The organism is Bartonella tribocorum (genome assembly GCF_002777915.1).
In the GTDB taxonomy this organism is placed as follows: domain Bacteria; phylum Pseudomonadota; class Alphaproteobacteria; order Rhizobiales; family Rhizobiaceae; genus Bartonella; species Bartonella tribocorum_A.
Window position 1 is genome coordinate 1 of sequence record NZ_NJGE01000015.1, and the last position, 54529, is coordinate 54529.

The 54529-nt window shown below is 40.1% G+C and carries 65 protein-coding genes and 9 pseudogenes; 22 read left to right on the top strand and 52 right to left on the bottom strand.

Annotated elements, in window-relative coordinates:
* Window positions 1–77 precede the first annotated feature (77 nt).
* From CER18_RS06395 to CER18_RS06425, 6 genes and pseudogenes are all read right to left on the bottom strand, one after another.
* Window positions 78–5054, bottom strand: a pseudogene (locus CER18_RS06395) (DEAD/DEAH box helicase).
* Window positions 5055–5653: 599 nt separating this feature from the next.
* A pseudogene (locus CER18_RS06400) lies at window positions 5654–6623 on the bottom strand (DUF3987 domain-containing protein); the annotation flags it as partial.
* A gap of 174 nt (window positions 6624–6797) precedes the next feature.
* On the bottom strand, window positions 6798–7070 hold the full coding sequence (locus CER18_RS06405) for a type II toxin-antitoxin system RelE/ParE family toxin (protein WP_100129228.1): 273 nt from the start codon (window positions 7068–7070) through the stop codon (window positions 6798–6800).
* Window positions 7067–7357, bottom strand: a complete 291-nt coding sequence (locus CER18_RS06410) for a CopG family ribbon-helix-helix protein (RefSeq protein WP_012231079.1) — start codon at window positions 7355–7357, stop codon at window positions 7067–7069. The genes CER18_RS06405 and CER18_RS06410 overlap by 4 nt, the downstream gene beginning before the upstream one ends.
* 706 nt (window positions 7358–8063) lie before the next feature.
* On the bottom strand, window positions 8064–8264 hold the full coding sequence (locus CER18_RS06420; protein ID WP_007347209.1) for a helix-turn-helix transcriptional regulator: 201 nt from the start codon (window positions 8262–8264) through the stop codon (window positions 8064–8066).
* A 210-nt stretch (window positions 8265–8474) separates the two neighbouring features.
* Window positions 8475–9566 (bottom strand): annotated as a pseudogene (locus CER18_RS06425) (tyrosine-type recombinase/integrase).
* Window positions 9567–9807: 241 nt separating this feature from the next.
* Here CER18_RS06425 and CER18_RS09905 point away from each other — a divergent pair.
* The 6 genes and pseudogenes from CER18_RS09905 (at window position 9808) to CER18_RS06450 (ending at window position 11334) form a co-directional block, all read left to right on the top strand.
* The gene (locus CER18_RS09905) at window positions 9808–9981 is read left to right on the top strand and encodes a hypothetical protein (protein WP_210199636.1); all 174 of its coding nucleotides are present in this window, start codon (window positions 9808–9810) and stop codon (window positions 9979–9981) included.
* Window positions 9982–10005: 24 nt separating this feature from the next.
* Window positions 10006–10191, top strand: a complete 186-nt coding sequence (locus tag CER18_RS06430) for a hypothetical protein (RefSeq protein WP_100129229.1) — start codon at window positions 10006–10008, stop codon at window positions 10189–10191.
* 10 nt (window positions 10192–10201) lie between these two features.
* A complete protein-coding gene (locus CER18_RS06435; RefSeq protein WP_100129230.1) occupies window positions 10202–10528 on the top strand; it encodes a hypothetical protein in 327 nt (108 codons plus the stop codon).
* 65 nt (window positions 10529–10593) lie between these two features.
* Window positions 10594–10773, top strand: a pseudogene (locus CER18_RS06440) (lysozyme); the annotation flags it as partial.
* Between the two features lie 11 nt (window positions 10774–10784).
* Window positions 10785–11027: a type II toxin-antitoxin system RelE/ParE family toxin gene (locus tag CER18_RS06445; RefSeq protein WP_100129231.1), complete on the top strand. Its 243-nt coding sequence runs from the start codon at window positions 10785–10787 to the stop codon at window positions 11025–11027.
* Window positions 11014–11334 carry an addiction module antidote protein gene (locus tag CER18_RS06450; protein WP_100129232.1) on the top strand — a complete coding sequence of 107 codons (321 nt, stop codon included), beginning with the start codon at window positions 11014–11016 and terminating at the stop codon, window positions 11332–11334. The genes CER18_RS06445 and CER18_RS06450 overlap by 14 nt, the downstream gene beginning before the upstream one ends.
* Window positions 11335–11373: 39 nt before the next feature.
* On the opposite strand, the gene CER18_RS06455 is transcribed toward CER18_RS06450, so the two are convergent.
* The 10 genes and pseudogenes from CER18_RS06455 to CER18_RS06505 all read right to left on the bottom strand — a co-directional run bounded on the left by CER18_RS06455 (window position 11374) and on the right by CER18_RS06505 (window position 18878).
* Window positions 11374–11655: a hypothetical protein gene (locus CER18_RS06455; protein WP_100129233.1), complete on the bottom strand. Its 282-nt coding sequence runs from the start codon at window positions 11653–11655 to the stop codon at window positions 11374–11376.
* On the bottom strand, window positions 11652–12410 hold the full coding sequence (locus CER18_RS06460; RefSeq protein WP_100129234.1) for an antA/AntB antirepressor family protein: 759 nt from the start codon (window positions 12408–12410) through the stop codon (window positions 11652–11654). Before CER18_RS06460 ends, CER18_RS06455 begins: the two co-directional genes overlap by 4 nt.
* 303 nt (window positions 12411–12713) lie before the next feature.
* A complete protein-coding gene (locus CER18_RS06470) occupies window positions 12714–14024 on the bottom strand; it encodes a phage late control D family protein (RefSeq protein WP_100129235.1) in 1311 nt (436 codons plus the stop codon).
* Window positions 14021–14245: a tail protein X gene (locus CER18_RS06475; RefSeq protein WP_100129236.1), complete on the bottom strand. Its 225-nt coding sequence runs from the start codon at window positions 14243–14245 to the stop codon at window positions 14021–14023. Before CER18_RS06475 ends, CER18_RS06470 begins: the two co-directional genes overlap by 4 nt.
* Complete coding sequence (locus tag CER18_RS06480) at window positions 14242–14622, bottom strand: phage tail protein (protein ID WP_100129237.1); 381 nt, start codon at window positions 14620–14622, stop codon at window positions 14242–14244. Before CER18_RS06480 ends, CER18_RS06475 begins: the two co-directional genes overlap by 4 nt.
* 5 nt (window positions 14623–14627) lie before the next feature.
* Window positions 14628–16763 (bottom strand): phage tail protein, encoded by a 2136-nt coding sequence (locus CER18_RS06485; protein WP_100129238.1) that lies wholly within the window; start codon window positions 16761–16763, stop codon window positions 14628–14630.
* Window positions 16760–16831, bottom strand: coding sequence for a GpE family phage tail protein (locus tag CER18_RS10790; RefSeq protein WP_081485993.1), 72 nt, complete (start codon window positions 16829–16831; stop codon window positions 16760–16762). Before CER18_RS10790 ends, CER18_RS06485 begins: the two co-directional genes overlap by 4 nt.
* Before the next feature lie 38 nt (window positions 16832–16869).
* A complete protein-coding gene (locus tag CER18_RS06495; RefSeq protein ID WP_100129239.1) occupies window positions 16870–17157 on the bottom strand; it encodes a phage tail assembly protein in 288 nt (95 codons plus the stop codon).
* 2 nt (window positions 17158–17159) lie between these two features.
* A complete protein-coding gene (locus CER18_RS06500) occupies window positions 17160–17666 on the bottom strand; it encodes a phage major tail tube protein (RefSeq protein WP_100129240.1) in 507 nt (168 codons plus the stop codon).
* Window positions 17666–18878, bottom strand: a pseudogene (locus CER18_RS06505) (phage tail sheath subtilisin-like domain-containing protein). Before CER18_RS06505 ends, CER18_RS06500 begins: the two are co-directional and overlap by 1 nt.
* A 376-nt stretch (window positions 18879–19254) precedes the next feature.
* Between CER18_RS06505 and CER18_RS06515 the strand changes: the two are divergent.
* Window positions 19255–19986 (top strand): antA/AntB antirepressor family protein, encoded by a 732-nt coding sequence (locus CER18_RS06515; protein WP_100129241.1) that lies wholly within the window; start codon window positions 19255–19257, stop codon window positions 19984–19986.
* The gene (locus tag CER18_RS06520; RefSeq protein ID WP_100129242.1) at window positions 19983–20261 is read left to right on the top strand and encodes a hypothetical protein; all 279 of its coding nucleotides are present in this window, start codon (window positions 19983–19985) and stop codon (window positions 20259–20261) included. Before CER18_RS06515 ends, CER18_RS06520 begins: the two co-directional genes overlap by 4 nt.
* 45 nt (window positions 20262–20306) lie before the next feature.
* On the opposite strand, the gene CER18_RS06525 is transcribed toward CER18_RS06520, so the two are convergent.
* Both CER18_RS06525 and CER18_RS06530 read right to left on the bottom strand, forming a co-directional pair.
* Window positions 20307–20648 carry a HigA family addiction module antitoxin gene (locus CER18_RS06525; protein WP_100129243.1) on the bottom strand — a complete coding sequence of 114 codons (342 nt, stop codon included), beginning with the start codon at window positions 20646–20648 and terminating at the stop codon, window positions 20307–20309.
* Window positions 20649–20658: 10 nt separating this feature from the next.
* Entirely contained in the window at window positions 20659–20937 is a 279-nt protein-coding gene (locus tag CER18_RS06530; protein ID WP_100129244.1) for a type II toxin-antitoxin system RelE/ParE family toxin, read from the bottom strand.
* A 233-nt stretch (window positions 20938–21170) separates the two neighbouring features.
* Between CER18_RS06530 and CER18_RS06535 the strand changes: the two genes are divergently transcribed.
* The 3 genes from CER18_RS06535 (at window position 21171) to CER18_RS06550 (ending at window position 22161) form a co-directional block, all read left to right on the top strand.
* The gene (locus CER18_RS06535) at window positions 21171–21422 is read left to right on the top strand and encodes a type II toxin-antitoxin system Phd/YefM family antitoxin (RefSeq protein ID WP_100129245.1); all 252 of its coding nucleotides are present in this window, start codon (window positions 21171–21173) and stop codon (window positions 21420–21422) included.
* A 155-nt stretch (window positions 21423–21577) separates the two neighbouring features.
* Window positions 21578–21856 (top strand): type II toxin-antitoxin system RelE/ParE family toxin, encoded by a 279-nt coding sequence (locus CER18_RS06545; RefSeq protein WP_100129247.1) that lies wholly within the window; start codon window positions 21578–21580, stop codon window positions 21854–21856.
* A gap of 17 nt (window positions 21857–21873) precedes the next feature.
* A complete protein-coding gene (locus CER18_RS06550) occupies window positions 21874–22161 on the top strand; it encodes a HigA family addiction module antitoxin (RefSeq protein ID WP_100129248.1) in 288 nt (95 codons plus the stop codon).
* An 87-nt stretch (window positions 22162–22248) separates the two neighbouring features.
* Here the strand turns inward: CER18_RS06550 and CER18_RS06555 are convergent, their stop codons facing one another.
* Genes CER18_RS06555 through CER18_RS06585 form a run of 7 tightly spaced genes read right to left on the bottom strand, consistent with a single transcriptional unit; the run spans window position 22249 to window position 30448 of the window.
* Window positions 22249–23625 carry a Bgr_08870 family protein gene (locus tag CER18_RS06555; RefSeq protein ID WP_100129249.1) on the bottom strand — a complete coding sequence of 459 codons (1377 nt, stop codon included), beginning with the start codon at window positions 23623–23625 and terminating at the stop codon, window positions 22249–22251.
* Window positions 23626–23639: 14 nt separating this feature from the next.
* Window positions 23640–26969 (bottom strand): DUF4815 domain-containing protein, encoded by a 3330-nt coding sequence (locus tag CER18_RS06560; RefSeq protein ID WP_100129250.1) that lies wholly within the window; start codon window positions 26967–26969, stop codon window positions 23640–23642.
* 1 nt (window position 26970) lies between these two features.
* Window positions 26971–28077: a phage tail protein gene (locus CER18_RS06565; RefSeq protein ID WP_100129251.1), complete on the bottom strand. Its 1107-nt coding sequence runs from the start codon at window positions 28075–28077 to the stop codon at window positions 26971–26973.
* Window positions 28077–28904 (bottom strand): baseplate J/gp47 family protein, encoded by an 828-nt coding sequence (locus CER18_RS06570; protein ID WP_100129252.1) that lies wholly within the window; start codon window positions 28902–28904, stop codon window positions 28077–28079. The genes CER18_RS06565 and CER18_RS06570 overlap by 1 nt, the downstream gene beginning before the upstream one ends.
* Window positions 28901–29242, bottom strand: coding sequence for a GPW/gp25 family protein (locus CER18_RS06575; protein WP_100129253.1), 342 nt, complete (start codon window positions 29240–29242; stop codon window positions 28901–28903). The genes CER18_RS06570 and CER18_RS06575 overlap by 4 nt, the downstream gene beginning before the upstream one ends.
* Window positions 29239–29928 carry a phage baseplate assembly protein V gene (locus CER18_RS06580; protein WP_100129254.1) on the bottom strand — a complete coding sequence of 230 codons (690 nt, stop codon included), beginning with the start codon at window positions 29926–29928 and terminating at the stop codon, window positions 29239–29241. Before CER18_RS06580 ends, CER18_RS06575 begins: the two co-directional genes overlap by 4 nt.
* On the bottom strand, window positions 29909–30448 hold the full coding sequence (locus CER18_RS06585) for a hypothetical protein (protein ID WP_100129286.1): 540 nt from the start codon (window positions 30446–30448) through the stop codon (window positions 29909–29911). The genes CER18_RS06580 and CER18_RS06585 overlap by 20 nt, the downstream gene beginning before the upstream one ends.
* A 52-nt stretch (window positions 30449–30500) precedes the next feature.
* On the opposite strand from CER18_RS06585, the gene CER18_RS06590 reads away from it, so the two are divergent.
* Entirely contained in the window at window positions 30501–30815 is a 315-nt protein-coding gene (locus tag CER18_RS06590; protein ID WP_100129255.1) for a type II toxin-antitoxin system RelE/ParE family toxin, read from the top strand.
* 16 nt (window positions 30816–30831) lie between these two features.
* Window positions 30832–31128 (top strand): HigA family addiction module antitoxin, encoded by a 297-nt coding sequence (locus CER18_RS06595; protein ID WP_100129256.1) that lies wholly within the window; start codon window positions 30832–30834, stop codon window positions 31126–31128.
* Window positions 31129–31174: 46 nt separating this feature from the next.
* Here the strand turns inward: CER18_RS06595 and CER18_RS06600 are convergent, their stop codons facing one another.
* Together CER18_RS06600 and CER18_RS06605 are read right to left on the bottom strand one after the other, a co-directional pair.
* Complete coding sequence (locus tag CER18_RS06600; RefSeq protein WP_100129257.1) at window positions 31175–31453, bottom strand: hypothetical protein; 279 nt, start codon at window positions 31451–31453, stop codon at window positions 31175–31177.
* Entirely contained in the window at window positions 31450–32205 is a 756-nt protein-coding gene (locus CER18_RS06605) for an antA/AntB antirepressor family protein (protein ID WP_100129258.1), read from the bottom strand. The genes CER18_RS06600 and CER18_RS06605 overlap by 4 nt, the downstream gene beginning before the upstream one ends.
* A gap of 377 nt (window positions 32206–32582) precedes the next feature.
* Here CER18_RS06605 and CER18_RS06610 point away from each other — a divergent pair, with 377 nt between their 5' ends.
* On the top strand, window positions 32583–33665 hold the full coding sequence (locus CER18_RS06610) for a hypothetical protein (protein WP_100129259.1): 1083 nt from the start codon (window positions 32583–32585) through the stop codon (window positions 33663–33665).
* Between the two features lie 27 nt (window positions 33666–33692).
* On the opposite strand, the gene CER18_RS06615 is transcribed toward CER18_RS06610, so the two are convergent.
* The 9 genes and pseudogenes from CER18_RS06615 to CER18_RS06655 form a co-directional block, all read right to left on the bottom strand.
* Window positions 33693–34049, bottom strand: coding sequence for a head-tail joining protein (locus CER18_RS06615; RefSeq protein ID WP_100129260.1), 357 nt, complete (start codon window positions 34047–34049; stop codon window positions 33693–33695).
* 1 nt (window position 34050) lies between these two features.
* Window positions 34051–35127, bottom strand: a complete 1077-nt coding sequence (locus CER18_RS06620; protein WP_100129261.1) for a major capsid protein — start codon at window positions 35125–35127, stop codon at window positions 34051–34053.
* A gap of 12 nt (window positions 35128–35139) precedes the next feature.
* Entirely contained in the window at window positions 35140–35508 is a 369-nt protein-coding gene (locus tag CER18_RS06625) for a head decoration protein (RefSeq protein ID WP_100129262.1), read from the bottom strand.
* Window positions 35505–35837: a hypothetical protein gene (locus CER18_RS06630; protein ID WP_245410060.1), complete on the bottom strand. Its 333-nt coding sequence runs from the start codon at window positions 35835–35837 to the stop codon at window positions 35505–35507. The genes CER18_RS06625 and CER18_RS06630 overlap by 4 nt, the downstream gene beginning before the upstream one ends.
* A complete protein-coding gene (locus CER18_RS06635) occupies window positions 35768–36835 on the bottom strand; it encodes a S49 family peptidase (RefSeq protein WP_100129263.1) in 1068 nt (355 codons plus the stop codon). Before CER18_RS06635 ends, CER18_RS06630 begins: the two co-directional genes overlap by 70 nt.
* Window positions 36825–38396: a phage portal protein gene (locus CER18_RS06640; protein ID WP_100129264.1), complete on the bottom strand. Its 1572-nt coding sequence runs from the start codon at window positions 38394–38396 to the stop codon at window positions 36825–36827. The genes CER18_RS06635 and CER18_RS06640 overlap by 11 nt, the downstream gene beginning before the upstream one ends.
* Entirely contained in the window at window positions 38396–38644 is a 249-nt protein-coding gene (locus CER18_RS06645) for a phage head-tail joining protein (protein WP_100129265.1), read from the bottom strand. The genes CER18_RS06640 and CER18_RS06645 overlap by 1 nt, the downstream gene beginning before the upstream one ends.
* Window positions 38645–38647: 3 nt before the next feature.
* A pseudogene (locus tag CER18_RS06650) lies at window positions 38648–40576 on the bottom strand (phage terminase large subunit family protein).
* A 30-nt stretch (window positions 40577–40606) separates the two neighbouring features.
* Entirely contained in the window at window positions 40607–41158 is a 552-nt protein-coding gene (locus CER18_RS06655) for a hypothetical protein (RefSeq protein WP_100129266.1), read from the bottom strand.
* 111 nt (window positions 41159–41269) lie between these two features.
* Here CER18_RS06655 and CER18_RS10795 point away from each other — a divergent pair.
* From CER18_RS10795 to CER18_RS06665, 3 genes and pseudogenes are all read left to right on the top strand, one after another.
* Window positions 41270–41440, top strand: a pseudogene (locus CER18_RS10795) (BrnA antitoxin family protein); the annotation flags it as partial.
* A 128-nt stretch (window positions 41441–41568) separates the two neighbouring features.
* Window positions 41569–41832, top strand: a complete 264-nt coding sequence (locus tag CER18_RS06660; protein WP_100129267.1) for a type II toxin-antitoxin system RelB/DinJ family antitoxin — start codon at window positions 41569–41571, stop codon at window positions 41830–41832.
* Window positions 41819–42100 (top strand): type II toxin-antitoxin system YafQ family toxin, encoded by a 282-nt coding sequence (locus CER18_RS06665; RefSeq protein WP_100129268.1) that lies wholly within the window; start codon window positions 41819–41821, stop codon window positions 42098–42100. The genes CER18_RS06660 and CER18_RS06665 overlap by 14 nt, the downstream gene beginning before the upstream one ends.
* A gap of 51 nt (window positions 42101–42151) precedes the next feature.
* On the opposite strand, the gene CER18_RS06670 is transcribed toward CER18_RS06665, so the two are convergent.
* The 9 genes and pseudogenes from CER18_RS06670 to ssb all read right to left on the bottom strand — a co-directional run bounded on the left by CER18_RS06670 (window position 42152) and on the right by ssb (window position 47681).
* Window positions 42152–42430, bottom strand: coding sequence for a hypothetical protein (locus tag CER18_RS06670; RefSeq protein ID WP_100129269.1), 279 nt, complete (start codon window positions 42428–42430; stop codon window positions 42152–42154).
* Window positions 42427–43167, bottom strand: coding sequence for a phage regulatory protein/antirepressor Ant (locus tag CER18_RS06675; RefSeq protein WP_100129270.1), 741 nt, complete (start codon window positions 43165–43167; stop codon window positions 42427–42429). Before CER18_RS06675 ends, CER18_RS06670 begins: the two co-directional genes overlap by 4 nt.
* A 574-nt stretch (window positions 43168–43741) precedes the next feature.
* Window positions 43742–44332, bottom strand: a complete 591-nt coding sequence (locus tag CER18_RS06685) for an antA/AntB antirepressor family protein (RefSeq protein ID WP_100129271.1) — start codon at window positions 44330–44332, stop codon at window positions 43742–43744.
* Between the two features lie 319 nt (window positions 44333–44651).
* A complete protein-coding gene (locus CER18_RS06695; RefSeq protein WP_100129272.1) occupies window positions 44652–45233 on the bottom strand; it encodes a hypothetical protein in 582 nt (193 codons plus the stop codon).
* Between the two features lie 3 nt (window positions 45234–45236).
* On the bottom strand, window positions 45237–45557 hold the full coding sequence (locus CER18_RS06700; RefSeq protein WP_100129273.1) for a hypothetical protein: 321 nt from the start codon (window positions 45555–45557) through the stop codon (window positions 45237–45239).
* A gap of 472 nt (window positions 45558–46029) precedes the next feature.
* A complete protein-coding gene (locus CER18_RS06705; RefSeq protein WP_011180290.1) occupies window positions 46030–46425 on the bottom strand; it encodes a type II toxin-antitoxin system HicB family antitoxin in 396 nt (131 codons plus the stop codon).
* Window positions 46422–46623: pseudogene (locus tag CER18_RS06710) on the bottom strand (type II toxin-antitoxin system HicA family toxin). Before CER18_RS06710 ends, CER18_RS06705 begins: the two are co-directional and overlap by 4 nt.
* 64 nt (window positions 46624–46687) lie before the next feature.
* Complete coding sequence (locus CER18_RS06715) at window positions 46688–47224, bottom strand: hypothetical protein (RefSeq protein WP_100129274.1); 537 nt, start codon at window positions 47222–47224, stop codon at window positions 46688–46690.
* Between the two features lie 10 nt (window positions 47225–47234).
* Window positions 47235–47681 (bottom strand): single-stranded DNA-binding protein, encoded by a 447-nt coding sequence (gene ssb, locus CER18_RS06720; protein ID WP_100129275.1) that lies wholly within the window; start codon window positions 47679–47681, stop codon window positions 47235–47237.
* Window positions 47682–47919: 238 nt separating this feature from the next.
* Here ssb and CER18_RS06725 point away from each other — a divergent pair, with 238 nt between their 5' ends.
* Both CER18_RS06725 and CER18_RS06730 read left to right on the top strand, forming a co-directional pair.
* A complete protein-coding gene (locus CER18_RS06725; RefSeq protein WP_100129276.1) occupies window positions 47920–48111 on the top strand; it encodes a hypothetical protein in 192 nt (63 codons plus the stop codon).
* A gap of 69 nt (window positions 48112–48180) precedes the next feature.
* Window positions 48181–48609 carry a type II toxin-antitoxin system HicB family antitoxin gene (locus CER18_RS06730; protein WP_100129277.1) on the top strand — a complete coding sequence of 143 codons (429 nt, stop codon included), beginning with the start codon at window positions 48181–48183 and terminating at the stop codon, window positions 48607–48609.
* A 48-nt stretch (window positions 48610–48657) separates the two neighbouring features.
* Here the strand turns inward: CER18_RS06730 and CER18_RS06735 are convergent, their stop codons facing one another.
* From CER18_RS06735 to CER18_RS06770, 7 genes are all read right to left on the bottom strand, one after another.
* The gene (locus CER18_RS06735; protein WP_100129278.1) at window positions 48658–49191 is read right to left on the bottom strand and encodes an antA/AntB antirepressor family protein; all 534 of its coding nucleotides are present in this window, start codon (window positions 49189–49191) and stop codon (window positions 48658–48660) included.
* 271 nt (window positions 49192–49462) lie between these two features.
* On the bottom strand, window positions 49463–49789 hold the full coding sequence (locus CER18_RS06745) for a hypothetical protein (RefSeq protein ID WP_100129279.1): 327 nt from the start codon (window positions 49787–49789) through the stop codon (window positions 49463–49465).
* A 167-nt stretch (window positions 49790–49956) separates the two neighbouring features.
* Window positions 49957–50355 (bottom strand): hypothetical protein, encoded by a 399-nt coding sequence (locus tag CER18_RS06750; protein WP_100129280.1) that lies wholly within the window; start codon window positions 50353–50355, stop codon window positions 49957–49959.
* 13 nt (window positions 50356–50368) lie between these two features.
* Entirely contained in the window at window positions 50369–51427 is a 1059-nt protein-coding gene (locus CER18_RS06755; protein WP_100129281.1) for a DUF1376 domain-containing protein, read from the bottom strand.
* Window positions 51417–51896 carry a crossover junction endodeoxyribonuclease RuvC gene (locus CER18_RS06760; protein WP_100129282.1) on the bottom strand — a complete coding sequence of 160 codons (480 nt, stop codon included), beginning with the start codon at window positions 51894–51896 and terminating at the stop codon, window positions 51417–51419. Before CER18_RS06760 ends, CER18_RS06755 begins: the two co-directional genes overlap by 11 nt.
* 78 nt (window positions 51897–51974) lie before the next feature.
* Window positions 51975–52412 carry a hypothetical protein gene (locus CER18_RS06765; protein ID WP_100129283.1) on the bottom strand — a complete coding sequence of 146 codons (438 nt, stop codon included), beginning with the start codon at window positions 52410–52412 and terminating at the stop codon, window positions 51975–51977.
* Window positions 52413–52428: 16 nt separating this feature from the next.
* Complete coding sequence (locus CER18_RS06770; protein WP_100129288.1) at window positions 52429–52674, bottom strand: helix-turn-helix domain-containing protein; 246 nt, start codon at window positions 52672–52674, stop codon at window positions 52429–52431.
* A 101-nt stretch (window positions 52675–52775) separates the two neighbouring features.
* On the opposite strand from CER18_RS06770, the gene CER18_RS06775 reads away from it, so the two are divergent.
* From CER18_RS06775 to CER18_RS06785, 3 genes and pseudogenes are all read left to right on the top strand, one after another.
* Window positions 52776–53378: an XRE family transcriptional regulator gene (locus CER18_RS06775; protein WP_100129284.1), complete on the top strand. Its 603-nt coding sequence runs from the start codon at window positions 52776–52778 to the stop codon at window positions 53376–53378.
* 79 nt (window positions 53379–53457) lie between these two features.
* Complete coding sequence (locus tag CER18_RS06780) at window positions 53458–54075, top strand: LexA family transcriptional regulator (RefSeq protein WP_100129289.1); 618 nt, start codon at window positions 53458–53460, stop codon at window positions 54073–54075.
* A gap of 264 nt (window positions 54076–54339) precedes the next feature.
* Window positions 54340–54529, top strand: a pseudogene (locus CER18_RS06785) (hypothetical protein); the annotation flags it as partial.

Consider the following 54529-nt stretch of genomic DNA (forward strand, 5'->3'; position numbering starts at 1 on the left):
AGAGGTATAGATTATGGTTATAAGCTCTATACCCCTTATGCGTTTATCATACCCATTATGTGAGCATGCTTTATAAGTTATTCAGTTTCTCTTAATACCAAATTTGGTAAGTTTTTAACGATTTTCATTGTTTCTAAGCTTACGGTAATAACCCTTTGAAACAATTCCAATGGATAAGCAGGGTTGCCAACGGTTTCAACAGCATAGCGATTGGCATCATTGACAATACCACTCTTTTTATCAGTCTTTACACATTGACGCCCCATAACCCATTCAAGAGCAGGTTTACCATTGACGATATACTTATAAGCTTCAAGAGGGATATCTGTTATTGTGATATTGCTATTGTAAAAAACAGTGGATTTATCTTTTATCTTATTTTCACTAAAGAATTTCATTTCTGTAACATAGTAAAATTCTTCGGGATTAGAGATCTCTGTAACTTTTGGATTACCTTTTTTAAAGGTCACTGGATAAGGTTCCACATCTTCATAATTCACGTGCAAATGCCCCAGTTCACGCCCTGCTGTTGCAAACTTCCAAAAGTCATCAGCAGTTTTTACGCAAGGGATACGAGGCAGTTCTTTAGAGAGGTTATCAGCATAACGAGAGCGATAATCTTCCGAATGAAGTAAACCGTAAACATAATAGAATAGATCATCTTTAGTGATTTTTTCATTAGGATAAGCCGCTTTAAAATGTGCTAGCCCTTCATCAGTAATGGCATCACGCCTCTGTAAACCAGCTGTTTTGCTGTCTTCTGTAGAATACGTAAATAAATGGGATTGTTTCTCACTTTTTGAAACCGTAGTGTCTTCGTAAATATAGCGTGGAAAGCATTGACTACCGCCATTTCTAACTATCATATTAAGATCAGGTATATTCTTAGTCATAAATACCGAAAAACCGCTTCGTGAACCTGTACCTGTAATTTGTATTATTCTATTTTCAACCACTCGTCCTATCGGGAATATATGAGGCATTTGATAAATTGATTCATTAAATATGCGATTATAATAAAGCCATTGTCGTGTAAAAGGACGGTACAAACTTTGAGCAAGACATGCATTTTCAAACTCAAAAACTTTTCCTTTAGTTAAATGCTGTTTAATTTTAAAGCTCCAACTAATTTTTTTTGCGTCCGTGTTAACAAAATCATCTACAGCACTTATCCGTGCTTTGTGATCAGAATGCGTATAAGTATTATTAAAACGTTCCACTTCGTTATTATAGAAAGTTATCATACCATTCATGTTTTTTACTAAAGCTTCACGACTTGAGTTGTATGCCCAAGCATCACGATTAGTTACAACCCCAAGAGAAAAAACTTCAAACAGCTTTTTATCATGACCTTTCTTAACACCCATGGCTAAAAATGCTTTGAAATTGTCATTACGTTGACCAAGCCAATCACCGTGCTTGTCTGGTGTAATTATTTTCCAACCTTGTTTGCTCTGTGTAATACCATCAATGCTACCAAATTTTTTAATTGTCTTAAGCTTTTCTTGTCTCGTGAGATAATCTCCAATATCACGGAAATATATTTTCCCATGCTGTTGAGATTGTGGATTTTTTACGAGAATAGAGATAGCTATGGGAGCTCGAGAGCCTTCACCAAAAATCCCATCACCTTCTTTTTTACGCTGCTCTCCAGAGGTTCGTGCATTTCCCCGTAAATGGAAAATATAAAGGCTTGAAAACTCCTTAACGAGGCATTTTCGTAAACCGTTCAGAGAATGACTACTGATAAAACCCGCATTTGTAACAAAACCAATAACACCATGATCTTTGATACGGTCACTAGCCCATCGAATTGCTCGGATATAGTTATCATAAAAATTTCGCATATTCATTGATTCAGATTGAGCCGCATAAGTTTCACGAATGCGGTCATTTAATATCGGATAAGGTGTATTCTTTGCATTATCGTTTTCGCTTTTTTGTCCTACTGAATAAGGAGGGTTACCAAAGATAACCTCAATATTCAGATTTTTCTGATGTTCCAAATATTCACAGTTTTCCTCTAGTAGACCTTTCATTAGGTCTTGTTTTTCAATCATTCGAAACGTATCAGTCAAACCAATATGCTTGAAAGGGATATAATTCCCTTTCATAAGACCATGATAGGTTGCTTCGATATTAATGGCTGCTATATAATAAGCGAGTAAAACAATCTCATTGGCATGGATATCGTAACGGTATTTATATTCCATATCCTCTGGTTTGATGAGATTGGATTGTAAAAGCCGTGTGATAAAGGTTCCAGTTCCAGTGAAAGGGTCTAGAATAGAAACACCACGTGAACCAAGGCTCTTGCCAAATTCACTGCGCAAGACATCATCAACAGAATGAATGATAAAATCAACAACCTCAATGGGCGTATAAACAATTCCTAATTTTTCTACTGTACGCGGAAAAGCATAACGGAAAAATTCATTATAAAGCTCTACAATTAAACTTTGTTGTGCTTCAAGAGTGGTAATTCCACGCGTGTAAAATTGTATACTCCTAGAAATATTTTTGAGATCTTGAGATTCTTCTTTAAGAGTAAACTTATCAAGGACATTGAGTACGCGTTGTAAAGCACAAGATACGGGATTTTCTTGAACAAACTGATGCCCCTCAAATAAAGCATCAAAGACTGGACGCGTCACAAGATGTTGCGCAAGCATTTCAATCGCATTTTGTTCGGAGATAGTTGTATTTAAATTGCTACGCAATTCGGTCATAAAATCATTAAATATCTGCTGTGTTTCAGTTTCTGATTTTGTTAAAACCTCAGTTAAGCGTGTGATATGAGTTTGAGCAAGATCACCAACATTTATTGCCTATTTTTTCCAATAACTAGGGTCGTAAAATCTATTAACAATAGCAGCTTTAATGACATCTTTACATTTAGAAAAAAGGGGGAGCTCTCCTTGTTCTTCACATGTGTGAGAGGATTCGTAAGTTGCTAACCCAATATTAAGCCCTGAATACTCTAATTTTGAGCGTATAGGTAAATCATCAATAACCGTGGTCGTATCTTCTAACGCAAGTTCTTGAGAAGCAGCAACGATTTCAAGAGCATCGCTTACGTCTTGTTTTTTGTGCATATGGTGAATTATTTTATTAAAGTTGTCATCATGGGCACGTAAAGCATTAAGAACTTGCCAAATGACATTATACTTTTGGTTGTTCTCTAAGGCTATTTCTGGTGGAATGTCAGCGGGTATCCCAATGGGTAGAATGATATAGCCTCTTTTTTTACCCTCTGCTCGACGCATGACGCGTCCTATTGCTTGAATAATCTCAATTTGACTTTTGCGCGGGTGTAAAAATAGAACGGCATCAAGAGCAGGAACATCTACACCTTCAGAAAGACAGCGTACATTGGTAAGTACACGACACGTATTTTCCCCCGCATCTTCCTTTAACCAGTCAAGTTGTTTTGTACGCTCTTTAGCACTAAAGGTTCCATCAATATGGGCAAGGGTACAGTTAAGAGGAGGAGTATCTTTATAGTTCTTATGAAGAGCGCGTAAAGATTCTTGAACTTTTTCTTTTTTGAATCTCTTGCATAGGCGTTTAGAAGTCTCAATATCTTTGCAAAAAGCTAAAGCTCTACGCATGGGATTGGGGTCATCTTCAAGATCAACTTTCAAGTCCATTTTGGTAAGGGCTCTATAACAGCCATTAATCTTGGTTCTATCATCAAGAATAAGTTCATAATTCTTATCGGTAATAAGATGTTGAATGGATTGGCTTACTTCTTTTTCATTGACAACTAATATGATAACTTTACAAGGTGCTAACAGCTTATCCTCTACAGCACGTGAAAAGTTGTAAGTGTAAAGTTGTTTGCCATAGAGTTTTTCATTATCCATGGACACTAAAACGTTATTGGATAAGAAAGCATTCCTTTTCAGCTTGTCACTAAAGATCTTAGGCGTTGCTGTCATATACAGACGTTTTTTGCCTCGAATAATGCTGTTATCATGAACCTTGATAAATTCGGATTCATTGTCTTCACTTCCCAATGAAGCCCCAGTGGTTCTATGCGCTTCATCGCAAATGATCAGATCAAATTCGGGTAATCCATGCTCTTTTTGAGCATCGGAAATCACTTGGATAGAATGGTAAGTTGAAAACACCACCGTCATTGCATCTGCTAGTGATTCACAAGCTTCTTTGGCAAGGGCTTGTGCATCCGTGGTAGCAGGGAGAACAAGATCTGATGTTTCCATGCCAACAATATCATCTTGATTTTTACGACGCTTGCCTACTTTCGTATCAGAACAAACCGCAAAGGAACGCAACGGGACTTGTGCATCGGCTGTCCATTCACGGATTGTTTGCGAGACTAAAGCCAGAGAAGGCACTAGAAACAACACACGCTTGCCTTTCCCAGCAAGGGTTTCTGCTATCTTCAAACTGGTGAAAGTTTTCCCCGTTCCACATGCCATAATTAGCTTGCCACGGTCTGCTTCTTTTAATCCTTCACAGACTTTCTTGATGGCTTCCTCTTGATGGGGACGAGGCTCTTTGGTTGACTTAAGAAGAACTTCTTTTTTGGTTGCAAATAGTTGCCAATCTATCCGACTGTTTTCCATATGACGAAGGTCAATGCGATAAACGGGTATCGCTTGTCCTTTAATCATGGCATTCACATTGTCACTTAATTCCACTTCCGTGCTGTCAACGAGAAGACGATATTTAAAGATGTCTTTTCCAGATGCCGCGATAAAGCTATCAATATCCTTTTTATTAATCTGATGATCTACTTGATAAAACTTACATTGAATAGCGACATAGCCCTCTTGATTGCGAAGCTTAGCAACCAGATCAATACCGATATCATTTTTATTCCAACCTTCATGCTCTTTAGCCCATTCATAATAGGTTTCTACCTTTTCGTAGCGTCCATAATGGAGAGGGTCTTTTGTCAAATAAGCTATGACAAGGTTTTCAAACCATGTTCCTAATTCACGGGGTGATTTAGCTTGTTCGCGATAATATTCCAACAGAGAGCGTAAAGTGACGTGTTTATTATCAGAGTTAACAGATTGCAGCATATTGTAATAAAAATCCCTTGCCTTAAGAGATGATCAATAATCATCAAAAGAATCAAAACGAATTCAATAAAATGCACTTAAAGCAAATAACGATAAAAATGGGAAAAAACTGCTAAAAAAGCCGATATTTTTTCAAAAGGGATTTTAAAAGGCTGCTTATCAACAGCCCATGACATGGGATAAGATCAGCAAAATAGTGAAATTTGCTATTCGTTTTATGATAAAAAAGACAAATGCACTATGGGCTTTAAGATATCAGAATAAGTATTTTGATAAATTTTATGAAGCATTATTTTGTCAGTTCAATTTACTGACAGATAACTGACAAGTTTTATTCAACTCATATCATTGGTTATCTTTAAAGATTGTAAGATTGATATGGGTTGTGTTTTAAAGACATTAACATATTGATATATAATGTTTTTAATTTTACTCATTTGAAAAAATAATTATAGGGTCTAAAAAGAACTGACAACACTGGACAAAACTCTTCCTATAAGGTCACTCAGATCATTATCTTTGGAGAAAAATTCTTTGATAGGAATGCCATTAAAAAGAGTTTTGCCTCTTTGAGTAGAAAGTTTTTAAAAAAGGTGTCTTTATTGTTTTATGCTGTTGGTTTTGACCAAAGGATTCCATTCATAATAGGCGCTAAGGTGTCCACTTGTCTGATGTGTTATAAACTTTTTTCGAAGATGATTAGAACAGCATAAAAGCTCTAAAGATTGCGTGACAGCTTCCTTGTCTTTTAAAGAACGCCAACACCGTCTATAGATATCCCTTGCTGTAAAAACATCGGGTAAATGATCACAACGCTCGACAATTAATTTGGCACGTTCTGCTGTTAATATATCCCCCGCCGCGTAAAGACGTTTGGCATGACTTAACAAATATTTTTCCCATCGCAAGGCTATTTCAAGGGCATCTCTATTGATTTCAAAACGACCACCCTCAACCAGTTCAAAAATAAAGGTAAGGGTTGGTATGGTTTGATTCATTTTCAAAAGATGTGCTTTTAAACTTGCAGAGAAATGACCATTCTTTATTCTTTTCTGAAAATCTTCCCACCATTCACGAAACATTTCTTGGGCTTCGGCAGAAAAGCGTATAGTTATCGGATATTTTGGTGATCCTAATGGTTTATCATAAAGAGAACGAAAAACCCCTTGATAAGTTTCCCATGCCTTTTGATTAGGAGGTCTATCAACCCATAACTGCTCTTGTCGTTCATCGGGAAAGATCAGCATTTGAAACCGTTGCATAAGACCATCATCGTTTATTCCACGGTGCATGTCTTGAATAATGGGAATAATACGTGCAGGTTGAATACCCCCTATGATAGAGATAGTTGCATTGGGAATAAAAATGGTTCCACGCCCTATACGGTCATAGGTAAATTGATCATCTCCATTAAAAGCTGTTAAATAAAAGGAACGGTCTGTTTGATATTCCTTTCTTTCTAGATTAGCTAAAAAGCCAGCCAGTTCATCACGCACCATCAAGAGATCACGGGGGGGCTTTTAAGGGGTCTCCAAGCTTTTCGACCATGACATCATTGACAATAAAACGAGAGACATCATCGTCACTTTTACGAGTAAGAAACTAAATGGTGTGCAAAGCGATCATGCAATCATATTCTCGCAATATTAGAAAAGTAATAATTTATCATTACTTACTGATATAGAGTGCAGTATTTTAAAAAATAATTTGCTTCAATTACCAAATAAAGAAAAATACAGTTGATTAAGGAAATTTTTGCTTTGTATGAAGCACACGTAAAATACGAACAACGCCATCTGAAATATCATAAATCATGATATAATTTGGATGTACAATAAATTCACGTGTATTTACAACTCGTCCTAAACGACCAAGAGTAGGAAGCTTAACGAGTTTTTCTACCTTTTCAGATAAAAGTTGATCAAACTTTAAGGCAGCAGAAAGATTATCTTGTGATATGTATTCACGTATCTTTTTGCGGTCAACGCGTGCTACTTGTGTCCAAATTAGCTTCATAAAGTTGATCTATCTAGTTTACTTTGTATTTTTAAGCGCCATTCCTTTGCTTCTGCTTCGATTTCCTCAGAAGATATTATATCGCCTGCATTAGCAGAATTTATCCCTAATTGAACTTGTTCCCGAAACCATAAATCGTGTGCACTTCTTTCTTTTTGTTCTTTTACGATATCGCGCATATAATCTCGCAACAATTGTGCACCAGATCTATCACACGCTTTTGCTGCTTTGGAAAATTCATTTTTCAATACATCATCAACGCGAAAGGTAAATGTCGTCTCAGCCATTTTATTACCTCTTAATGTGTTACAAAATACTTCTAATGTAATACATTTTGACTATTTCTTCAATAGGTACTGTTAGAATAGATATTTTATATCTATCTTGCATTTTCATATCCAAAAAATGATTGTTGTTTACATATAAAAAACTTATAATTTAATTCACATTATTTTATGGGATAAAATATTAATTTTGATCTAAATTAATATTTTTACTTAATATGATATAATTTTGTGCATATTTATGAGTTTCTCGTGATTACAAGATACAGAAAATCAAAAACTTGGATTGTTAGAATATGCTAACAAAAATGATTTTGCTTCACTCCATATTGAATAGAAACTGTAACTAGAAGGAAAGCTTAGTGCTTTAATCGAAAAAACAGAGCAGGGGATTGTTATTGACATTTGAGTTTTTTGTATAGCCGATTTTCTCTTGATGTTTTAGAATTTCTTAAAGATGTTCGTGAGCATAATTTAATAAAGTCCACCAATTTATTAAGGGATAATAACCTATCATCATGAGCAGGGCAACGGGCGGTTCCATAACGCCCATGCCAAACCCTCGGCACAGCACGTGTAATGCCCTGCGCATTCTTAAAAGAACACATCATTTTAAATCCTATAACGTTGCGTCACAGGACGGATTGTGCTATCTCTAGATTGATGAGTTTGAGAAAGCCTTGTCCGTCCTTACGTGACAAGGTTTTTTTTATGCCGCGTCACTTTGACGTTGCTGTTTTGCTTGTTCGATTACATTGAGAAGATCCGATTGTAACCAACGGGATAAAAAACCAAATTTTAAAGGTTTTGGGAGAGAGCCATTGGTAACATGACGGCGGAAAGTTGAGACACTCATATGAAGCAATTTTGCACTTTCACGGTCAGTTAAAAGAATATCATTTTCTGTCATTTTAAAATCCTTTCATAGTAAAAACATAGAAACAAATCATGCCTATTTATTAAGCACATTTTGGTTTATTTTTGAAGGTATTTTTATTTATAGAAAACAATATTTTATCATATAAATTCTCATGTGATAATTTATGAGTCTTATTGAGAGCGAATGAGAGAGAAGAGAGAGAAAGTTATCCACAGATTATGGGGTTATTCACCCCATATCTTAAGATTGACCAGTGACATAAGCCGCCCATTTATCCATATAGACACGGCGCTGTTCTAAATAATCAGTACGACGATAGGCACGCTCTACTTGTCCTCCTACCGTATGACTTAGAATAGTTTCAGCAACCTCATAGGGGGCATCGGTTGTTTCAGCAAGCCAATCGCGTAAACTAGAACGAAAGCCATGGGGGCATGCGTTTAGTCCAGTTTTTTGCATATACCTTGCCATATTACTTTCACCAAGAGGAGCACGACCGGTTGCAGAAAGGATAAAATCACTTTTGGAAAGACAGCGAGCATGTTCAATCACTTTCATTGCTTCTGTTGATAAAGGTACGCGAAATTCTGTTGTAGCATCGCGCTTTCCTTTCATATTTTCAGCAGGAATTGTCCATATATTTCCATCAATCTGATCTTTATGAATATGACGTAAAGGAAAAGTACGAACGCCTGTCAGAATAAGCAAACGTAAAGCCAGTTGTGTTATAGCTGTTATTTGGCAAAGTGTTTTATAAAAAGCAGGAATGTCTCTCCAATCCATAGCTGGTATATTTTGTGCTTTATGGAGTTGTTTTCCTAAGAGAGCTTGTGCTTTTGTTACTGCTTGTAAATCAACATCCAAACCCAAAGCAGCCGCATGTTTGAGACAAAGATTGAGACGAATGAGAGCTCTACGCGCTGTAACAGCTTTTGTATGCCAGATAGGGGCAATAGTGTTGCGTATCTCTGTTTGGGTAATCTCTGAAACGGGTAAACAGCCTAATTTGGGAAGAATATGCAGTTTTAAAGGTGCAAACCAGATTCCGTCTTTACCATCCCCTTTTAATTCAGCTTTACGACTTTCAAAAGCATCCAAAGCAATATCTTTTAAATAATGAAGATTGCTTATTGCCTCACGCTTTTGTTTATTGCGTTCTTTAATGGGGTCACGCCCCTCATGCAAAACAGAACGCTATTGATTTGCCAATTCACGGGCTTGTTTTAAAGAGACATGTCTTAAAGCACCCAATCCCATTTCACGACGGCGCCCGTGAAGGGTATACCGTAAAATCCATTGAGCACCTCCATCTTTACGCTTATGAAGTAACAAGCCGGCACCATCACACTATTTGCCAGCCTCCAATGTTRCKACAGATCTTGCATTMAGACGGTTCATAAGAGCCATTTTTAATCCTTTCTTATACAAATTTGATCCACACAYTCATCCCGCTTGTKAYGTGCAARKGARTGRTTTTGATTGATTCAASATARACAGCTTTGAAATGAGAGAAKCTTACGWTATTCGGGACTCTTATTCAACATACAAAACAGTGAATTATTATTATAAATCAATGTCTTGTATCAGTGATACAGAATTTTCTTCTGCGATGTCTGGAAGTAAAGAAGGTGCTGCTATTGAAGGATCAAGAGCACCTTCTCCGAAACATTCTGGAGGCTATAAGAACACAAATAATATACGTATGATTTCGCATATTGGTTGTGAGGAAGGTTGCGGTTATGTTTAGCAGTTTTTATCAGGAACGTTTCCTATGAAAATTCAGTCTAGTGGAACATTGTGGACAAGTACAACAAAGACCGAAATGCATATTTTATTAGGTGGAGGCAGCTTTGATAATGAATCAGAGAACGGCAGGTTTGGTCGAGCAACTCTTATGGTAAATGAAACAAATGAACAAACGTCTGTGCGCGGTTGCAGCCGCCCCCGTCATTTTTGAGGAGGAGAAGATGCTAGATTATCCAGAGCATTTAAATACGAAGCAAGATTATTTAAACATGCTTTCCTTTGATAAGGCTGAAACGGTAAGAAGGCTAGAGACACTTTTATCAACGCGTTTTTATTGGGTCTTTGTTAAAGAACTCAGTGAAGGAGAAGAGGGGTTAGAAGATGATACGCATAAGGTTTTTGTGACAAGAAACATACCATCTGATCTCAATGGTGATGTTGTCGAAAAGCGTTGTCAGTATGAATTACAGGAAAGCGAATATGCGCCGCTTTTTCAACTTGGCTTTGGTGTTGAAGAAGTCGAGCAATTGATCAAAGAGCATAGCTAATAGCAATCATCAAAGCAGATTTTTATCCGCCTCACTCATGTGGGGCTTTTTTTATGGAGGACGGGATGAGAAAGATATCGCAAGAAGGTTTGGAGCTTATCAAACAATGGGAAGGATTGCGTTTGGAAGCCTATAAGGATACAGCGTGTATCTGGACCATTGGTTATGGTCATACCAGCAATGCTGGTCGCCCCTTTGTTAAAAAAGGCATGCGTATCACAAAAGAGCAAGCAGAAGCAATTCTTTAAAAGATGAGATTGCGCAAGCACATATTGTTAAACGCATAGCAAGAATAGAAACGGGATTTCTTGGAAATGTAAAATTTTTCCGTGGAATTGGAGAATTAAAAATACATCATGGTCCTGGCTATAGAATCTATTTTGTAAAACAAGGTAAACAAATCATTTTGTTATTAAATGCTGGTGATAAATCTACACAACAAAAGAATATCGAAAAAGCTCTTCAATTAGTAAAGGAAATGAAACATGGAAATTACTAAATTTGACACAAGTGAATATTTCAAGACACCTGAGACACAAAGGATTCTTTTAGAAGATGCTCTTGAAAGCAAAGATAGTAAGTATCTTGCTCATGCTCTTGGTATAATAGCAAAAAACCAAGGAATGAGTAAAATCGCTCAAAATACTGGACTATCAAGAGAGTCTCTTTATCGTTCTTTAAGCGATAAAGGTGATCCACGCCTTTCTACCTTTCTTAGTGTTTTGAATGCATTAGATTTACAAATGAGTTTAACACCTATTCAAAAGAATTGTAAGGAGCAAAAAGCTTTAGAAGAAGCCTCTTAATCCCCTCCCCATTTTTGAGAATAAGGAGGGAGTATATATTTACTTAAGCAACTTTTTTATAGGGCTCTCGAGATTTGGTTCGTAAGTTTTCAGCAAAGGTTCCATAATTGGAGGAGGTTTTAAGGCTCCAAAATTTGTAATCATTGCCAGAATTTTGAGTGCATTTGGGCTTTCATTTTGAAGTCTTAAGATTAAAGCTGTTTCTATTGCATCCATAGTTTCAATGAGAGCACTAAAAGCTTTATCTTCAACATCATCACGATCAGAAAACTGATACAACGCCATCCACAAATCACATAAAAAGTCGATACTGGTATTCATTGTACACCTCCATGAATTTGCTCTCTTAAGCATGCTAATCCTCTGGAGGTAATTTTCGTTGAAGGGAGTACCTTTTCTGTACCATCTGGTCTTTGAATGGTGATAGCAGGGCAATCCATGAAACCTTTCTTGATTTTATCCTGATAAGGTAACAGAGGTGCTCCTGGAGCCCGTCGATAGACCCAATCATGTTTACGCAAGTAATCGGTTAAATCTTTTGGTCGTACCTCCAACATCTTTGCTGCTTCAATAAGACCGAACAAACCATCAGAGCGTTTTAAACCTTCAAGTGCTTCTGCTTTTGGCTTGAGATCTGCAATAAGTATATCTTTCTGTTCGACTTGACTTTGTAAGTGATTCAAGACACCAAGCAACGCCTCGGGTTTTGAATAGTCAACTTGTGGAGCGGCTATCTGTGGTGTTGCTACTTGTTTTAACCGTCTTTCACATTCGATAAAATATAAACGAGCTTCTCTACCTTTTTTATTATTTTCAAGCATAGAAAGTTCTTTAGCTACACTTAAGGTTAGGTGATAATCTTTACGATTGTGACCACCTCTACCTTTGCTCCCCAAAATCGGGGAGCAAACAAAATCTTGGTTTTCTAATAAATTATATTTATTGATACGGTCAGTAATCCAAGTAGAGAAATCTTTTCCTATTTCCAAAAACGTATGTAATTCACGTGCATTTACTGTCTGAACGATATCACCATCAATCGTAGCTTTGTGTATGTCGATTAAGTATTGTGCCATGATTTGGCTCCTATGTGCTTAAAGGTTTCTTAGTAGACACCCTAAAAGGTGCCGGGTGCTAAGAAACACGGCACATAGCCCGTCGTTATGCTTTTCCCAAAAGGGTATTGTATAGCATAACCACACCCGACAATGTCATTATATGCGTGTAACATACAACGAGTCAAAGTTTTTAATTGGCGGTGAAAAGACTGTTTCGGCAATCTATCCGCTATGTGTTTAAGGTGTTTCTTAGGCAACTGATTCGATTATTCATATTGTCGCCACATTGTCAAGCGGTTTTCGATATTTTTTGCATTTTTGCTAATTGATGCCTTCCTCATCCATATGGATAACGCCTTCGCCTTCATCACATGCGTTAGGTGGGGCGTTTGGATCAAGGGTATCATCTTTGTCTGGTGTGGTATTTGCAACGTTTCCAGCCGCATCTTCTTGGGTTTCATCAAAAAGTTCGCAATCTATTTTTGTGGTATAACCACCTGTTTTATCAAGCTTGTGTTTAACGCTTTTTATGCGCCATTCTGCTGGAATATAGGGGCGGAAAGGGGGCTCTTGAACAAGCTTGGCTTCCGCTTGTACAAAGGGATCACCTCCGATATCACATGAGAAAGAAGATTTCCCACGCGATGATTTATTGCGATAAGCCGCAATGGCCCCAACAGCTTCTGATTGATTGTGGTAGGTATATTTGAGTTCATGAAACGGTGGTTTGCCAACCTTGACTTCCTTTTTTTCACCACTGCGGATATCATGATAGCTTGCGATAACACCGCCTTTTTTCTCTTCTTCTTGCTCTTGATTTTCAGGTGTTTTGGCTTCCGTCTCTGCTTTAGGCAAATTGGGGGCGTCACTTTCGGCCATATGGATAATATCTTCGCTGTCATCAACTTCTTCTGGTTCTCGTGCATCAGCGGCGGCTTTTTGATCATCTCCTGCATCTGTCTTTAAGCCATTGGCGGCACCTGCTTCATCGCGTGCACTGTATTTAAAATCCCAAGAGGTACATTGTTTTTCATGGATGACAACGACGGGCAGTGTTTCACCGGTAATGGCTTTGCCTTCACCCCGTTTGGCAAGCACCAATTTGCCATCAACGGGTTTTGCTACCGCATCATAGTCTTCTGCAAGGCGTGTGGCAAAAGCCATATCGCTTTCAGAAGTTTGGTCAATGTGACGCACAACAATTTTTGCAAGAGCAGGGTCAACTTTTGGTGTATAGCCATTGCGCTGTGCTATCTCTTGAATAATACTGCCAAGGGTTTGTTGGTGATAGGATTGGCTTTTGGGTGTTCTATAAGACGTGTTCATAGAGGCGGCGCGTCCTGTCACGCTTAAACTTTGTGGGGGGCTGCTTACAGAGATTTCATCAATCAGATAGGCGCCCATATCGCGGTTTTTGCCGCCTTCATAGCCAAGTGTGACAGAAATGATTGTTCCAATGAGAGGAATATCAAGAAAGCCATCGTCGCACTCACGGGCGCGGTCATCAAGTTCTATGGTGATGCGGTCACTTTTGTCTTCTGCTTCATCGGTAATTTCAATCGACAAAACATAGTCCATCAGCGTTCTTGTGATGTCCTCTCCATTTGCCATCACTGTGCAAAAAGGTTTCATGATTGACTGCCCCAAATTCTAATGACCGGTGTGGCTTTAGGATAGGGGAGGATTGGTAAAACGATTGTGATGCCTGCTTTTAAGATGGGTCCATAGTCTGCAAGACCAAAATTTGCTGCATAGACGCGTTCAACAGCAAGGGCTTGTTGACCTTTGGCATAGTATTTCCAGCAAATGGCATCAACCATATCGCCTTCTTTTGTCACGTAAAGATCACTCATAGCTCTTCACCATATTCTCTCAACTTTATTGTAAATTCTTGTTTTTTGGGGGACCCGTTTTGGTGAAAAATGCTTTGCTTTTCTTCTACAGAAAGAATGACAAACTTGCCTAAAATTTTGCCCTGACCTGTCACAAGAATATGAGGACCATTATGTGCCATTTGTCGCAAATATTCGATTTGTCCGTGACCGCCTTTAAAATCTGGATAGATCACACCGGTTAAAGAAAATTCCGCATTTGCAACGGCAGGCAATTGAAGTGCTGCTTTGCGCCCCAATCGCCCTTGCTCGACCCATGGAACGCCATAAGACATGTCGAGGGTTTGATAAGCGGCCGTTTCAATGGAAAAAATAAAACCACCCAAAGCTAACATCATGATGTTTAATCCGAAAGGCTAGAGGCTATAGCCAAGCGTTGCTGTTTGGCATAGCGTTCAAGGGCTTGATTAACAGCGTTTCTGATTTCATCTTTAAGACCATTGGGGACGGAAATATTTACATTTGAAATCATCACGCGGGCATCGATTTCTACCGGCTTATGAACCGTAATAGGCTTGGGAGCTTTGAAGGTACCCACTTTTGCATTTGGAGCTTCCATATGCCTTGTTTCAACGGCTCCTGTATTAAAACCACTCTTGCGTTTTTCAAGGGGGGTATTTGTAACAACGGCTGTATCAAGCATTCTTTTGACAGGGGCTTTGGTTTGATTGGTAAAGGTTTTAATGGTCTCCGTTGAAGTTTTGTTGATTGAAACATTAAACCCTAACTTTTCTTTCATCCAGTTTGGCATCCAACTGGTTAATTTATGCATCATGCCGCTCAACCAGTCAGACAGAGCGTTCCATTTGCTTTTTATGCCATCCCATAATCCCCCAATCAGATTGGAGCCTGCTTCCATTAAATCGACACCGAACAGCCATTCAATGAGTTCATTGATTTTTTTCGAAATCCAAGAGAGTGGTGAAAAGTTTTTAAAGAGCGCCAAGAGGTTATTAAAAACATTACTACATAAGCTCGCAAAAGAATCCCATAACTTGCTTATAAAGCTTATGACTGTGTCCCAATTTTTATAAAGCAGATATCCAATTCCAATAAGGGCTGCAATGCCAGCCATTATCCAGCCAATAGGTGTGGTCATGATGGCAATACCAAGCGATATAAAAGCAGAACTAACGGTAGTTATTGCTGGGATAAGTGACGCTACAAGAGATACCGCAAGACCAGCAACTGCAGAAGCTGCCGGTACCACTGCCGCAATGAATGCACCGGTAAGAACTGCTCCAACCACGGCTAAAGATGCGGCTATCCAACCATTGAGTTTGTCCCAATATTGATAGAGGACAAAGAGCGCTGCAATGCCACCTATTAACCAACCGATAGGCGTTGTCATGATTGTGATACCAAGGCTAACAAATGCGGCTCCCACGGCTGCTAATGCGGCAATGAGTGGACCAAAAATGAAGGAACCAAGAGCGACAAGTCCCACCTTGAAAAGGGTTATTTCACCAATCAGAGGTTCTAGCCATCGGAACCAGCCTTTAATCCTCTCTGTGAGATCACTGATGCCTTTTCTTAAATCAGAGGTAGGATTAAGCAAATCATTAAAGACTTTTCTTAAGGTTTTCGCCCAGCTCGCAACGGTTGTTTGGATGAGGTCACGGTTTTCATCAATCAACTTTGAAAAACCGTCAACCATATCATTGATCACGGGCATGAAACGTGCGCCAATAAAGCTCGCGATACCACCTATTTTTTTCTTAAAGGCACCAAGCTTGTCACTTAAATCTGCGGCATAGCGTGCAACATCAGCACCTATCAGCCATTTTCCTTTTCTCGCCTTTGCAAACAGCTCTTTGATGGGCGCCATGCCTTGTGAGAGCATGGAAGCCATCTCTTTACCATCTCCACCAAACAGTAAGGCAGCAATGTGCTGTCTTTGTGCTTGATTCTTCATCTTACTCATCTTGTCGGTAATTTCTTCCAACAAAACAGAGTTTGATTTGAGTTTTCCAGAAGCATTTTTGACAGAAATACCAAGCGCGTCAAAGCCCATCATGCCTCTTTTTTGTCCGGCATATGCTTGGGCAGAACGTCTATTTAAGGTTGCCAAGGATTGTTGAAAGAGTTCGGCAGAATATCCTGAATTATCAGCAGCATCCCCCCATAATTGAAGTGATGCAACACTCATACTTAAATGGCGTGAGGCATGGTGAAGACTATCGCCCAGATGCATGGTTTTCATGGTGAGGGCGGTTACACTTGCCACAAGCCCCCCACCAGCAAGCCCTAAGACACCGGTAAAGACCGAAGCACGACTTGCTGCTGTGCTAAGAGCACCTTGAACACCATGAAGACTTTTTGTCATGTTTTGTACAGCAGCAGAAAAGCGCGGAATACCCAAACTATGTGAGAGTGTTTTTGAAAGTGTATCGAATTTCTTTTGTATACGTTTAAGAGGCGTGGTGAGTTCGTCTTCAAGAGACAATTTCACCTTTGCATCAGCAACTTTTTCACTCATTTTGTCTTATACCTTTCTGCTGCTTGTTTTCGCCAGAATATGAGTTCTTGTGGTTCCATTTCCATCATGTCTGAAAGGGACCAATGGAACACAATGGCGATATCGGCTATGAGTTTTGCGGCGTTTTCCCAGTCGAGGTATCCCGCCGTTTGATAAAAGACTCCAAAATCTCTCCAATGCTTGACAAATCATTGATGTCGAGTTCACTAATAGCCTCATGTGGCCATCCAGAAAGGCGTGCGATCATAGCGATTGTTTGCTCTACGCCTTCTTTTTTGTCGATTGCTTGCAAATCTTTTGTTTTGGGGCGCTGTAAGGTAATTGTGGTGTGCTCTTTTCCTTCAAACGCAATGGGGATCAATAATTTATGTGTAATGCTTGTTTGGACGGTCATTTTTATAATCCTAGATTGTTTCTGTGGTCTGCGAGTTGATTGACGCCATTGAATTTTCTGATGAGGTTGAGGACGTCTATCTCAACGATTTCAACGTCCTTCTGGACATATTTGAAATATTGCAATGTGAATGTTGCTGTAGAAGTTGCTTTGCCTCCCGGTTGCCATTCTGCCATTTCAAAGCCTTTGCAAAGTCCTCTCATGGTAATAACAACACCTTCTGCGGGTGTGCCTTGTGCTTGCATTGAACTGCGCAATGAGATGTCGACATCGGTGCGTCCCAACAGAGCCATTAATTCTGGAGAGCAATCAGAAATGGTCATGCTAAGCGTGAGGGTTTCAAGACCAAGATCAACCTCAATGGAGCCATCCATGCCACCACCGCGATAATTTTCAACGACCAAACTCAAATTTGGTAGAGTGACACTTTCACATTTTGCTTGATAGGGAATACCGTCGACAAAAATGTTAAAATATTTCAAAACTCTTGGTAATACGGGGACTGTCATTAAAAGATCTCCTCTAGGTAATCATTGATGATTTGTGAACGGAACGTGATGTGTTCTGCGGGTGTTGTCGGGGTAAATTCCACATTGAAATAGACTTTTCCGCTTTCAATAGCGCTTGCTGTATTAAGCTCTAGATCAGGCGTACAACGCCCACCAAGAATAGCGCCTTGTGCTTTCAAATCACGCAAATAGGCATTGACGCTTTCACTGACATCATGCATGTAGGTTTTTTTGATATTGCGGTCGACAGCCCATAGGTGTCCGCGCAAAATAGCATCATTGATCATATCTGCGGTGCGCACCACGGATAAAAAAGCAAACTTTGTATCGCTTGAGAGTGTGCGATTGCCCCAGAGGCGATAGCCATTTTCGCGAATGATTGTTGTGATGTTTTGTTCATTGAGAAGGTTGGCACGGCTTGATCTGTCCCCAATGGAAAAATCAATGGGGCGCGCAGTTCCCACAATTCCATTGATCACTTTATTAGAAGGGGAATGCCAAAAGCCATGGGCAAAATCATTTTTCGCAATGACACCAGCAACCGCTGCACTTGCCGGCTGTTCTATGATCTTTCCATCACGATTTACCTTTACAAACGGGTCAATGAGAATGGCGCGTTTTGAATCAAAATCCTTTGCTGTGCTAAGAGCTGCTTCATCTGTTGTGTTGGGAGCATCAAGCACCACAATAGCGCGCAAACGCTCGGCAATGCCAATCAGTTCTGCTGCTACAGGGTTGGCAGTCGCATCAGTTCCGTTCTCTTCAATACCCACACTGGAAGGGCGCTGATGTGTAAAGCCTGGCGCAATCAGAATACGTGGTGTTTGTCCTAAAACAGATTGTGCTCCAATGAAAGCATGAACACCTTCATAAGCGCCATTTGCATTTACACCACCTAGAATATTGGTGAGTGTCGCATTTTCGTTGTCACCTTCTTGCACACGGATGACAACGACAATGGCGCCTACTTGTTTAAAAATGAGATCAAGGGCATTGGGTAAAGTGCCGCGTCGTTTACCTGTTCTATCGAGTTTTGCGGCTTGTGAAAGAGAGCCCGCTACCAAAACCGGTGTGTTGAGGGGGGAATGCTTGTTCATCAGCATCGGGTGCTGTGCCAACAATCCCGATAACGGCAGACTGAACCGCACGAAGGGAGCGGGGGCCGTCGTCAACTTCAACGACTTCAACACCGTGTAAAAAACCTGTTGCCATTTTATACTCCTTTGAAATATTGGCTAGAAATGAATGGGAAAAAATGAGAGAATGATTGCTGTATTTGTTAAACTGGCATTACAATAAAAAATTATCGAAAATAGATTGACATTATTTCTGCAATGTGTATTTTCGAATCAGGTGCCTGAAAAACGCCTTAAATACCAAGCGGATTGATTGCCGAAATAATCAATCTTCTGAACATTAAAGATTTTGACTCATTATATGCTGTGGCATATAAAGATCTTGTCGGGTGTGGTTATGCTATAAAATACCCTTTCGGGGAAAGCGTAACGACGGACTTGGTACCGTGTTTTTCAGCGCCCGACACTCTTTAGAGTGTCAATGAAAAACCTCTATTACCAAGGAGTTCATAATGAACAATCTTATAGAAATTAAAGAACGGATTATTGATCAGGAAACTGTTCAAACCGTCAATGCTCGTGATTTGCATGCATTTTTGGGAATTACATCAAAGTTTGCAGACTGGATTAAAAATCGCATTAAAGAATGTAAGTTTTTGGAAAATATAAACTTTATAACGCTTTCTAAAAATTTAGAAAACGGTGGAAAAATAAAAGAATACTATCTCACCTTAGATATGGCTAAACACCTTTCCATGATAGAGCGTAATGATAAAGGACATGAAGCGCGTCAATATTTTATCAAATGTGAACGGCTTTTGAAACAAGTAGCAACACCACAAGTTGACTACTCCAAACCCGAAGCATTACTTGGTGTTTTGAATCACTTACAAAGCCAAATAGAACAGAAAGATCATGTTATTGCAGAATTAGCTCCAAAAGCAGAGGCTTTAGAAGGTCTAAAACGTTCTGATGGTTTGTTCGGTCTTATTGAAGCCGCGAAGATGTTAGAGGTGCGACCAAAGGATTTAACCGATTACTTGCGTAAACATGATTGGGTCTATCGACGTGCTCCGGGGGCGCCTTTGTTGCCTTATCAAGATAAAATCAAGAAAGGATTCATGGATTGTCCTGCTATCACTATTCAAAGACCGGATGGTACAGAAAAGATACTCCCTTCAACGAAAATCACATCGAGAGGATTGGCATGTTTGAGAGAACAAATCCATGGAGGTGTACAATGAATACCAGTGTTGATTTTTTATGCGATTTGTGGATGGCGTTGTGTCAGTTTTCTGATCGTGATGATGTTGAAGATAAAGCTTTTAGTGCTCTCATTGAGACTATGGATGCGATAGAAAAAACTTTAATTTTAAAGCTTCAAGATGAAAGCCCGAATGCACTCAAAATTTTGGCAATGATTACAAATTTTGGATCTTTAAAACCTCCTCCGATTATGGAACATTTATTGCGTGCTTACGAACCAAATTTCGAGAACCCTATTAAAAAGGTTGCTTAAGTAAAAAACATGACTCATCTCCCCGTCTTTAAGGTGGGGAGAAGGTTACGAATGGCTATGTTCCATTTGCGCATTCATTTCTCTAGCTGTCAGTGTTGGAATAGAAGAGACATCAATATTACGCTCTGCATGCCAAGCATCATAATTGGCTTGCATACGTAACCATATGGCAGCTCCATCACCAAACATTTTTCCAAGGCAAGCAGAAATAGCAGGAGAAACAGGCTTTTTTGCTTTCAGGATATCATAAAGATGTTGGCGTGATATACCGAGCATCTGTGCAATTTCTAATTTTGTTTTGCCTGTCTCAGGAATAATATCTGCTAAAACTTCTCCTGGATGAGTAGGGCAGCGGTTTTTATCTCTTTGTGCAGGAATGTCATTCATAACTGTATCCTTAGTGATATTGTTCAAGATCAACACGATAAGCATTACATGAGTCAAATTCAAAGGTAATACACCATGGTCCGTTAATGTGGACAGTATAACGAGTGGGTGAATATCCAATCAAAGAATGAAAGTTAAATCCTGGAAGATTCATATCTTCTGGTCTTTCAGAAGAATCTAAACGATCAAGACGAACCATGATACGTTTTACAAGTCTCTTATCAATCTTAGATGAATTTCCTGTTCTGAATAATTCTGCCAATGTTTTGCTTTTAAACGTTTTAATCATTTCTTTATATAGCGTGAAAGACTATAAATGTCAACAAATAGCTTACATTATATGTGCTAAAAAAGCTCTATTTCTTAAGTTTTTTTATTTAAGATGGGGAGGAGTTTAATAGCGTCCCTTGAGTGAATTATTTCAATTACAAAAGATGCTTTTTTCTCCAGTACGTTGTAAAACATCTTTACATAATACATATTATACGTACAATACGTATTATCTATTAAAAGGCTGTACTTATGAAAAAATATAGTTTTACAGATGTTAACCGCGGGGCAGGCGATATTTTAGACGAGGCTATGTCAACACCTGTCGCTTTGACAAAACGAGGGCGTGAAAAAATCATTATGCTTCCTGTCGATTTATATCATGAATTAATGAAATCTCGTTCTAGTGTACAATCTTTTTCCTATGCAGATGCACCGCAAAATATATTAGATGATTTAGATCATGGTTTAGATGACATTTTAAACAGTGATGAACATGTTTAAAGCGGAGGATGTTGTTCGATATTATTATTTATGGCATGAACAAGTGCAAAAAGGTGAGCATTCAGGGAGAAAAGTACGTCCTTATTGTGTTATGGTCAAAACTGAAAAGCATCTTTTTTTCTTGTATTTTGTAACGATACACGATATAGTTCATTATGATTTTAGGATTTAAACATAAAGGGCTCGAAGCCTTCTACAACACTGGTACGACAAAAGGTATTCAGTCTGCCCATACTCAGAAGTTAAGGCGTATTCTCGGTGCTCTTGATGTAGCTATATCACCAAATGATTTGAATTATCCGTCCTTTCGATTACATCCTCTAAAAGGTGATCTTAAGGGCTACTGGTCAATTACTGTAAATGGAAATTGGCGCGTAATATTCCGTTTTGTTGGTATAGATGTCGAATTGGTCGATTACCTAGATTATCATTAAATAAGGAGAACTAAAAAATGATGAAAAATCCTCCACATCCCGGTGAACTCTTGCGTGAAGATGTAATTGCAGAGCTTGGTTTATCTGTTACTGAAACAGCGGAACGGCTTGGTATGTCTCGTGTCGCATTTTCTAGGGTTTTAAATGGGAAAGCTGCACTTAGTCCAAATCTCGCTATTAGGCTTGAAATGGCTGGTGTAAGTACTGCACGCGCTTGGCTCGCTATGCAGGCAAATTATGATTTAGCACAGGCTCTAAAACATAAGCAACCTAAAATACATCCTCTTTTTACAAGTTCTTGTTAGTACTGTTCATCGTATTGGAATGCTTTCTTAATGTGACATTATAATTTGAATTTGGTCATCTTTCTCGTGTGGTTCTTTTATAACCATTCATTCTTTCCACAATCTTATAAAGACAGCGCCATCAGCTCCAGCACCACTTGGAGAAGAATCAGAGTGAGCACCAGCACCGCCACCCCCAAAACCACGCCCTGCTTTTCCTGAACTATAGGAACCTAGTCCTATCCCTCCAGCTCCCCCCCTTGATGTATCGCCTCCAGCATCACCACCATTACCGCTTGTTTTGCTCGTAATTCCACTCGTTCCAGCATAACCATTTCCGCCTTTAGCAAGCCCTAGATTCTCGTCTGTTGCCAAGCCAAAATTTCCCCCCACTCCTCCAGTACCACCACTTCCTGAATAGTAGGAGGTATTATTATTAAATATCGACTTATAGGTATAAGCACCCCCACCACCACACCCTCCTGTGGCGGTAATAAAGTTCTTGCCAACAACTGTTGTTCCTCCAGAATTACCTGTCACATACCGCTCTGCAACAGAAGCTCCTCCTTTACCAATGATGATATTCTCATGTCCATTTAAACTCGCTTTATAGCCATACCACACGCTGCAACCTCCACCGCCTCCTCCTCCTCCTAACCTTGGTGTATCGGCTCCACCGCCACTACCCCCACCACCCCAAGCTTGGATCTCAACTTTAGTTTTATCCGTGACCCAATCGGGCCATTGAATTTTTCCATCCTGCGTATAGAGCAATTCAGCATCAGCAAGAGCTGGCCAATTGGTGATTTTATCGGTCAAATCCTTTTTAAGCCTCTTTATTTCTGCCAAGATGGCTTCATCTACTTGCGCTTTCGTATAAACAACATCACCCTCCACTTTAAGCGGTCCTTTCAACGTGCTTCCATTTGTGCTTAAACTTGTCACCGTTTCACCATTATGAATAAGGCTAAATGGAGAATTACCCAAAAGTTCTAAGCCACCACTCATTGTGACTTTGCTGGTAAATTTATTATAATTTTTCCATTCATTGGGGCTTGTGAGGCGCCCATAGCTGGTCATATCTTGATTAATCTTAGCTCTAAAATCATCAAGTCCCACGATATCTTCGGTTTTATGTTGGTGTGCGCCTAACAGTGAGACAGCACTGCCAAAAGTAAAATTATTGTTGCTTGATTTGTAGAGCACATAATTATTGGCGGCATCTTTTGCCCCCTCGATATCGCTTAAATCAGCAAAAGTGAAGGTTTTATCTGCTGCCATCTTGCCATTAAGAGTGCTTTCTAGATCTGTGATTTCGCTTATGGTATGCGTGTGGTGTAAAGGCGCCTTTTCGTCTATTTTTTCCTCAGCAGCCACAAGCGCTTGATCAAGTTTATTGAGGTTTTCACGCAAGATGGGGAATTCAGAACTGATAAAACGCCCCTCTTTAGGCAATTCCATGTCGAGTTTTTTGGTTTTAGTCATCTCTTATTCTCCCCTCATAATATGCCAGCGCCAAAATCACACACCATAGAACGCGCCGCCGGTCCACCAGTAAGCGTGAATTTAAGGCGTGCTTGTTTGGCTGTTTTGTCACCACTGATAAATTTTCGTTCTGTCCAAAGTGGTTCAGCAAGTTGTTCTGTTTCATCGAGTTTCAAAGGGACAAACGCCCCATCATCCAGTTGCATCTCGAGGGTGAAAGAGGAACCGCCCGGCAAAAAGGTTTTGATATAGCTGGTCAACCTTGCCTTTTCTCCAAAGGTAAAAGCACGCGTGACATAAGTTGCTTCCTTATGGATCTTTCCTGCAATCAATTGAATGGGGGCAAATAACACCGGTGAGAGTTTCTCTGTACCTTTCAGAATAGCGCGAAGCTTGACCTTTTCACGGATATATTCGGTAAGGCTTAACAATTGAAAGGGCAACAGTTGGTAAACCGTGCCGTTGTTGCGTTCAATTTCAAAGATGACAGAGCAATCGCTTGAAGGCAATTCTACCGCTGCACGCACTTGCAAATCAGAACAATCCACAAGGTCAAATTCACCTAAATCAACTCTCTTTTCTGTTTGCCTGTAGCGGGCAGCGAGCACCCGAAATGCCAAGGCTTTATCTTGATGGGCTGTCCAGCTCTTGGCATTGACCGAGGAAAAACGAGGACCCGTCACATAAGGGTGACTTGAGACGTATCTTTGGTTCTCTTTATCAAAATCTCCAAGTTTGGCGAGAGAAACAGAATGATCCGCATCATCGGTTTTAAGCACAAAGGCGGTCAGACGATCATCGGGCACGAGCAGTGGCACATCATAGCGTGCGCTAGCCCATCCTTCCTTTGCACCTTTCATTGAATAAGATGTTTGGGCTTGAATATCAGCGGTAGGATAACCGTTTTCGGTGGTGACCAAATCAATAACAAGGTCATGGTTTTGATTGCCAATTTTACAAAGATGGAAATCCACCCCCGTGATTTGTCGTGTTTCATCGGGAGTAAAGACTTGGGCTTGCGGGTCATAGGCTGTCCATATTTTCACTGTGGTGGTCCGCCGCATCACCTTCACATCAATCACCCCTTGACCAGTAAAAAGCCCCGTGGCGATTGTGCCACCTTTCTCTCGTGCGATCACGTTTTTTGTACCAGCCGTAATATTGGCAGGAATGGTAAAGGTACCTTCAATACTCCCCTTAGCATTGGCAACAAGACGGTTGTTGAGCAAGACATTGACACCATCAAAGGTAAGGCTTTCCAAGATTTCTCCACTGCCAAAGCCTTCAATTTTAAAGTTTAGCTTCATTTGCCTTAAAAAATCGATTTGCTCTCGAGTTTCATTGATGAGGTCATTCCGTACTTCCGTGTTACGGATAGCTCTCCCACGGTTCCTGCCCATATTGAGTTGATTGGTCACACTTGAGAGCCAATCGGTGCGCTGTTCATGCCAAAAGTCTGTTGCGGGATTAAGGGTGACTGTTCCAGGCAAGGGCGCAAAATTTTGATAGGGGTTGATCTTTTCGCAAGCCGTTGTCAATTCTTGCGCAATGATGACTTCGTTTGTCCAATCAAGGGTGACGGGCGTGGTCAGGTGAGCGGTGTAAAAGGTTGGAGCAATGGCAAGCTGTAAAATGCCATGACCAATAGCCCCTGTTTGGGGAAAACCTTCATCGCGATAACTGTCATCGAGAAAAGGGTCAACAAACATGCCTTTTTTGGCAACGGGCTCTTTAGAGTCAACATTGCTTTTAATACGTTCTAATTGCATCAGCCGATCAAGAGAGAGCACCCGTTGAAAATAACGCCACATCTCATCATAAGGGGCAACACGCGTGCCATCATTGACCACTTGGGGGGTGCTAAGCCAATTGTTGGTAATGGTGGCAAGAGAGAGCACATCATCAGGGACACTAGGTGCCATGGGTTGGTCTGAGGAAACCCCTTTGATATAGACGACATTGCCTTTTGTGTTGAGACCAATACGGTCAATGCGGGGGAGTTTGTAAGTGTAACTCACAATGATATCACCCCCTATTGCACCCCCTGAGACAGTGATTTCCTGCGCTGTGACTTTATCAGCCGTGATTTTTGCGCGGGTGCGGTAGGTCACCGTATAGCTGCTTCCTGGTAAGGGTTCATCTCCCACCGGTGCCCAATCAATGGTGTCTCCGGTTTTTTTGAAATCCTTACCTTCTTTAAATTCCTTGGTTCCTTGAACAATTTTGATAAAAGCGGTGATGCTTTTATCGGGAACACCATCACGCCCAGCAGCAACCGCACCACGGGTTATCGTCACGGTTTTTTCTTTGGTCAGTAAAATGGAATGGACAGCGGCAATGGGAAAATAATAGGGTCTAAAGGTAAAACTTTCTTCCTGCTTTTGAGAAGAAGAAGATACGTTGGCGCTAGTATTAGAAAGAGCATTATATGTCTTAAGAACATTGACAACATTGAGAGCGCTGGAAGCGCCAAATTGATATCTACTTTCAGAATTTGAAAGAATTGAATTTCCTCTAATATGAGTGTCATTTTTTTGAACATCAGATAGAGAGTCTGTTTCTTGGTCTTGTGGCGCAAAAATATGCGTTTCACTGGGGACGATTCCTTCAGAAAAGTCTTCCACCTCTTCATGGCGCAAAGCAGCCAAGCGCTTGCGTTTAAAACCATTGATATTGGCTTCTCCCTCTTGAATACTGAACACTTGCTTTTGTCTCTCTTGCCCCAAAGCTGTGACATGGCATCCCCCCACGATATAATGTCCATGGGCGCGATCATAGGTCGCAATGGCTTGCATAGCCGGTTCAAGCAGTGAGGGGGATTTTTGATCAATCAAAACACCATCTTGCAAGATATAGACCGGAAAAAACGTGCCTTGCTGGTCATCATCTTTGAGAGCCCACACAAGTTTTGCGACCTCGCGTGCCGCCCCGGGCTCTCCTTCTGCCAAGGATCCTGGAACTTGTCCTAACAGTTCTGGATCATCCTCATAGGTCACCCATTTCTTTTGCAACTTTACACCGATTTCCACGCGCCCCATCATGGAAATATTCTCTAAGACAGCATTTGAGACGGGAAAGATATCGCCTGCGATATAAATCTTGCCCTCCGTTAAGGTAACGGTTTTTGTGTCTTTGTTGACAAAAGCATCAGCCCGTTCAACGCGGTCTCCTTCTTGTGCCACAAGGCGCCCCAAACGGTCATGACGCCCCCTGATGATGGTTTGCATTTCATTGAGTTCACCACCTTGAAGAAAAGAGCGCCTGCCATAAAACACCACGCTTTGTTGTTCATCTTTGCCTACCGATCTATCAATTGCAAAGGGTAAACCGCTTTCATGTTTCATGTTAAAACCTCAATAAAATTTTGAATTGTTCGCGAACATCAGCACGCAAAGGAATGTTGATGGGTGTTTTAAGGATCTCTACACCGCCCTTTAGTTCACCCTCGTCACACCAAAGTTTGCCAGGGGGTGTCTGCTCTGCCACAGTGCCATGAACGAGAAGGGAAACAGAGGCGGCATGTTTGTTCTCAACATCCTCAAAATCTGTGCGCGCTGCAAGAAACAACATTGTCCCTGTTGGAGAAGGATTAAATCTGTTGCCACAATGGCTGTAGGCGCCATCAATAGCTTGTTCAATAGGCTGGACAATGTTGCATCTTCGATACCCAATCAGAGTATTTTCAACGTCTCTTAAAGCCAAATAAAGTGTGCGGTTGCTAAACCACTCTGCCATGAGTATATCGCGTTCGTGTTTTTTGACCGAACACCAAGGAAAATTTGCAAAATCCCAAGGGTAATCAATTTTCTCCCAGCTTAATTCGTCATCTGTGTCATCAATCCAGTTGCCAATGAGTTTTCCTTCTTGTTTTGTGAGCGTGTGATTGATTTCTGTCATGCGTCCAAAAGAAAAGAGAGTGCCTCCAGTTGTTAAGCGCACGCCACTCTCAAAATCCAGCATGTTGTCATCAAGGTGTGACATATCCCCCTTTATGGCTTCCACATCATAACCATAGGTCCCACGGCGGAAATCAGAGCGAAAGCTTTTGGAAAGGTCGACAATCGCTCCAATGGCTTCAAGGCTGCTTTGTTCAGGCAATTGATCAAAATCAAGTTGAAAGGAATTCCACCATGCACGCCCAGACCATGCGGGTGTAAAACGCGCGGAAATCTCTAACCATCTCAACCCCATCTCTATTGCTGCAACAGAGCCGCGCAGGCGCTGCCATGCAAGTCCTTGGTCAATCAAATCATAGAGGTTTGGAACATAAGGTGTGAGTTCACCAAGTCCATATTCTTCAATCAACCATGGCAAAAAGCGGGGAGGGCGTGTGATCAGTTTTGCACGTGAAATCCCCAAAACAGCTCCATCAACATCTTGATGAAAGTCGCAAGCATCGGCAAGGCGTTTCTCAAATTCTGTTGCATGTGAGGGGAGCAGCGAGCCAACCATTAGCGCGTCCGTCCTTTAAAGTTTAAGGTGATTTTGCCAATCGATAAGATTTCTTCATCACAGACCACACTGTCCTTTGTTGGTGTCATGGCAATCACTTTCTGGACACCAGGAATCATTAGTTTTGAAACCCACCACGAGAGGCTTAATTCGCGACCAATGGCTTGTTCTTGTTTCCAAGCCGTGCGTAAATTTGCCTCCATTGTCGTGAGAATTTTCAAAGATGTTTCCGGCAACAGCCAAACATCGGCTTCTAAATCCAGCACTTGTTTGACAGCAGCATGCACAATGATGGTATCATTGGTCATGATGATATTTTTTCTGTGAAGAGCTTGTGAAACTGTTTGTAAGAGATCTTCAGAGGCTGTTCCTTCTTCATTATTGCCAAAAACAGCAACATAGATGGTTGGGTTTTTGCCTTTACGATAAATAATGGCATCTTTCACACGACTATCGGCCGTTAAGGCGATAAGTTTGTAATAGGGTTCTGTTCCACTTCCGTTTCCCCCACGGGCATGAAGCTGTATGCGTTCACGATATCTCTCATCACTCTCACCCTCTAAGCGGGCAATACCATGCCAGTTTCCCAAAGCATCAAGGGATTCACCGGTGGCAAAATCAAGAATATTATTGCGTGCTGCCTCGTTGATACGCTGTCTTAAAAGCAGTTCTCGATAGCTAAAAGCCTCAATAACTTTTACGGCTGGATCACTTTCCAAAAATGTATATTCGGGTAAAAGCTCTTTTAAATGGGTAAGAACAGCCGCGCGGATTTCCTCAAAAGAAAGTTCTGTAATAATTTCCGGTTTTGCAAGCGCTCTACTCATTGTATCAATAATCCTTCCATGGTGATGGGCTTTCCTGAGGGCAAATAAATGCCCTCAAAGGACAGAGAAACTTGTCCGGTTCCAAGCATTTTAAAATCAATCTTTTTCAGCTTAAAACGTGGTTCCCATTTGTCTAAAGCCTCAGCAACGGCGGCATAAAGAGCAACAGCAAAGGCGTTATTCACCGGCGCATCAATGAGTTCTGCAATGCGTGAACCATAATCACGCCGCATCACACGCGTGCCAATGCGTGTTGACAAGATATCAATAATCGACTGCCGCAAATGCTCTATGCCAACCAATGGCTTTCCTGTTGTACGGTCCATTCCACTGTTCAATTTGGACCTCCTGTCATGGAACCACCAGGGAAAACACCCCCATGAACATGGGTTGCTCCTACATTGGTGCCGTTATGCTTTAATTCCCTTGAATTGATGGAAACCTCATTGCTTGAATGAAGAGAAATTCCACCTTGTGAATGGAGTGAAATGTTCCCCTCTGCTTTTACAGAAATGTTTCCCTTTGCCTTTAAACTCAGATCACGTTCTGAGGTGATTTTGATGCCCTCCGGTGCACTAAGCTCTAGCTTACCGCCATCCCCTTTGAGTGACACGCCATCAGAGATGGTTAGGAGAAACTTTCCACCCGATTTTATATTAAGGGCATAGGTGTTTTGTTCATCATCATATTCAAGGCTGGTGCCATCGGGATAAAGTGTTTTATGAATATTGCCCTTATCAGCTGCTTGGTTCGCATCGGTATGAATAGAGCCAACAATCACCCCTTGTGATAAATCACCTGATGATGAGACAACAATGACTTGTTCTCCAACATCGCGCCCTTCATAAGAGCGTGTTTTACCGGCGCGGGCTTGGGTATCTGGAATCCAATCACTGATAAGATTTCCAGTTTTTACGCGATAGCGTGCGTTTTTATGGTCAACATGGCTAATTTTCCCTACCACAACCATATTGGCTACGCGTCTTTTTAAATCGGAGATCTCCTTATCGCGCCGCTCTAACATGGTCACCTTCAATTTTATGGTATTTGTCTTTGTTTCCCATACCTGTTTCGGGTTTAAAACCTAGAAAAGGTGTAACAAGCTTTGTGCTTACTCCTTCGTCAAAATTGGGGATATTGGTGACATAAGTCACGTCAAAGGTTAAAATTGCACCGTGGAGCGCTAGGGCGCCATTATCACCAAAGGCAAAAGCAATATTTTGCAGGGGGCATGTCTCAACGGTGTTGTTAAGATTGGGGTTGGCATGGAAAATCTCTTCAACTTCCCATGCTAATTGGTCAACAAAGCGTGCACCCTCTTCACATGTTGCATAGCATTCAACATCTACTGTTAAAACACGCCGCCTTAAGCCAAAATCATGTCCATCTTCAATGGTTTCACTTTGCGTTGAGATATTAATAGCTGGCATTGTCTCAATAAATAAATTGAAGTCACGCATATTGAAAACATTGTCACCAGCCACTGTTTTTGCTGCCTTTATCAACGCAACAAATGTTTCTCTTATCGTCTCGCGCGGATGCATAAATGTTTCTGTCATTCAATATTTATCCTTTTCTTAAAACTGGTATCATGTTATGATACATAAAAGAACGAATAGAGGTGATTTGGTGATTGAATCTTTTGCGGATAAGCGGTGTAAAGATCTTTTAGAAGGCAAGACGCCCAAAGGTTTTCCTGCAACATTGGTACGCATAGCACAAAGAAAATTGTTTATGCTCGATAAAGCAGTTGATCTTAAAGATTTGCGCAGTCCTCCAGGAAATCATTTAGAAGCATTGAAAGGAGAGCGTAAAGGTCAATATTCTATTCGTATTAATAACCAGTTTCGTCTTTGTTTTGAATGGCGTACTAATGGCGCCTATGAAGTTGAAATTGTAGATTATCATTGATCTATAGGAGGTCGAGATGAAAAATTATATTGCAATACATCCTGGAGAAATTTTACGGGAGGAATATTTAAAAGAATATGCTCTGTCTGCTTATGCTCTTGCAAAAGCATTGAATGTTCCACGCACTCGGATAGAACGTATTGTTGCGGAAAATAGTCCAATAACTCCTGATACGGCTCTTAGATTAGCCTCTTTTTTTGATACGACAGCTGAGTTCTGGCTTAATATGCAAGCTGCTTATGATGTTCATATTTTACAAGCCGAAAAAGCAGATGAATTTGCCAAAATTAATAAATTTGAATGTAGAACTTAACCACCTCCCCATTTTGAGAACGGGGAGGGAAGTTGTGTTTTTGAACTTAAGCAACCTTTTTAATAGGGTTCTCTAAATTTGGTTCATAAGCGCGCAATAAAGAATCCATGCTATGCGGTAACTCTGAATCTCCGAAATCTGTTAGAACTGTTAAGATTTTAAGCATACTTGGCATCTCATCTTGTAGTTTTAAAATCAAAGCTTTTTCTATCAATTCCATAACTTCAACTATAGCATTACAATTTTCATCTCCAATGCTTCGATGATTGGAAAATTGAGATAATGCCATCCACAAATCGCATAAGAAATTGGTATCTATCTTCATTGTACACCTCCATGAATTTGCTCTCTTAAACATGCTAATCCTCTGGAGGTGATTTTTGTCGAAGGGAGTACCTTTTCTGTACCATCTGGTCTTTGAATAGTGATAGCAGGGCAATCCATAAAGCCTTTCTTGATTTTATCTTGGTAAGGTAACAAAGGCGCCCCTGGAGCACGTCGATACACCCAATCATGTTTACGCAAGTAATCCGTTAAATCCTTTGGTCGTATCTCTAACATCTTCGCTGCTTCTATTAAACCGAACAAACCATCAGAACGTTTTAAACCTTCCAAAGCTTCGGCTTTTGGAGTTAATTCTGCAATGGTATTATCCTTTTGCTTGATTTGACTTTGTAAGTGATTCAAGACACCAAGTAATGCTTCGGGTTTGGAATAATCAACTTGTGGAGCGGCTATCTGTGGTGTTGCTACTTGTTTTAACCGTCTTTCACATTCGATAAAGTATAAACGAGCTTCTCTACCTTTCTTATTATTTTCAAGCATAGAAAGCTCTTTTGCTGCACTTAAAGTCAGATGATAATCTTTACGATTGTGTCCACCTCTACCTTTGCTCGCCAAAATTGGCGAGCAAACAAAGTCTTGATTTTCTGATAAATTATATTTTTTGATACGGTCAGTAATCCAATTAGAAAAATCTTTACCTATTTCCAAAAATGCATGTAAATCACGTGCATTTACTGTCTGAATCGCATCGCCATCAATGACTTGTTCTGTAATTTCTATAAGAGTGTTCATGTGAACTCCTAGTTGTTAGATGTTTCTTAATGACACTCTAAAAGAGTGCCGGGTGCTAAGAAACACGGCAACTAGCCCGTCGTTATGCCTTTCCCATAAAGGGTATTGTATAGCGTAACCACACCCGACAATGCCATTATATGCGTGTAACATACAATGAGTCAAAACTTTTAGTTGGCGGAGAAGAGATTGTTCCGGCAATCCATCCGCTAGTTGCTTTAAGGTGTTTCTTAGGCACCTGATTCGATTATTCATATCCTTATGATGATGTCAATAGATAATATTACATTTTTCTAAATTATATAAGCACATCTTTACTTTATTTATCGACTCACTTTAAAATTCCCCTCTTTTTATTTATAGCGGAGGGGAAAATAATGCGCGACGTACTTGATACAATTGCGATGATTGTATGGTTGTTATCTTTACCAATTATTATCACTGGGATCGTTTTCATATGTAGAAAAAAATGGCGCAAAATGGGGTTGAAGACTCTTGGTGTTGGCGCTCTATTGTTTGTCGGTGCTCCGATAGTAGGTGTTGCTGTACAGAAAGACAAACCAGATCAAGTTGTACATAATAATGAAGTTGTTATCCCCTCTTCGACTTCGTCAATAGATGTTGCTACTCAAGATGAAAGCATGGCTCAGGCACCAGTTGAGAATACTGATAAGCAAATCACGCCCACTCAAGACAATAAATCAGATGAAAATGGTGGGTTAGGTTTTTGGGGATGGTTTTGGTTAATTTTCTTTGCGTTTTTTGCGTTTTCCATTTTCGCTTATTGGCAAGACAAACGCAAAAAACGTTTTAAAGAGAAAGTTCCAGAACAGGCTTCAATGTCGCCCCCTCCTGCACATCCTTCTTCTGATTTCTCAGTCGTTAATAAAACATCTCCAGCATTTAAAAACGAACGATTGGAAAAGGGGATCAAGATTTTTCTCCTTTGTGCTCTATTGATTGGGGGTATAGTAGCAATAATAAGTATTTCACCATGGTTATTAGTAGCCATTATTATTGTTTCACTTTTGGGGATCGCTGTACATTTTGAAAATAAAAATATAAAGCTTTTTGAAGAACAAGTTGCGATGTTGCAACCATATATTCCTCCCTCTAATTTTTTGGAGGCATGTGAAATGTTTCAAGAACTTGATGCAAGTGAATATGATTATCGTTTAGCGCGTAATGAAAAATTGTTGGGAGTTCAAGAACGCGTTTCCTTTGATATTAGTAAAAAGACCACACTTTGGGGACGTCTTTTGGTTACAGATCAAGCCATTGTATTTGAAAGCCCTGAAAGGAATGAAAGGACTACTTGGACACGAATTGCATCAGTAGCTATAACATACAAAGGATGCCAAGTTAGTCGCCGTACCGGCATTCCGTGGAATTACCAATTCACTGCTTTTTCAAGCCCAAGATTTACAGCAGTAATCCGGGCTCTTGGGCGGCCTTATTGATTTTTAAACACACCAAACAAAGGTGTTTCATTGTTTCTGTTCTCGTAAGATAAGCTTGTACATACCGGATTCAGAGGCTTGGACATCTGTGACCACGAAGTGCTCTTGAGAAGAGGGGGCTTTGTTGTTTTCAGGTGAGATGATCACAATACTATCTTGAGGTTTTGGTGGTATTCCCCCGATATCATTGATACAAACATCAAGTTCCTTTTTTGCGATTGTGGTGGGGATTCTGCCACCAGCCTCCGATTCCGAATGTTTAATGGTGTAAATCGCTGTAATTTGAAACGATTGTTGATTATCTTTTCGCGTGTAGATGACGGGTTGCCCAAAGGTATTGCGTACATCTTGAATCATTTTATGAAGCAACCCGTGCCATCGCATGTTATTTTCCTCCACTAACCGCTTTAAAGAGCATTTCAGGGCGTGTGCAAATATAAAGCGGATAGCTATAGACCTCCGGCTTTACCCATGCATTACGGTCGTGATCAACGATCAGCATGGTGTAGAGAGGTTTTCCAACCGTGTTGGCAAAATCCAAACTTTCTCCTGGTGCAAAGGTTTTTTGAAACACTCCCAGTGCATTGGCAGGCAAGAATTGACATTCATCAGGCTTAATGCCTATGGCGCGTTTTGTCCCAGCCTTCGCACTCACATTATAGTTGTGAATACTCCGGTAATTAATGAAAGTCACACCCGCAAAGTCAAAACTACCAAAGCTTCCAGAGCCAATTGAACTTGGGGTTGCAACACCTCCAGCACTATTCAAAGTTTGTGCAAGAGCTGTGTTGAGATAGGTCTCACGAATTGTTTTATGGTTTTTCAATTTGGAGAAAAACTCATTTCCACAAAGCCCAATAATGCGTGAACGATCAGAAAACGCTCCCTTTGAAGCTTCAATCATTTTCATAATGACTTGATCAACATGGTCTGCAACATTGGTTGTCTCATTATTTAATTTAAAGTCAATCGGCTTTGGTGGAGTAATTTCCCATTCCTTGTACCAATCGACAATGACAGAGCCATCGGCATCAAGTACCACCCCTTGAACAGCGCCAAGTTGCATGTTTTCCCATGTCAATTCGATTTCAGAAATCAGTTTCTTTTGTTTTCTGGCAATATATTTCATTGCTGTCTCGAGTTGATCTTCTGTCCCAAATTCACGCCGGTTTTGGATTTCTTCTGATTTCACCGTGTCACTTTTGGCAATGCGTGTTGTTTTGAAAAACCGAAGATTACGTCCATCTCTATCACCTTCTGCCAAGGGGGCGCCACGTTCACTGGTTTGAATCAAGGACAATGTATTGTCACGTCTTTCAATACCAACCACTGTGGTGCTTGTTTCCACTTCCTCAAAAAGATCAAGAGAACTAATAAGCCCCGGTTGAAACTCATAGTTTTCAATCGCTTTCATCATGGTGGTGGCAGAGAAAGCGTCGTGTTTAAAAAAGTTCATATCCATGTGCGTATTCTCCTATCGCAATAAAATATTGTTATGGTCTTCGAGAGACTGAATGGCAGCACTTTTTTGTTCCTCTGTAATGGCATCTGGCCATAGCAGTTCAGACGCTTTTACAGTGCATAAGCGTGCTGTCATCACGGCACGTTGATCTGCCTCTGTTGCATCAACAGTGGCAAAAGAAATCCCAGCAGGGATTTGACTGCCATCTGATGCTGCTGGATTAAGGGGGGCATATTTTTGTGACGCTGTAATTTTCCCCATGACAGTTCCAGCTTCAATGAATGCTCCTGAAGCAAAAACCACTTCTTCGTTTGACATATCCGTATCGTAGGGTCCAAGATAAGCGCCATTGCGGATGTCTTCATAAAAAACTTGACTCATTTTATTGCCCTCCAAGCTGTTTCCCATTTTGCATGAATTTTTTCCTTGCTCGTCCCATCCCTATGGGGCGCTGTGGTTGATAGTTTTAAAGATGCGCTTTTCGAGACAGCGGCGGTTAACACAACATTTTTTGCTTTCTCAACACTCATGCCGCTTTTAATGGCTTTTKCTGCATCAAAAGAAACGCCTAAGCGCTTTGCTTGCCTTTCAAGGTTTGTCAGTGCCTCGCCACGTTTTCTTTCCTTTTCAAGAGCCGCTTTTACGCTTTCTTGTTTATCTTCGTCCTCATCTTCGTCTTCGTTTTCCTCTTCTTCGTCGAAGTCTTGCATGTCTTCGTCAATGTCGCTCTCGTTTTCGTCCTCTTCGTCCTCATTAATGACGTCGATAATTTTTTCATCATCATCTTCTCTAGCGCGGTATTGTGTGCGTGCCATGTGTTTTGTCCTTCTTTTGTTGCTGTTGGGGTTTGTGATATGGAATCCGTTAAGGCTTCCAAAGCTTGCGCAAGGGTGCCCTGCGCATCTGCTAATCCAAGCTCTAAAGCTTGGGTGCCTATAAAAGTTTCTGCTTTTGTGTCACGAATTGCGTCTGCACTCAGAGGTCTGTTTTTTGCAACCCAATCGACAAACATCTCGTAGAGCAGGGTGCAATCGGCTTGCATTTTTATCTGTGCTGTATCGTTCAAGGGTTCGTGAGAATTACCATGCGTTTTGTGATCACCTTCAAAAACAAAGGTCCATTTCAGCCCCTGTTTCTCATCTGCACGAGATTGGTCAAGATGGGCGCAAACAACCCCAATGGAGCCTACAACACCGGTGCGTGCAACCCATATTTGAGAAGCCGCACAAGCAATGGCATAAGCCGCCGAGCAAGCAAATTCATTGGCATGCGCCCAAATGGGTTTATTGCATTGTTTTGAAAGGGTTTGAAACTCTTCAACCAAATCAAAGATGCCACCGGCTTCTCCACCACCACTATCAATATCAAGTAAGATAGCCTTCACATCAGGCTGTACCATGGCTTCACGAAAAGAAGCTCTTAACCCTTCATAAGAAGTCAATCCCGATAAAGCTCCAAGCCATGCACCGCGGCGTACAAGCATGCCATGAACGGGTATTATAGCAACATTGTTTTGCACTACGTAAGTTTCTGGTGGTCTGAAAGGAGCCCCATTCTTTTCTAACAATGCTCTCATGGCAAATTTTTCTCCTTCAAAAAGCCGTGGGGCAAGAGCATTGAGAATAATATCAAGCTTTGTGGAGGCAAGCATGTGTGGAACTCCAAAAAGCCGGGATGCCAAAAACGGCATGTCGAGATTATTCACCATTTGCCTGCGCCTTACTGTATTGGTTACTTTCATAACTCTCAGAAGTCTCTGAATCTTCATCATCAATCAGTTGATTGCTAGCAGAGGGCGCTAGCGCATTATCGGTATCAAAGGATAAACCCCGCGTGCGCGCATCTGTGCGTTCTTCTTCGAGTTCGGCATGAATGCTGTCGATATCAAAGCCCCGTTCAGCCAACGCCATACGTCGTGTTTTCAAGCCAGCACGAATTTCTTCTTTTTCTGCCGTGATATCCTTGATGGGATCAATCATTTCAAGGGGTGGTGCAAAGCTTTCACATTGAAGCCATGGCAAGGAATTTTCTTCCCATCCTGGTAAGTGAACGCATTTGCCAAGCACTGCCATTTCGACAAAGCGTGCCCAAACAATTCGATTAAACTGAAAAGCAATGATATGTTCTCGCCATTGTTTAACATGCCGTCTAAACTGAATGATAGAAGTTCGCACATTGGAGAAGTTCCCCCGCGTAACGTCTCCAGTGACAACGGCATAAGGCATATTGAGAGCAGAACAAATTCTTGAAATATTGCGAAATTGAAAAGCTTCATAAGAGCCACCAACCTCAACAGGATTTGAGAATGTAATTTGTTTTTCACCATCGACTACGTTAACCGAGCCAGGGTAAATTGGATGCTCTTCGGGGACCTCTTCAATCTTCTTTTCCACCTTCTGTTCAATTTTCGTTTTTTCACGATTCTCCTCTAACTCTGCCTCATGAGATTCCTTCCCTGTAATAAATACCGCAAAAAGAGCCGCTGTTTTTTTTCGTTCAAGTTCTGCATCATCATAGGATTCGAGTTGAAAGATTTTTGTCATACAGCGCGTTATTTTGGGAGAACCGCGCAATTGTCCAGCAATCCGGCGCTCTTTGATATGAATGACCATTTCAGCAGGGACACATATGCGCTCTTGGCTCTTAAAGGCTCTGTTTGCAGGGCAATCATCATAGGGATGATGTTCCCAGAAATGATAAGCAACACGCTTACCACTGGCATCGAATTCAATTCCCATACGAATGTAATTGCCTTCAATCTCAGCAGGTCCATTATAGGTGAGATCCAGCATTTCAGTAGGATAAACTTGCAACTGAAGAGGCACACCAGAGCGCCCATAAAGGTCAACATAATGCAATCTTACAAAGCATTCGCCGGTTAAAAAGACCTCTCGTGCAATGGTTGCTTGCAGACCATAAAAGCTGGCATCTTCATCGTAGTCTGCTTCATCAACCCATTGCCACCATAAGTCTAAAAGCTTTTTCTTTTCTTCTTGAAAACCTTCAATGCGAGGATAAGGTTTAATCCCATCACTGACAGCCGCAGAGACCCATTCTTCAGTCGCAGACCCATAAAGAGATTCATTGTCATAAAGCCATCTTGAACGAGCAACAATGGTATCACCACATTCTTCAATCGCTTTATTGATATGTTGTTTTGCAGGGGCAAAACCACTCATACGGCGGCTTTTGCTTGCCGCTTCAAAATGGGGATTGTGTTGACGAGAAATTGTAAAAAAGCCTGTAATTTTATTGAACAAACCAGCCATTAATAGCCTCGTGATATGTTAAAATAGAACACGCGTGAACCTTTGCGCCCTTCAAGGTCCGCTATTTGCTTATTCAGCATCTCAAGAGCTCTGCGAAGTTCCTCAACAGAGCGGTTGCTTACTTGCTTATCGCCGTGACGCACTGATTGCGCACCCGAATAAAGCGCCTCTTCAATTTGTTCACGCCGCCTTTTTAAACTTTCCAGTCTGTCAATTTTGCTGTTTACTTGGTTCAAGTCTGTACGCATAAATTACCTCCAATCCCCTCGCATATAAGGATTTATCATTGTTCTGAATGGCTTCTTTTGAGGCTGTGCTGCCTGCAATCTTTTTGGAGAAGGGGAGGGCACATGTTCTGATGTTGGCTGCTCTAAAGCGCCTTCAATTTTAAGTTTTTCCAAACGCTCTTCTAAGATATCGACTTCTCGGTTAAGGTTTATTCCTGCCGAAATCAGACCTTGTAAAGCAGCATAAGCATAGACCCTACAATCCAAGGCTTCGTTTCTTGCCTTTTCACTTTTTTGCCATTCAATACGCTTGAAGCCTTTAAAATATTTAATGACTTTTCTTTCAGCGGTTAGCTGGTCAAAATATTCTCGATCAAGGCTTTTGTGAAAGTGTGTTGCACCAGCCCCCGTTGCTTCAGGACCTGATTTTTAAAACCGTGCTGTAATGATATCTTTCGCGGCATCAACCCCAACAATATAAAGATTAATCTGCCCTTTATTGTTTTTACTTGGTCGGCGTGGCCAGACCGCACGCCATCCCGCCTGTCCTTTAATCCCCCAAATGCGCCGCCCCTCCCGCGGGCGCACATAATTATAAACTGCCTGTGTATGTCCACCACCGGTATCAATGCAAGCCGCTGTTATCCTAATCCCCTCTTTATAGCCTGGATGTGGCCAGCGTTTTGCAAGATATTCATCCAATTGGTCCCATACTTCAAAAGAAGAGGGATCACCAAGGATCACTTGATAATCAATATGCCAACTTTCTTCATTACGCCCCCATCCCACCACTTCAAGCTCTAAACGGTCATTTTGCACATCAATGCCTGCTGTCAACACGACGGCTTGTTCTGGTGCAAGGGGATAATCTTCGCGTTTTGCATAGAGGCTGTCTGGATCAACAACTTCGCCTGTTCTGTCCTCCCATGGCTCTCCAAGCACTGTATTGACAAAAGGCTGTAGAAGAGCTGGATCATCTTTGGCATTTAAAAACTCTCTTGCGCATTCCCCCCAGGTAAGCCAAGGTGAATAGAGTGCCGAAATATGATAAGAGCGCAAATTGGGTCTGCTTGACTCACTGGTGGGCACCCAGCACGCACCTCTTTCTTCACACATGAGATCTGTTTTTCGGTGCTCGGCATGTTCATGACCACAATGCGCACAAACAAAAACAGCTTTTTCGGGAGCCCCTTTCGGCCATTTGATTTGTGACCAAACAATCGGCTGGAGTGTACCACATTCATCACAAGGCACGTTGTAATATCGCTGGTCTCCTAGTACAAAATCTTTGGCAATACGGCTTGTGTCACGGTGGGTGGGTGTGGGCAATTTAAAGATCTTTCGTTGTACAAAGGTTGATGTGCGCTTTTCCGCAATCATCACTGGATCACCTTCGTTATCGACACTGAGAGGATAACCATCCACTTCATCCAAAATCAGATAACGAATAGGCATAGAGCGCAAACCAGCTGCACTGTTTGCTCCTGTAAGCATCAGTGCACCCCCATCAAACTCTTTCGAAAACATGGTATTCCCACTGTCACGTGCTCGTGCTGGGGCTATGCGTTCACTTAAAACTGGACTTGCCATAATCATGGGATCAAGTCGCGTCTTTGAAAGCTTTTTGGCTGTCTCAACCGTGGGCATGACATAAAGGGCAGGTCCTGGACTATAATGAATAGCATAACCGCAGAAATTTAATCCTGCCTCTGACATGCCAACTTGCGCCCCTTTCATGACAATGGTTGTTTCAATCGGCATGTAAGAAGAAAGATTATCCATGATTTCGCGCAAATAGGGGGTCCGCTTTGTTCTCCACAATCCAGGTTCAGCACTGGCTACCGTGCTAAGGTATCTATTCTTGTCCGCCCATTGGGAAACCGTGTATGGTGGGTCCGGTTGTCTTGCATCATTGGCATGGGCGAAAAATTCTGTAACAGCATTCTCATCCATTATTCATTCTTTGCTCGCCCCAAAACGCTCTCATTCTGGAGGTTGAGGATCATGATAAGGAACTGGAATATGAACAGCTTCAAGCAAAGCCTTTCGTATGTAATAATCAATGGCACCGATGAGACTTGCAGCATCACATCCAACCTGTGCGGCAATGCTTGCACCAAATCGATGAGGAAAATTCAACATGGCGTCACGGTGTGCTCTTCCAAACTCACGCGCTGCTCTCTTGACTTCTTCACGGTCAACGGTTGTTTCGCGTAAGCGTTCAAGGGCAATCTTTTCGCTTTCAAGGGCAACTTGCATTCGCTCCAGTTTAATCTTGTATTCATTAGCGCCCTCTGTAGAGGCTTGTTTGATCTTTGTTCGCGGTTGACCATCCGGTGCTAAAAATGGAGCAGGGCGTTTTGTTGGATTCTCATTCCAGATGGCTGTTGCAAGCGCTTCATTAACAGAACCATCTTCAAAAAGAGCCTTATCAAATTTGCCTGTCTTAAATCGAGAAACAACTGCATTAGGAGAAACACCCATCTTCTTCGCAAACGCACGAAGCGATAAACCCTTACGCATTTTCTTAGTCATAGTGGCTCCTTGCCCTGATTTTTTTCCCAATTACGAATAATTGACAATCCGGTATAATCAGGTATACATTCCGGTATGCGAACGGATACACTTCAAGTCATATAAGGATTATTGGTTTTCAAAAAAAACTTTGAGATAAGGTGTGGCTACACAAAAGAAGATTGGGACGCTGTAGATTCTCCACCATTGACAGATGAAGAACTTGCACGCTTAAAGCCAGCTAAAGACGTTTTACCAGCCTCTTTTTTTAAGTATGTAACAGAAGAGCGCCGTAGAGGTGGGTGAAGTCTTTAAAAAAGCAAGCGGTTGTTAAGTCAAACACTCTCTCCACTTTAAAAATAATGCTTTACAGTTGAAATTAAACTCCAATTGTATTACATTGAAATACAGTTGAGAGAGGAGAAGTCATTATGGCTACCAGTCGCATGGTTCAAGCACGTGTACCGGAAGAAATTCAAAATGTCGCTAATCAAGTTATTCAAGCCTCTGGTTTGTCAGTAAGTGATGTCGTGAGAGTGTTGATGACACGTATTGCGCAAGATAAAGCTATTCCTTCTTTTTTGTTTCAACCCAATGCAGAAACCATAGCGGCTTTTGCTGAACTTGATGAAGGCAACTTAAAAAAGTTTCATTCCGTAGACGAATTATTTGATGATCTCTATGCGGACGATTGAACGTACTACTATCTTCAAACGTGATTTCAAGCGTGAGATGAAAGGACGATATCGGCATCTTTTAAGTACAGATTTGCGTCAAGTTATTGTAGCATTAGCAAGTGATCAACCTTTAGAGCTACGATATCATGACCATGCATTAACTGGAAATTGGAAAGATTATCGGGATTGTCATATTCGACCTGATTTGGTTTTGATTTATCGCTTGATTGGTCAAGAGAGGCTAGTTTTAGTGCGTCTTGGTTCTCATTCACAGCTTAATCTGTAATGTCAATTAACCCTCCCCATTTTTGAGAACGAGGAGGGATATATATTTTACTTAAGCAACCTTTTTAATAGGGTTCTCTAAATTTGGTTCATAAGCACGCAATAAAGAATCCATGCTATGCGGTAACTCTGAATCACCAAAATCTGTTAGAACTGTTAAGATTTTAAGTATACTTGGCATCTCATCTTGAAGTTTTAAAATTAAAGTTTTTTCTATGACACTCATAGTATCAACCAGAGCTGTACAATCTTTGTCATTCATATTTTCATGTCTAGAAAATTGAGATAATGCCATCCATAAATCGCATAAGAAGTTAGTATCTATCTTCATTGCACACCTCCATGGATTTGCTCTCTCAAACATGCTAATCCTCTGGATGTGATTTTCGTTGAAGGGAGTACCTTTTCTGTGCCATCTGGTCTTTGAATGGTGATAGCAGGGCAGTCCATAAAGCCTTTCTTGATTTTATCCTGATAAGGTAACAGAGGCGCCCCTGGAGCCCGACGATAGACCCAATCATGTTTACGCAAATAATCGGTTAAATCTTTTGGTCGTACCTCCAACATCTTTGCTGCTTCAATAAGACCAAACAGACCATCAGAACGTTTTAAACCTTCCAAAGCTTCTGCTTTTGGAGTCAATTCAGCAATAACATGATCTTTCTGTTCTATTTGACTTTGTAAGTGATTCAAAACACCAAGTAATGCTTCGGGTTTGGAATAATCAATTTGTGGTGTTGCTACCTGCCTTTCCAACTCTTGCCAGCGGTCAATAATCTTTGCTCGCAAGGCAGTGCTGTAACCAGAAACAAGAATTAAACATTCACGCTTAGGAAGGTTATAACAAGGGAGAGTGCGACCTGTTGAATCTTTGTATAACCCTGTAAATTCACTCAATCCAAATTTGGATTCAGTACTTTCAGAGTATAATTCTCCTAACATTTTTCGAATATCACGCATAATATGCGTGTGTTGTTTACCGCACAATTCAGCAATCTCACGACTAGACATAGTCTGAGTGCTAACACTATTAGCAGTGCTTTCTCTAATTTCTATAAGTGTGTTCATGATGAACTCCTGTGTAGTTAGAAGTTTCTTATTGACATTCCAGAGAAATACCGGGTGCTAAGAAACACGGTACACAGTCCGTCGCTATGCTTTTCCCAAAAGGGTATTTTATGGCACAGCCACACCCGACAAAACCATTATATGCGTGTAACACATAACGAGTCAAAGTCTTTAATGTGCGGAGAAAAGATTGTATCGGCAATCTATCCGCTATTGGTTTAAGGTGTTTGTTAGGCACCTGATTCGACAATAGACATAACGTCACTGCCTTATCAAGTGATAAAAACTTTTTTCTAAAAATAATCCACTATTGTACAGTGTGTATATGAGTACACATTAAATTCGTTATTTATCAATATGTTATGTGTACAATGTACAGTCGATTTGAAAATTCTGTCGCTAGCGATAGTTCGCGCTAGCCTGCCCCGCAACGAAGCCACCCCACAGGGAAGTACCTTTTGCATTGATTTTATTGTATTTTTTTCTGGAATAGGAGAAGCATAATTGGCAATCTTCTTTAAATTAATATCCTCCCCACTCTGAAAGCAGGGAAGATGAGATCATATTTTAAAAGCTAAGCCGCTTTCACAATAGATTTTGCTAAAACCTGTTTTGCTTCCTTAATGAGAGCTTTGTATTTTCTGTTCTCTTCATCGACTCTAAAAGCATCAATAAGACGCATATGAATTGGACCCAGAAGATACAAAACTTTTTCACCAGCGTTCATACCTTCCCAATAACTTGGCAAATCAAAGCGCGTATCACGATCATAATCAACAGATTGGTTTCTCAGTTTCTTTTCACACTCAATAAAGTAACGGCGTGCTTGACGTCCTTTCTCGTTACGTTCCACCATTGAGAGCTCTTTCGCCATGTCTAGGGTGATGTGATATTCTGTACTTGGACGACCGCCTTTAGATTTTGGTAAATTTTTACCGAAACTCATAACACTTTGATTTTCTTGGGAGGCATTGGGTTTCGCTAAAATTTTAGCGAAACTTATAAAGTCCTTATTTTCTAGGAAGCCGTATTCTTTAATACGGTTTTTTATCCAATCTCTAAAATTAGAATTGACTTCCAAAAATGTATATAATTCGCGTGCGTTGACGGCTTGAACTGTTTCTTGATCAATCGTTTGCTCTGTAATTTTAATAAGAGTGTTCATAATGAACTCCTATGCAGTTAGAGGTTTTCTATTGACATTCAATAAAGAATGCCGGGTGCTAGAAAACACGGTGCATAGTCCGTCGTCACGCTTTTCCCATAAAGGGTATTGTATAGCACAACTACACCCGACAGATCTATTATACGCATGTAGCATATAATGAGTCAAAGCCTTTAATATGTGGAAAATAAACTGTTTCGGCAATCTATCCGCTATGCATCTAAGGTGTTTTCTAGGCACCTGATTTAATGATATACGTTTTCCGTGAATCTTGTCAAGAAAGAAAATCTCAGTGTATAGCAAACATAGCTTAAGAACATTATTTAGCTTTCTTATTGGCAGCGTATTCTTGACGAGCAAGTTGTCTCTGTATGTTTTTGGTTAATCTTTCATTGGCATATTGTGCAATAGCACTTGCAATTTCTGGCTTGGACATCACTTTAGCAATTGAAGGTCCTTCTTGTTTTGCAATAGGGAATTGGTCTCCATCATCTCTTTGAAACACATTCCCTCCCATTTTTAATTCAACACGCTTTGGAAAACTGCCTCCCATGATAAAACCATGGGGCAAGATTTCTTTCTTTCCAAACAGTGTATAAGTCACGCCGCGTTTTGTTTCTCTTGCTTTAAAAAATTTAAGAGGTATCGGTGTTCCAGAACCAATGATATCTGTCTCAAGAAATTTTGCTGTCGCCTTTTCTTTAATATAAACACCTCTTCTTATACGCTTTATTTGGGCTGATGAGATGTCGGTAACTTGCTTTTCAGTAAAGCGTTCAACTTGTTTTGCTGCAGTGTTTAGAGCATTACGCAGAGCCCAATTAAGGCGAGGGGCTTGAAGGCTTGTGAAGGTATCTTTTACCTGTTGAAGATACCATTTTTGGTGGATAATTAATTTCAACTTTTAAGTCTTTTGGGAGGTAGATATTGATGGCTTGGAAGCTTTAGGTGCTTTTGGTTTTTCGAATGAGGGTTCCTCTGTTACTGTTTCAGATGATGTTTGGTTGGGTTCTTTTTCTACCTGCTTAATCTGTTCAATTGTCTTGTCGGGTTTTATTTTTGTTTTGACATCAACAAAGGGTTTAGCGGCATTTGCACGCTTGAGACGTGCGTAGACTTGATTAGAAATCTCAACAAATGGATTATTGGGAGTTGAAGTTTCAAAACGAACAGTGCTTTTATTATCGCCAACAACACACATTGGCTTGGTGATGATTGCTTTCATCTTCGCTCCTTTTGAGGCAATGAATTAATGACATCATCGGTTACTGAATGGCGTTTGATATGTGCAAAATAGATTAGTCTGTTTTATCAATAAAAACAGTAATTTAAGCCCTCTTGAAAGCTTAACATTTTATCAAATTTTAGGGGATATTTTTGAATTTTAGATACAATACAACTAGGGACAGCATGATCATTAAATAAAATTTTTTACACATTGTCAAGGGGAAAAATCTATATTTTGTATTTTTTATCTAAATATTTATAAATATTGAGCAGTATAGGAGAGAAAGGAAATGACAGGTCCAGAAATATTAGATGCCGTGTATATGATATCAATGATAGTTATATCACTCTTGACTATAGCGTTTTGTTTGCCTGCCGCTTTTTGATTTTCATTAATATTTTGTATATCATATGTAATTATACGCTTTTGCAAAAAAATCTAGAGTGAGAAATTTCTCCATATTGATGGGCTAAATATTAAGCTCGTGACGGGCTGCTGTTGCCAAAAAAGCAGATCTTGTTAAGCCTCTCTCTTGTGCACAATTATCAATTGCACGCAAAAGCCCTCGTTCAATTGATATATTTGTACGTACGACTTCTGAATCATTTTCAATAAAAGGAACTTGTATTAAAAAAGCTCCTTCTGACAAGGCTTTTTTGACAGCTTTCTGTTGTATCACTTCTTCAAATTTTAAAGGAACAGGCACTGTATCCATATCTTCACAGTAAAGTTGCAAAGCTTCGGTTGCATTTATGATAAGATTTTCTTCTTCATCAGCAGCAGAGAATAGACCTTCAAAATCAGGAAATTGAACACCAAAAGCAGAATCCTCATCTTTATGAACAAGAGCAAAAAATCTTTTCATTCTTCTTCTCCTTTTTTAAACCAGCCTGCTTGTTGTGCAATAGAACGCGCTGTACCAATTGGAAGATTTTTTTTTAGGATGTGGAACAATAACAACCTTACCGTCTTTTTTAAATTTATGGTGCGAACCTTTTACTTTTACAAGTTCAAAGCCATCGCGTTTTAATTTTGCAATTATCTTTCGGCTGTTTTGTTCCATTCCCTAATCTCATAATGTGTATATATTTACACACTATACTTTTTCTTATTTTAAGTCAAGGTTTTTAATAACCACAATGTTTCTGGAGAGCGTTAAGGACTATCCGCAATGAAGGTACAAGGTACGGTAATTCTTGATCTTCACTAACAAGATACTGTAGCGCAGCATAAAAATTATGCTGTTTATATCGGTTTTGTGTTTCTTTTATTACCTCTTGCATATTCAAAAATTGTTTTGTTGCAAATTCAACCCATTTTTTTCTAGCTGCTTCATCAGAAGATGAGGGCATTTTATCATAAATTGCACTAGGCAATGTTTTTGCACATAGATAATCATTTCTGACTTCAAGATATTTTTGTGCTGCATCATGCTGATCTTGGTTAATCACACCTTGCAAATAAAGCCGTCCGATATAGGTACCGGAAAGCGGATTTTTTGCTTCTTCTATGGTCAAGCCAAAACGTTTGGCACGCATTTCTATTGCCAATTTATTTATGGGTTCATGTGGTGTTTTGGCTCGTGAGATACGACCGTTGGGTTCTCTGATACATCCCTTAATCCGTGGACGCCCACGTTTTGCATGTTTTTTTCTTTTAGCCATATTTTTTCAATCAGAATGGGACGCTATCATTAAGAGATGCGCTATAATCGGAGGCACCAGAGGCGATAGCATAATTTTGAGAAGTAATGGGTGAGGGGTATGCAGATTGCTCTTTTTTTGCATCAAGCAAATGCAATTCACCTTTATATTGAGGCAAAATAATTTCTGTTGTGTAACGGTCATGACCATTTTTATCTTGCCATTTACGGGTTTGTAATTTGCCTTCTATGTAAACCTTTGAACCTTTGTGTAGATATTGAAGTGCTATTTTTGCCAAATGCGGATTAAAAACCACTACGGAGTGCCATTCGGTTTTATCTACTTTTTGGTGCGTGTTTTTATCCGTATAGCTTTCAGAAGTAGCCAACCTAAAATTGACTATTTCGGCACCAGAATTCATTGTTTTGCTTTCGGGATCTGTCCCTAAATAGCCCATTAAGATCACTTTATTCAACATGTTTGTAAGTTCCATTTGGTTTGCATTTTATACACATAAAACCTTAGAATAATTTATTTATTTTTTTCAATTATTTCAGTTAATTAATCACAGTTTTTTAAGCAGTACTTTATAATTTTATTTGATAAACTCACTCAATAGCTATGTTATAAAAAGGCAAGGCTTTTTTGCTTGATTTATTATTGACAATCGAACCTTTTTGTACGATATTGGTTTTATGAAATTAAGGGGAGGCTAAATGAAACGAGAAGCGCTGCTTAGAGAGTTACGCAAAGAAGCCAGAAAAAGAGGTCTTCATTACAGTGAAGCTCCAGATGCAGGCAAAGGGTCACATTATTTGGTAACTTTTGGAGGCAAAACAACTGTTATAAAATCGGGTGAATTAACGCCACTTTACGTGAAGATAATAAAAAAACAATTGGGAATATGAAACGCGTATTTCAGACACTTTTAATTTTTCGTTTCAAAAACATTTTGATCATGGAGAGGAGACCTAAACATGGAATATACTTATCAAGCAAAATTTGAAACTGATCCGGATGGTGGTTTTGTTGTGACTTTTCCGGATGTACCTGAAGCGATAACAGCTGGAGAAAATAGAGCAGAGGCATTAGAGAATGCTGTTGAAGCTTTAGGGTTGGCATTACGGAGCTATTCTATGCGCGGTCTACCTTTACCTGTACCACAGCAATATAAAGGTCTTGTAGAGGTTACGGTAGATGCGTGGAATGCTCTTAAGCTCGCAGTGGTAGAAGCCTTTAATGAAGCGAATATTACGAAAACAGAATTGGCTCATCGTTTGGGTAAAAAAGAAACAGAAGCAAGACGCATTCTTGATCCCAACTATCCAACGAAGCTTCAAACTTTAGAGCAAGCACTGAGTGTTCTTGGTAAGCAAGTCATTATTACAATCAAAAACGCGGCTTAACTATCTCCTCGTCTTTGAAGACGAGAAGATAAAATCATGTTTTAAAATCTAAGCAGCTTTTACAACAGATTTTTCTAAAACCTGTTTTGCTTCTTCAATGAGTGTTTTATACTGTTTGCTTTCTTCTACCAATGTAAAGGCTTTAACAAGATGCATATGAAGAGGACCATAAATGTAAACAGCCTTTTTAGTTGGAGACATTTTATCCCAATCCTTTGGGAAATCAAAGCGTGTATCACGATCATAATCAACAGATTGGCTTTTTAACTTTTTCTCACACTCAATAAAGTAACGACGAGCCTGTCTACCTTTCTCATTGCGTTCAACCATGGAAAGTTCTTTGGCCATGTCTAGTGTGATATGATATTCTGTACTTGGACGACCACCTTGGAGGTTTTCGCCAAAATTGGCGAAAACTATATAATCCTGATTTTTTAGAAAACTGTATTTGTTAATACGATCTTTAATCCAATTAGAAAAGTCTCGTTTTACTTCCAAAAACACATGTAATTCACGTGCATTAACGGTTTGAATAATTTCTTGTCCAACAGCTTGTTCTGATATTTTAATTAGAGTGTTCATTGTGAACTCCTAGTTGTTAAGGTTTTCTATTGACATCCAAAGAGAATGCCGGGCGCTAGAAAACACGGCAACTAGCCCGTCGTTATGCCTTTCCCAAAAGGGTATTGTATAGCATAACCACACCCGACGATATTATTATATGCGTGTAGCATACAATGAGTCAAAGCTTTTAAATTGCGGAAGATCAGTTATTTCGGCAACCAATCCGCTAGTTGTTTTAAGGTGTTTTCTAGGCACCTGATTCAATAATAGACATAATGTTGCCATATTGTCAAGCAACTTCCGATAACTTTTTAATCGCTCTGTTAATCTCGTCTATGAGAGGCTCGTAATTGAGAACGCTTCTTGGCAAATTGCCACCGCAAACCCATGCTTTTACTTGCGCTTTGGTGCTAAAATCTGCCTTTTCTGGTATGGTGTAATACTGACCACCGTCAAACTTTTCACACTCTCTTGTGCCGTCTTCATATTCGTAGAGGTTGTAAAAATACTCTGCCGCTCCATCTCCCCAAGGAACATACCCAACAGCCGTTGCGATAAACTTTTTTTGCATAGGCTGTTTACGTTTTTTAAAGAATCTTTGTTTTAATATTTCCATGTTTTAATTCCTATTTTTACCAATAGGTTAATTTACCTCAAATTTGACCGTACAGAGCGTTTTATATTACGGGTGTCACCCTTTCATCGTAAAATCTTTAAGTCGCTTTGTATGGTACCTTTTTATCGATTTAAATGCATATCTAATCACAAAACCATCAGCTCTTTTCACTGAAAAGGATTTAAACCAATCTCCGTTTTTTCAAGCATTTGCATCAGTTTATCCCATTTTTCAGCAGAAACAGGTTCTCCTTTCGGCTTAATCTCTGGTCTATCGAGTGAGGTAAATATCCCTTTAACAGTAGTTCGAATATCGTCTTCAAGCTTTTCACAGTAAAGCAGAAGATCAGCAGAAGCGGGCATAAATGTCGTCGACAAGCCTTTAGCTTTACCTTTCATCACATCCCTTGTTGCAGTTTTGATTGCCCAACGGCTTAAGCCATTGAGAGAAAAGAGATAAGCAACGGCTGTAGCTTTTTCGTCTTCTCCGGGTTGGCTTTTAAGCCCACCAGAAAGCATGAGAAACATCGCTTTTATTTCTTCCTCAGAAGCTTTTTCATCAAGCATTTGCAAAGCTTCATTACCTAACGAGATAATTCTCTCCGCTTCTGCAGGTGATGGCTTTTTGCCCGCTAACCAATGGAATGGAGGGTTTTGCATCATCCTCGAACAAAAATTTGTACGGACTGTCTGCATTTTTGAAATCGGACATGTGTTGTGTAATTCTATAGGCACGACCGCGCTGTTGTCCTGTTTGGGAATTGGTTTGTGTTCCATAATTTTCTCCTTGTTTGTAATTTTTTGAATTTCTCACCCAGTTACGCCATGTTGCTTGCCAATCGATTTTGGTTGCATCCTTTCCAGATTTGGCAGTCCAGTAATCTCGAAACTTTGCGATTTCGACTTTGACACGCTCTGGAGGCAAGCCCTCTTCGATTGCAAAATCGTAATCGGGTTCGAAATCATCTGGCAATCGACAGCCCCGATTAGCTTGAGACCGCTTGGCTTTTTTAGGAACGTTTTCTTGCTCGTGAATGGGAGGTTGGTTATCTGATGATGTTTCGATTTGATCAGATGGGCTTTCAACAGCATCAACCTCGATTGGCTCATGAACCAAATCGGTCGTTTCTAAATTTTCAGAACCAATTTCTTTTTTTGCTAAAACGATAGTTTTAGTTTTTTTATTATATATGTTATTGTCTATGTTAATGTGTTTCATCATGATGTCATCATGACCTCGTGATGACGTCATCATGACATCATCATGGTTTTTTGATGAGTTATCTTTATGCTTATTTTTCTTAGTATTTGCAGCTTTTATAGCTTTTTCTGAAAGTTTATTTAGATTCTCATTGCAATTTTTTAATTCTTCTTCAACATCGAGATTCCATAAACGACCATCTTCCAAACGAATGATGTATCCCTCTTCTAGCAAAACATTCAATGCTGTCACAAATTTCTTTACTGAATAACCAGTGTAATGAGATAAAACTTTAATATTACAAAAAAGAGGTTCACCAGTACGAAGCATGCGAAATCGCAATCTCATATAGATATTACCTTCTACAGGAGGTAAATAATCGACGACCACCGCCCATTTATCGGCAAACAGTCTCGTCCATGGTATTTTACTGGACATGTATATCCCCTTCTTTTTTTAAATATAAAATTGCCAAAGCATCTGCTTCGTTGTCATCACAAGGCGCGTGACCTTTTGCACGCATTGCCTTAATCATTTCTTCTTTTGACGCATTCCCTTTGCCTGTCATTGCTTTTTTAATCGTACCAACGGGAATGCCTTCATACGGTATCTGATGATGTTCACACCAAGCTGTTAATGTTGCTAGAAAGCCCCAATAAACATGAGAAGCGTCTGTACCCACATGCCGGCGTACCTCTTCAAAATACACCGCATCAATTTCATCAACAGATCTCTTTAGTTCAGTAAGCCACCGTTTAAAGCGTAAATAACGCATACCACCGCCTTCAAAACGGCGTGATTGAAAATGTTCTGTATCGCTTGTGATAAAACCATCAGCACCGCATATAGCCCAGCCAGTCTTGGTGCCCAGATCAAGACAGAGAATGGTTTGTGCATTAGTGATCATAATCCCCCCTTAGGCTCTACGTATTTATATGCGTGCTGTGACAGAGCGCGTAATCATAAGTTTAAAAAATGGTCTAACTCAACTCAGACACACACTGCACGCATCACTTATTAATTCGATCTCTTCTTTTCTTTTTTCGATGAGTTTATCCCTTAAGAAGTCAAGCTTACTTTCGACTAAGCACATAAATAAGATTAGCTTACTTAAGCGATAAAAAGATGATAACTCTTGAGAAAAATGATTATCAAACCAAGCAGTAAAAGCTTGCATAAAGACAGATGAAAACCATTGTTTAAAATCATCGTATGGAAATAATGGAAAATAATTTCTATCATCGCGCGCAAAGATACTATGTAGCATACAAACAATAAAACCTGTTGATGGGGGCTTCATGCTTGTTTCAAGACATGCATCTTGAGGCAAACGGACACCATAATATATGTCTTCCCGCCCAATCTTATTAACAAGATCGATCAACTGAACTTTGCTTATAGAGATCTGTGGTTCATTTATCATCTCTAATCTTTCTTCTTTAAGAGTGTGAATGGTGCTGCTGGTGCTCGTTATTATCTGTAGGAGCCGCAATAAAAGTAGACATAGAGCTAGAATTATCTTTCAACTTTTGCAGCTTGAGATAACTTTTTAATGATAATCCTTTACCTTGTTCCCAACGACAAACAGAAGCTTGCTTAACGCCTAAAAGGTCTGCTAATTCCTTTTGTGTTAGCGATAAACACTTTCGGATAGATTTAATCTCTAATTTTTCCTCTGTGTACATTTGAGTTGAATCCATTATTCTTTAACCATATACGCAATTGTATACAATTAAATTAAAAAAACAATAGATTTTTTTAATTTAAAAATCATAAGTAATTAATTATGACAAAAAACATCATTGCTACATTGCAAGTATTGCAATCTGAATTCGGTCTCAGTCAAAAAGATCTTGCAGATAGACTAAATGTAACTCAAGCAACCGTATCAAGGTGGTTGGGGAGTGAGTCAGACCCTAGAGGTTCACATAGAGATGCAATTTTAGAACTTTATAAAAGCTTAAAAGGCTATAACCAAATTACTACACTTGTTCCTCTTATGGGATATGTGGGAGCAGGGCTAGAGATTGACACAGATGTTGAGCAAATTCCAGAAGACGGACTTGAAACAATCGAAATACCATTTGATTTGCCTTTTGAAGCAATAGGATTCATGGTTCGTGGAGATTCTATGTATCCTGTGTATAAAGATGGTGATTTAATCGTAGTTAAATATCTGCAAACAAAACCAGTGAGCGATTATTACGGTGATGAAGTTGTTGTTCTAACAGAAGACAATAGGCGATTTGTCAAACAAATTACTCGTTCTTCAGAGGGGGTTGTACTCAAATCATGGAATGCACTACCCATTAAAAATGCTAAGATAAAATGGGTTGGAGAAATAGTTGCAATACTACCACGTAAATCCTATCGTCCACTTATGAAATAATCTCAGTAAGACTTTTGTTTCTATTACTTTTGAAGATGCCATTTAAGTGAAAATGCAAAAAATAGTGGATAATGGACAGATGGTTTATTTGCCAAAAGATAGACTTAAAATAGCGCGTAAGAACGCTGGATATGTAACACCGAGTGAAGCTGCGCGCGCTATACCAGCTCTTAATCAAAATACCCTAATTAGTCACGAAAATGGAAATCGTGGTATTTCTCGACAAAAAGCCGAACTCTATGGGCAAGTGTTTAACGTGGATCCGGGGTGGATTTTATATGGCGAATCTCTTCAAGAGAATCCTAGCCTTAATATAAGTATTCCTCTTATTTCATGGATTAGTGCTGGAGAGTTCAGTGAGCAAGATGAGATAATGGATTTTTCAGATTATCCTATGACAGAAGCTGTTAACCTTCCTGCCGGTGAATGGATTGCGTTGCGTGTGGATGGTGCATCCATGAATAAAATTAGTCCTCCAGATTCCATAATACTTGTAAATATGCGAGACAAAAAGCTTGTACCTAATGCTTGCTATGTAATTGCAGATGAAACTGGGCAGGCTACATATAAGCGATATAGACCAAATGATAATCCTCCTTTTCAGCCTGCTTCGTACGATAAAACAATAAAAGCTCCAAAACTTGAAGGTGCCATTTCTATAATAGGTCGTGTACGACGCACTATTCTTGATATGTAAACACAATACGATTCCCTCTTCACGTTATCAATTAAACACCCTTAACGGGTTTTAGCAAGTTTGATTGATTTTTATCAGTAAACCGCGCATTTATTGATTCTAAAATCAGTTTTTAACTCTTATTTCTGAAGAGGGCATTTAAATGAAAATGCAAAAAAAGTGAAATATATGTAATTTTTTTCTTGATTTAATTTATACGTTTGCGTATAAATATATTATAAATTAACACAAACAATCGTCAAGAGGCGTTAGGGAGGGGAAATTATGGAAAAGCCAATTCTTATAAATTCCAATGAAATCTTATTAGTTGCTTACGATAAAGAGCAATACATTGCAGAGTCTGGACCACTTGATGCAAGCCAAGTTTTAAGCATTGTTGATGAGGTAGATGATGCAATCCAAATCTTTCGCATCAATCCTTCTGAGAAGAGTTGTGAAGATATCTCTGAAGATA

Bases quoted from the DNA above. Each gene is read 5' to 3' on its own strand.
- CER18_RS06660 (WP_100129267.1), top strand. From the start codon at position 41,569: ATGGCTACCAGTCGCATGGTTCAAGCACGTGTACCGGAAGAAATTCAA.
- CER18_RS06535 (WP_100129245.1), top strand. From the start codon at position 21,171: ATGAAAAAATATAGTTTTACAGATGTTAACCGCGGGGCAGGCGATATT.
- CER18_RS06545 (WP_100129247.1), top strand. From the start codon at position 21,578: ATGATTTTAGGATTTAAACATAAAGGGCTCGAAGCCTTCTACAACACT.
- CER18_RS06435 (WP_100129230.1), top strand. From the start codon at position 10,202: ATGCTAGATTATCCAGAGCATTTAAATACGAAGCAAGATTATTTAAAC.
- CER18_RS06515 (WP_100129241.1), top strand. From the start codon at position 19,255: ATGAACAATCTTATAGAAATTAAAGAACGGATTATTGATCAGGAAACT.
- CER18_RS06550 (WP_100129248.1), top strand. From the start codon at position 21,874: ATGATGAAAAATCCTCCACATCCCGGTGAACTCTTGCGTGAAGATGTA.
- CER18_RS06480 (WP_100129237.1), bottom strand. From the start codon at position 14,622: ATGATGTTAGCTTTGGGTGGTTTTATTTTTTCCATTGAAACGGCCGCT.
- CER18_RS06705 (WP_011180290.1), bottom strand. From the start codon at position 46,425: ATGAAAAGATTTTTTGCTCTTGTTCATAAAGATGAGGATTCTGCTTTT.
- CER18_RS06595 (WP_100129256.1), top strand. From the start codon at position 30,832: ATGAAAAATTATATTGCAATACATCCTGGAGAAATTTTACGGGAGGAA.
- CER18_RS06430 (WP_100129229.1), top strand. From the start codon at position 10,006: ATGAAAATTCAGTCTAGTGGAACATTGTGGACAAGTACAACAAAGACC.
- CER18_RS06590 (WP_100129255.1), top strand. From the start codon at position 30,501: ATGATACATAAAAGAACGAATAGAGGTGATTTGGTGATTGAATCTTTT.
- CER18_RS06750 (WP_100129280.1), bottom strand. From the start codon at position 50,355: ATGCTTGATGAAAAAGCTTCTGAGGAAGAAATAAAAGCGATGTTTCTC.
- CER18_RS06640 (WP_100129264.1), bottom strand. From the start codon at position 38,396: ATGGCTGGTTTGTTCAATAAAATTACAGGCTTTTTTACAATTTCTCGT.
- CER18_RS06420 (WP_007347209.1), bottom strand. From the start codon at position 8,264: ATGACAGAAAATGATATTCTTTTAACTGACCGTGAAAGTGCAAAATTG.
- CER18_RS06675 (WP_100129270.1), bottom strand. From the start codon at position 43,167: ATGAACACACTTATAGAAATTAGAGAAAGCACTGCTAATAGTGTTAGC.
- CER18_RS06605 (WP_100129258.1), bottom strand. From the start codon at position 32,205: ATGAACACTCTTATAGAAATTACAGAACAAGTCATTGATGGCGATGCG.
- CER18_RS06700 (WP_100129273.1), bottom strand. From the start codon at position 45,557: ATGAAAGCAATCATCACCAAGCCAATGTGTGTTGTTGGCGATAATAAA.
- CER18_RS06635 (WP_100129263.1), bottom strand. From the start codon at position 36,835: ATGGTGAATAATCTCGACATGCCGTTTTTGGCATCCCGGCTTTTTGGA.
- CER18_RS06665 (WP_100129268.1), top strand. From the start codon at position 41,819: ATGCGGACGATTGAACGTACTACTATCTTCAAACGTGATTTCAAGCGT.
- CER18_RS06765 (WP_100129283.1), bottom strand. From the start codon at position 52,412: ATGATAAATGAACCACAGATCTCTATAAGCAAAGTTCAGTTGATCGAT.
- CER18_RS06735 (WP_100129278.1), bottom strand. From the start codon at position 49,191: ATGAACACTCTAATTAAAATATCAGAACAAGCTGTTGGACAAGAAATT.
- CER18_RS06485 (WP_100129238.1), bottom strand. From the start codon at position 16,763: ATGAGTGAAAAAGTTGCTGATGCAAAGGTGAAATTGTCTCTTGAAGAC.
- CER18_RS06760 (WP_100129282.1), bottom strand. From the start codon at position 51,896: ATGATCACTAATGCACAAACCATTCTCTGTCTTGATCTGGGCACCAAG.
- CER18_RS09905 (WP_210199636.1), top strand. From the start codon at position 9,808: ATGTCTTGTATCAGTGATACAGAATTTTCTTCTGCGATGTCTGGAAGT.
- CER18_RS06670 (WP_100129269.1), bottom strand. From the start codon at position 42,430: ATGAAGATAGATACTAACTTCTTATGCGATTTATGGATGGCATTATCT.
- CER18_RS06450 (WP_100129232.1), top strand. From the start codon at position 11,014: ATGGAAATTACTAAATTTGACACAAGTGAATATTTCAAGACACCTGAG.
- CER18_RS06775 (WP_100129284.1), top strand. From the start codon at position 52,776: ATGACAAAAAACATCATTGCTACATTGCAAGTATTGCAATCTGAATTC.
- CER18_RS06620 (WP_100129261.1), bottom strand. From the start codon at position 35,127: ATGGATATGAACTTTTTTAAACACGACGCTTTCTCTGCCACCACCATG.
- CER18_RS06570 (WP_100129252.1), bottom strand. From the start codon at position 28,904: ATGAGTAGAGCGCTTGCAAAACCGGAAATTATTACAGAACTTTCTTTT.
- CER18_RS06755 (WP_100129281.1), bottom strand. From the start codon at position 51,427: ATGTCCAGTAAAATACCATGGACGAGACTGTTTGCCGATAAATGGGCG.
- CER18_RS06655 (WP_100129266.1), bottom strand. From the start codon at position 41,158: ATGACTAAGAAAATGCGTAAGGGTTTATCGCTTCGTGCGTTTGCGAAG.
- CER18_RS06555 (WP_100129249.1), bottom strand. From the start codon at position 23,625: ATGACTAAAACCAAAAAACTCGACATGGAATTGCCTAAAGAGGGGCGT.
- CER18_RS06520 (WP_100129242.1), top strand. From the start codon at position 19,983: ATGAATACCAGTGTTGATTTTTTATGCGATTTGTGGATGGCGTTGTGT.
- CER18_RS06615 (WP_100129260.1), bottom strand. From the start codon at position 34,049: ATGCGATGGCACGGGTTGCTTCATAAAATGATTCAAGATGTACGCAAT.
- CER18_RS06405 (WP_100129228.1), bottom strand. From the start codon at position 7,070: ATGAAGCTAATTTGGACACAAGTAGCACGCGTTGACCGCAAAAAGATA.
- CER18_RS06530 (WP_100129244.1), bottom strand. From the start codon at position 20,937: ATGATTAAAACGTTTAAAAGCAAAACATTGGCAGAATTATTCAGAACA.
- CER18_RS06645 (WP_100129265.1), bottom strand. From the start codon at position 38,644: ATGCGTACAGACTTGAACCAAGTAAACAGCAAAATTGACAGACTGGAA.
- CER18_RS06455 (WP_100129233.1), bottom strand. From the start codon at position 11,655: ATGAATACCAGTATCGACTTTTTATGTGATTTGTGGATGGCGTTGTAT.
- CER18_RS06475 (WP_100129236.1), bottom strand. From the start codon at position 14,245: ATGAGTGATCTTTACGTGACAAAAGAAGGCGATATGGTTGATGCCATT.
- CER18_RS06460 (WP_100129234.1), bottom strand. From the start codon at position 12,410: ATGGCACAATACTTAATCGACATACACAAAGCTACGATTGATGGTGAT.
- CER18_RS06625 (WP_100129262.1), bottom strand. From the start codon at position 35,508: ATGAGTCAAGTTTTTTATGAAGACATCCGCAATGGCGCTTATCTTGGA.
- CER18_RS06715 (WP_100129274.1), bottom strand. From the start codon at position 47,224: ATGGCTAAAAGAAAAAAACATGCAAAACGTGGGCGTCCACGGATTAAG.
- CER18_RS06560 (WP_100129250.1), bottom strand. From the start codon at position 26,969: ATGAAACATGAAAGCGGTTTACCCTTTGCAATTGATAGATCGGTAGGC.
- CER18_RS06585 (WP_100129286.1), bottom strand. From the start codon at position 30,448: ATGCATCCGCGCGAGACGATAAGAGAAACATTTGTTGCGTTGATAAAG.
- CER18_RS06600 (WP_100129257.1), bottom strand. From the start codon at position 31,453: ATGAAGATAGATACCAATTTCTTATGCGATTTGTGGATGGCATTATCT.
- ssb (WP_100129275.1), bottom strand. From the start codon at position 47,681: ATGTTGAATAAAGTGATCTTAATGGGCTATTTAGGGACAGATCCCGAA.
- CER18_RS06610 (WP_100129259.1), top strand. From the start codon at position 32,583: ATGCGCGACGTACTTGATACAATTGCGATGATTGTATGGTTGTTATCT.
- CER18_RS06410 (WP_012231079.1), bottom strand. From the start codon at position 7,357: ATGGCTGAGACGACATTTACCTTTCGCGTTGATGATGTATTGAAAAAT.
- CER18_RS06500 (WP_100129240.1), bottom strand. From the start codon at position 17,666: ATGACAGTCCCCGTATTACCAAGAGTTTTGAAATATTTTAACATTTTT.
- CER18_RS06685 (WP_100129271.1), bottom strand. From the start codon at position 44,332: ATGAACACTCTTATTAAAATTACAGAGCAAACGATTGATCAAGAAACA.
- CER18_RS06565 (WP_100129251.1), bottom strand. From the start codon at position 28,077: ATGGTTGGCTCGCTGCTCCCCTCACATGCAACAGAATTTGAGAAACGC.
- CER18_RS06470 (WP_100129235.1), bottom strand. From the start codon at position 14,024: ATGAAACCTTTTTGCACAGTGATGGCAAATGGAGAGGACATCACAAGA.
- CER18_RS06745 (WP_100129279.1), bottom strand. From the start codon at position 49,789: ATGGAAATATTAAAACAAAGATTCTTTAAAAAACGTAAACAGCCTATG.
- CER18_RS06580 (WP_100129254.1), bottom strand. From the start codon at position 29,928: ATGTTAGAGCGGCGCGATAAGGAGATCTCCGATTTAAAAAGACGCGTA.
- CER18_RS06780 (WP_100129289.1), top strand. From the start codon at position 53,458: ATGGTTTATTTGCCAAAAGATAGACTTAAAATAGCGCGTAAGAACGCT.
- CER18_RS06525 (WP_100129243.1), bottom strand. From the start codon at position 20,648: ATGAATGACATTCCTGCACAAAGAGATAAAAACCGCTGCCCTACTCAT.
- CER18_RS06730 (WP_100129277.1), top strand. From the start codon at position 48,181: ATGGAATATACTTATCAAGCAAAATTTGAAACTGATCCGGATGGTGGT.
- CER18_RS06725 (WP_100129276.1), top strand. From the start codon at position 47,920: ATGAAACGAGAAGCGCTGCTTAGAGAGTTACGCAAAGAAGCCAGAAAA.
- CER18_RS06495 (WP_100129239.1), bottom strand. From the start codon at position 17,157: ATGACCGTCCAAACAAGCATTACACATAAATTATTGATCCCCATTGCG.
- CER18_RS06770 (WP_100129288.1), bottom strand. From the start codon at position 52,674: ATGTACACAGAGGAAAAATTAGAGATTAAATCTATCCGAAAGTGTTTA.